Consider the following 56,239-nt stretch of genomic DNA (forward strand, 5'->3'; position numbering starts at 1 on the left):
GCGCAGCCCTGAAGTTACGTGGGCTGCGCGGCGCCGTGTTTCGTATGGCGGTCGTCAGCCGTCAAACGCTGTCGCCATGGCCCGGCTGCGCCAGGCTTCGATATCGGCTTGCACGTGGGCCATTTTCTGTTCGATCCGGGCAATGCTGTCTGCGCCGAGTGGAAGACGAAAGGGCGGGTTGCCCGACTCCACCGCGTCGATGATCACCGCGACGCCTTTGGCCGGATCGCCGGCCTGGCGCCCATCTACCGCGTTGACATTACTACGCGTCTGGCCCGCCGTGTCGGCGTATGCAGGAATGTGGGCGACAGCCACGACGGCTGAGTCGTGCGAAAGAAATTCGGTGCGGAAATAGCCGGGCTCGACGATGGTGACACCGATGCCAAGCGGCTTCAGTTCGACCGCCAACGCCTCGGACATTCCTTCCACGGCGAATTTCGAGGCGCAGTAGATGCCAAATCCGGCCGACCCTGTAAAACCACCCACGGAAGAGAAGTTCACGATGTGCCCGGAACCCTGGGCGCGAAGAAAGGGCAGCGCAGCCTTGATGACGCGGTGCGTGCCTCCGAAATTGGTTGCCATGACGTGATCGACTTCGGCGTCGGACACTTCCTCGACGGCGCCGACCAATCCATAGCCGGCGTTATTGACCACCACGTCGATGTGCCCTGCAGCCTGCACGGCAGCTTGCATGGTGGCGACAACCTGATCCGGATCATTCACGTCCATGCTCACTACTCGCAGGTTGTCGTGCTCCAGCGGCCCCTTGCCATTTCGTGTGGTGCCGATGACGGTGTGTCCGCGGCGAAGCAGTTCCTCGGTCATGATCCGGCCAAATCCGCGAGAGATTCCCGTAATAAACCACGTTGACATGGCATTTTCCTCTGATAGACAAGGGGTTGGAAGGCATTTCGCCCGATCCTTTCCTTCGAATCTAGCTGGGGTCATTGGCACTCCACTAGTTCAATCCAACGGTTCTTTGCTTTAGACGAGGCTCTTGCATGGTGGAGTCTTCACGCCTCGCCGGCATTCACCTTGCAAGGTGATGGATCACTGCCAATCACTATCGAACAGTGTGTTTTTGCGTCAAAGAAATGGCTGCAAAACAATAGAATTGAACGCCGCCGCGTAACGATGACCGCCGATGACCTTGAGGCGAGAACGAGTCATGCGGCGTGGCCATTTGAAGCTTATGGAGAAAAATGACACTCACGCGATTCCGGGGCCGGATGACACAGGGCTGATGTCGGAGTGTTACTCCTATGGCTATCAGGCGGCACGAGACGTGCGGAATGTGCTCAAGGCAGCACACGATATCGAGCCGGAGATGAGTGCGGTTTCAACCTGGTATCGGTTGACCGGAATTGCCGCATTGGGCGGCCTGACCGCCGAGCAGCTCGTGCACGCAGGCCGGGCGCTGGAGGTATTGCGCTTTCTGCGATCGATTAAGGCCGGTGGAGGGCTGTCATCGTGAAATCGGGCGTGGCAGACATGTCGACGGATGCGCTGCCGTCGCGAGGAAAAGCTTGGGCGTCGCCGGATTTCCGTGGTGTAACCAAACGCATGGCCCAAATCACAGAAGAGCGCAATCGCCTGCTTGTCGACGCTTTTGGCGTGCTCGAAGTCCATTATGACTTGCTCGCGCAAGCGCTGGTGCAGGCGACAGGCGGCCGGGGTGCGGCGGCCAGGTGGATGTGTGCGCGTCAAAAAGCCTTCGGAGGACAGACTGCTTACGATTTGATCAGCGAGGGCGATATCGACCGGGTGTGGGACAGCATCCGGATCTAGCCCGCCAAACGCCATGCCCGGAACCTGGCAGGGTTTTGCGGCCTATTCGCCTTTGGGAAACACATGCCCCAAACCCGACCGTCCAAGAGGCGGCTGGGTCGCCGCGCGCCTAGGTATGCGAGCCATCCGGGTGCTACTCTTCACGAATGCCCTTGATCGCCATCATTGATGGCAGGGTTCCAATTCGCCTCTCTTCTGCGAAGTTCGATGAGGCTTAGCGTGTCGGGGGCGAAAGAGAGCCATGGTGTACCGTGCAGACGACGTTCTAGCGTTACGCCGCTGCGTGCCTGAGTGGCTTCGCCTCTTGGTCGCCATCGTCCTGGTCTCCACATTTGCAGTCTGTAGCAACGTGCGCGCGGTCGATGCGAGTCACCTGCTATCGCAGTACGGGCATACGGCGTGGCGACTGCAGGACGGGGATCTTCCATCTCCCGTCTACCCTATCGCCCAGACCGCGGATGGCTATTTGTGGATCGGGACACAGGCGGGCGTTCTGCGATACGACGGTGCGCGGTTCGTGCCACTGGATACGTTGACGAAAAGTCGGTTGAGCAATCCCTTCATCCTGGCACTTCTCGGTGCGAAGGATGGCAGTTTGTGGATCGGCACGATCGCTGGCTTGAGTCGTTGGAAAGACGGCAAGCTCACCGAGTTCAGTGACGTGCAGGGGGCGGTGAGATCATTCTCCCAAGATGAAAACGGGAATGTCTGGCTGCTCCACAACAGTAAGGTAGCCAAGCCGCTATGTGAGATTGTCGGTTCGGGCGTGACGTGCTATGGCGCAGAGAGCGGCTTGAATCCCTCCGGCCTTTGTTGCGACAACCTGATCACAGACGGCAAGGGAGCCTTCTGGATGGGGACCGATACATCGCTGGTTGAGTGGCGCGAGCACACCCAGTCCAAGTCGTTTCCCATTGTAGCGAAAATCAAGGCGGGCACGCCTGGTGAGTTGGCGCTTGCGAGAAGTCCAAGCGGTGCCATTTGGGTGGGTTTGCCGATCACTGGACCGGGTTTGGGCCTGCAACGCATGGTCGGCGGTCAATGGCAGCCCTTTCACACGGCCAGCCTGGACGGGGAGTCGCTCGCGGTACTGACGATGTTCCAGGATCGTGCCGGTTCGTTGTGGATAGGCACGATGGATCACGGCATTTATCGGCTGACGTCGGATCGTGTCGATCATTTTGATAGTAAAGACGGACTGACCAGTGACAGCGTTTATTCCTTCTTTGAGGACAGGGAAGGAAACATGTGGGTGACGACCTCGGCCGGTATAGACCGATTTCGTGATTTCAAAGTCTGGAGCTATACCACTCGTGAGGGGCTCTCGGTTGACGAAGTCGATGCCGTCCTGGCCAGTCACGACGGCAAAATCTGGGCAGGTACGGCTAACAGTTTGGCTACTGTCGACCAGGCAGGTATCCATTCGCTCCGTGCCGGGCGCGATCTGCCGGGGACCCAGGTCACATCGCTTTTCGAAGACCGTGCGGGACGCCTTTGGGTTGGTATCGAGAAAGGTCTGTGGATTTATACGGCCGGGAAGTTCACCGCCGTAATCAAACAAGATGAAAAGGTCGGCATGGGAATGGTAGCCGCCCTGGCCCAGGATGCCGTAGGAGATATGTGGGTGTTATCCATGCACCCATCCAAGCTCTTTCGCCTTCGCGACGACCACGTGGTCGAAGAATTCGATGGCCCTACCTATCAATCGGTGCGGTCCATGGCATCAGACCCAAACGGGGGGCTGTGGCTGGGCCTTCAAAACGGAGATCTTGCGCATACGGGTGCGTCTGAGCAGAGAGTTTCCACACACCTCGACGCGTCTGTGCGGGATATTGCGGTCGCGCCTCACGGGCTTATCCTGGGTGCCACGAGCAAGGGCCTGATTGTATTCAAACAAGGCGCCTTACGAATTCTATCCGCCAAAGATGGACTTCCCTGCGACGCCATGAACGGGCTCGTCACCGGTGGCGATGGCTCCCTATGGCTATACATGAGCTGCGGGCTGGCCAAGGTCGAGCTCTCGACCATCGAGGATGCGCTTCACAACCCTGATCGCACGGTCAAGGTGAACGTCATCGACGCCGTCGACGGGTTGCGTCCCGGTTACGCACCTTTTCAGAGAAAAATCGCACGCGCTCCGAATGGAACGTTGTGGCTTGCAAACGGCGTGGTCTTGCAGTCATTCGATCCAGGTGCGCACGCGGCAAGTAACGAAGCACCGCCCGTCCACATCGAAAGCCTGACCGCGGACCGAAAGCAGTACCCAGCGGGTGGCGATCTGACACTTCCAGCGCTGACACGCGACGTACAAATCGATTACACGGCAACGGAACTCGCCGTGCCACAGCACACGCGCTTTCGCTACCGCCTCGACGGGCGTGACCGCGATTGGGTTGATGCGGGCCAGCGACGTCAAGCGTTCTATACGGACCTGCCGCCAGGAACCTACCGTTTTCATGCTTCGGCAAGCAACGATGGAGCCAATTGGGAAGAGGCGCCGGCAACCTTGGAATTTACCGTGGAGCCCGCGTTCTACCAGACCGGTTTATTCATGATTCTCGTTGTCACCGCGTTCGCGTTAGCGCTTTGGTTGCTATTTGCCTGGCGTATCGCGCGCGCCAAGATTCAAATGCGCGCGCTCGTGGAAGAGCGGCACGCTGAGCGAGAGCGCATTGCTCGCGAGCTCCACGATACATTTTTGCAAGCCGTGCATGGATTGGTACTTCGTTTTCACGTCGCCGTGCAACGCATACCCTCAACGCAGCCGGCGCGCGAATTGATGGAACGTGCCCTGGATTATGCCGATGAAGTGATCGTTGAAGGTCGCGATCGGGTTACCCAGCTACGAGCCTTGGAACAAAAAGAGGCACATTTAGAAGATTCCCTTCGGTTGATGGCTCAGAAACTCGATCCTGATAGCCGCGTCATCTTTAGGCTCAGGGTTGAAGGTGCGCATCGCACGCTTGATCCCGTTGCCGGCGACGAAGTGCTGCGCCTGGCTCAAGAGGCCATGGCAAATGCTTTTGGCCATGCCAAAGCGAGCCACATCGACATCGTGGTCGGGTACGAGCGCAAGCGCTTGAGGCTCAGCGTCGTCGATGATGGAATTGGCTTTGATGCCGATACGATCGCAGAAAAACGCGCTATGGGACACTGGGGCCTGAAAGGGATGCATGAACGCGCAGAAAACCTCCGCGCGAAACTCGCAATCTCCAGTCGGCCAGGCATCGGAACGGCATTGGAGCTGGTGGTGCCTGGCTCCATTGTTTATCGCCATGCCACAAAGTCGTGGAAGCGGCGGTTGTACCAACTTCACGCGTTGGTAATGAGCAATGGAACGAAAGCGCAACCGCCTGATCGTGACGAGTAGTGAAGTGTCGGTGTGGCAGTGGACTCATCCGCAAGAAAGTGCCGTGAACATGCGCCGCCACACCCCGGGGCTTATGCCGATTTCCCGTGTGAATGTCCGCGTGAAATGGCACTGCTCCGTATATCCGCAGCACGCCGCTATTTTCGGGATCGGGTCACAGGTTTCCAGTAGTAGCGCTTTAGCCCGATCCATGCGCAAGTCGGTGACCCATTGATGCACGGACAGGCCGGTAGAAGCCTTGAACAAGCGGGAAAAATGCCCCGCCGACATCGATAGAGCCTGAGCCGCTCGGGTCGAGACATTGCTGGCGAACGCCATTTGGGCCAATACGCGCTTGGCCATGCTCAGCTGGCGCGAGTTCAGGGCGCCCCGCGTCTCGCAAAATGTAAGCACGTGGCGTTTGATCCGCTCGGCCTCAAACGCTGCGCAGGCCAGCTTGAGGTGCCTGATCAAATCTTCCTGCCCTCCGGTCTGCCGGGACGCGTCCTGGATCACCCCGTGTAGCGAGGCGATGACGTCTTCGTTCAGGGCAGAGGCGTAGAAGTCGCTGTTGTCATCCACTGGATCGATACCTTCAAAGAGCCCTTGTCGGAAAGTCCCCGGCACAGCGACGCCAAGTTACTCAAACGCACCAGAGATCGGCATCCCCCGGAAGCGGTGTCATCACTAGCACTTTGGGAGTAGCGGCCTTGCCGCGCGCCCTGGTTACCCGGAATAGGTAGTGGCGTCCTGATCTTTCCGGCGATTTGACGGTTTGAGCCGTGACCTAACGTTGCCGCTGCGATGGATGCATGGAAGCGCCGCATGCCATCGGCGAGTGCGTCAGCAGAGAGGAGGGGCAATGACCACGCATCAGTCGGATTTCGAAAGCGCCGTGGGGTTTGGCACGGGACGGCAGTGTTTGTCGCCCGATGAACACCCATCCGTTCGCATCAACGTAGCTCGTACGGCGCGCGGCCTGGCGGTCGCTTATATTCCTTCAGGCGCATCGAGCGATGCTTCTTCTTGCCATGCGATTTATTTGCACGTTCCCGTCGGCCTCGATAAGGCCGGCAAGCCATTGCATGACAGGGCGCAGCAGGAAAGCGGCGCGGAGAGGGTAGTGGGAAGCGCTATCTTGGCAGCGCTGACGCAGGGGTGCCGCGGCGCCGAACCCTTCGTTCGGCACTTGGTGACTGCACTCTGCTCTCTGAAGCAGGCTCATGCCGTGGTGGATGATTCCCAGGCAGGAGCAGGGGGCTTGCGTCCTTGGCAGGAAGTCTTGGCCAAGAGCATGTTGAGCTCGAGCATGGACGGCACGACCCTGGTTGCCGACGTGGCAGCAGCCTGCGGCTTGTCGAAATCCCATTTTGGCAAGGCTTTTCGGCGTTCGGTGGGCATGCCGCCGCATCGATGGGTCGTGATGCGACGCTTGGAGTGGGCGCAGCGGTTGCTGGGCGATGCCAGCCGAAGCGTAGCCAGCATTGCCGCGGAATGCGGCTTTTGCGATCAAAGCCACATGAATCACGTGTTCCTGAAAACACTGGGCGTGAGTCCCGGCGCGTACCGGGACAAAAACCGAGCCGCAAGGCGCGGTCGCTGGCCGGAAAAGGTGCCTGCTACCACTTCCGGGTGATCCTGATTTGAGCGGTGAAAGGTATTAAGTTCGTGGTCGAGAGGAGTATCAGCATGTATGCCATTACGTGGACCTGTCCTGGGGCGTGGTGGGCCCTGGCGAGTTTGCTGGGCGCTCTGGGCATGCTGCTGATGCTGGTGGCGCTGGTTCGTTGGCGTCGCCGGCATGCGCGCCTTGAGGCACAATCCCGGGCCGAGCGTGCTGCACTGAAATACAAGGCCAACGCGGAGCAGGAGTCGCTGCTTCAGTCCGGACAGGGGATGCTGCTTCGCTTCGAAGCCATTGCCCGCCGGCTGCCGCCGGCCCACCCGATCCGGAAGGAGTTGGCTGAAGCTCTGGATCGCGCGGAAGGATGGCTGGAAAAAGGTCTCGACCGGGCGCAACATCGGCGCGAAAACAAAGAGCAGGACAGCAAGCCGGATCTCTCCGATTAGTTTTGGACGTCACGTGAGGAAGTGCCATGAATTCGCCCGACCCGATCATTCGCATCCTCGCCGTCGACGATCACCCGATCATGCTGGACGGCCTTGCTGCGGTACTCGAGATCGAGCCAGACATGAAGCTCGTTGCGACCGCCGGATCAGGCGAAGAGGCGATCGAGCAATATCGCCAGCACCTGCCGGATGTGGTGCTGATGGACCTGGAACTGCCAGGCATGTCGGGCGAGGAAGCCATTCGTGCTCTGCACGAGGAGTTTCCCTCCGTCGTCGTCCTGGTGCTGACGACGTTTCGCGGTGATGCGCAGGCCCTGCGCACCATGAAGGCGGGTGCACGCGGCTATCTCCTCAAGAGTTCGGTACGGCACGACTTGATCGATACCATTCGAACCATGCATGCCGGCAAACGGGTGATTCCCCGTGAGATCGCGGCCGCCATTGCCGATCACGCTATCGATGAGGATCTCACCTCACGGGAAACCACGGTTCTGAAGCATGTGGCCAACGGTCTGCCCAATCGCAACGTGGCCGAGCTGCTGCGGATATCCGAGGCAACGGTAAAGGTTCACATGAAAAATATCCTGGGCAAGCTTGGCGCGATCTCGCGCACGCAGGCAGTCCAGATCGCTCAAAAGCGCGGCATTATCGAACGCTGAAGGTCATTGGCGTGCACCGGACCTCGCTCCCGGTGGGCAGCGAAGTCTGGTGTGCTGACGAGTTCCAGGTCAGTCGATATCGATCACGATCTTTCCCGAGGCCTTGCCGCTCTCTTGCAAGGCATGCGCGTCGTGCACACCATTCAAGTCGAAACGGCGCTCATCGACGCGCGGTTGTATTTCTCCCGCATCGACCAGCTTCGCGATCTCGCGCAGGATCTCTCCGTGGTGCTCGCGACCTTGCCCGGTCAGCAGGGGCAGGAGCGTAAACACCCCGGAATAGGTTGCGGCACGAAATGAAAGCGGCGCCAGGGCGTGGCTGCCCCAACCGAGTGCGCTGACGACGTGCCCAAACCGTCGGACGGCAGAAAAGGACGCGTCAAGGCTGCTGCCACCAACGGTGTCGTAAACCACGTCGAAGCCGACTCCGTGGGTATGGCGTGCCACGTATTGATCCACCGTAGTGTTGGTGTAATCGATCGGGATGGCGCCGTAATGGCGGATGACGTCCGCGCTGCCGGGCGAGCCCGTGGCAAACACGCGGGCGCCCAGAGCCCTGGCCAACTGGACCGCTGCGTTGCCCACACCGCCGGCACCGCCTTGCACGAGCACCGATTGCCCTTCGCGCACGTTGGCACGATCGACCAGCCCTTCCCACGCCGTGATGTAGACCAGTGGCATGGAGGCGGCCTGTCGCAAGGTCAGCGATGCCGGTTTGGCCGCCAGCAAGCGTGCATCGACCACAGCATATTGCGCGAGCGAGCCTGGCACGTTGCCGACGCCACCGGTCATGCCGTAGACCTCGTCGCCGATGTCGAAGTGGGTCACGCCTTCGCCGAGTGCTTCAACGACGCCAGCCATATCGATACCCAGGATGGCCGGCAGCGGGTGTTTGGCATGGGCTGCCATGCCAGCGCGGATTTTCAAGTCGAGTGGATTGACGCCGCTTGCCTTGACCCGTACCAGCACGTGGCCCGGCGCGATGGTGGGCCGGGTGATCTGTGTGTGTTTGAACGGCGCATTGTGCCCTTCAAGCACCGCCGCTCGCATGGATATTTCGTTTGCCATGATAGGGTTTGTCCCGTTGAAGGTATCTTTCCCAAGGGTCGTGCAGGCCATCCCTGGCCGATAGCATGATCAGGACGCGAATTGACGATTCGGATTACGCACCGCGTTGCGTGCCCGCGGTTTGGAAAACTTTTCAGCCAGAATCCCGCGAGCCGCATCCACGCCGATGATCCACGCGCCGGCCATCATCATGGTGTCCTTCAATACCAGGCGTCCCGCTCCCGACAGGTAAGGGAACCCGTGCTGCGCATCGCCAAGTGCCGGCACCCATGCCTCGGGCGTGGTGATCAAGAACGATAGCGTGATCATCGTGGTGCCGAATGTGAGCGCTGCACCCAGCAACCCGGCTTTCTTCGAGATCGGGTAAGCCAGTACCAGCAGGGCGGTGATCCATTCAATGACGCCCAGGCCGCGAGACAAGCCATACGTGTTGTTCTGCGTTTGCCAGGCGCGCTGCTCCGGCACCAGCTGCCCTTCATGAGTGAGGTGTTGCTTGTATTCCTGCGGATGGTCGTAGAAGAAGGACAGCGCCGGACTGTTGGCAACAAACGGTGTGATGCTGTCCGCTTCATAGGGCACGAACTTCAAGGCCCCGATCCACATGAAGACGATGGCGATAGCCACGCGCATCAGCGCCAGTCCGACACGTTCACTTTTGGAGAAGGCAAGCAGCGCTTCATCAAAAAAAGATATTTTCACGACTAATTTCCTTAGCTTGCGGTTACGCGGACTGATGTGATTTGACGGCGTCGATGACCCGAGCCGAATACACCATCGCAGCGCCGGCATTGAGAGCCACGGCCACACCAAGCGCTTCGGTAATCTCTTCCTGCGTCGCGCCGTGCTTGAGCGCTTCAGCCACGTGCACGGTGATACAGCCGTCGCAATGGGTGGTGACCGCCACGGCCAGTGCAATCAATTCGCGCGTCTTGGCGCCAAGCAGGTCGCTCTTGTTGCCGGCCTTGGAGAGCGTCTGATACCCGGTCAACGTATCCGGGCTGACGGCGCCGATTTCGCCAATGCGCCCGATGAGCTGCTTGCGGTAGTTCTTCCAATCCAACATGGCTATGTCCTCGATCAGGGGGAGGTCGACCCTTTCGACCTCCGGAGTGACGATAGTTTTCCACGCTATATTGAGAGTGATAGCATGTATTTATCTCAATAAATGGCTCAATCGTCTCATGGATGCGCTTAGCAAGCTGATCGCCGTATCAGGTGTCCAGGGCAGCCTGGATCTGCGTTGCCGCATGGCTGGCAGCTTTGCGCTGGATCACGAACAGCTTGAACCCGGCAAGGCGCCCTTCCATCTGATGCTGCGAGGCACGGCGCAGTTGCTTATGCCCAAAGGGGAAGTGCTCGAGCTGCATACCGGCGACTTCGTGTTGCTGCCCCGTGGCATGGCTCACGTGGTGCAGGGCATCGGCGACGGCGCTTCCACCGCAGTGAGCATGGATAACGATGGGCCGCTGCCCGAACGCCGCAATACGACCGGGCCGGCAGATATGGATCTGCTGTGTGGCCACTTCACTTACAGCCATGGCGGCGCGCAGCTGTTGATGAATACCTTGCCGGACGCTTTGTATATCCCCATGGCCGAGTTGGAAGGCATGGCCTTGCTCGATAGCATCGTCACTACATTGCGCCGTGAAGCCATTCACCTGGACCAGGGATCGCTAGCCATCACCAAAGCCCTCAGTGAAGTGCTGTTCGTGCTTGCGCTTCGCAGCTATGTCTCCAGGGAAGGGCTCGCACCATCGCTGTTGGGTCTGCTGATCGATGGTCGCCTCAGTACGGCCTTGTTGGCCATGATGAAAGAGCCAGGCCACGATTGGACGGTCGAATCGCTCGCGCACAAAGCCAATATGTCGCGTGCGACCTTCGCCAGGCATTTCACCGAGAAGGCAAATGCCTCGCCGATGGATATGCTTGCCGCGATACGCATGCAGCTGGCGTGCGACCTGCTTCTTGCCGGCGACTTGTCGGTCGATGCGGTGGCGGAGCAAGTGGGCTACCAATCCGTATCAGCCTTCATCAAGACATTTCAGCGCCGAATAGGCATGAGTCCGGCCGCCTTTCGGCGCCATGGTGCAACGTGATTGGCGCCATCGCCGCCGTCGTCAGATGCGCGCATCAAAGAAGCAGGCGGCATGCAATCAACGCGAACTCATGCACTTTCGAAGGTTCCAGCCTGCCGTGAGCGCCCAGAACACGAGCGTAGCCAGACCTGCCGCGAACCCGATCGATCGAAAGGCGGCCGAAGGCAAGTCGCTTCCCACTTGAAGGCATCCCAGGGCGAATACCGCAGTCGAAAAGGTGGGGGTCCAAACGGCTGCGTCATGAAATCGGCAGTAGCGGAGTAAGAACAACGCACTGCCGAGTAGCACGGGCACACACAAGGCCACGGAGAAGAAGCTGGTCGCGACCATGGTCTCGGCAAGAAGCACCTGCTCGTGCACGTCATCGGCAGCAATGTGGGACACCCGCCCTAACGCGGCCGCGGCCAGGCCTGCGCAACCCATGGCAATCCACCATGGCGCCAATGGCGCGCCCTTCAATCCAAAGCGCCACAGTCGTGCCGATGCCACAATGATGACCGCACAGTAGCCGAGCCAGCCAAGTGCGGCGCTCGCCAGGGCCAGCACGTCCAGCGTGGCAGTCACGTGTCCCGGCATGAGTTTGGCAACATCTTCTGTCGCGATCGCCGCGCCCAGCAGAGTGGCCGGCACCAGGAACCAGGTTCCATCCATCGCCTTGAGTTGCAAGCCGCGGGCCGCCAACGACCACACGAATCGGCCGACACTCGCGATAGTCAGCACCCAGGTCATGGCAAGGCAGGCAAGTAACGGCGGCAACAATGGCCAGGCACTCAAACCTGCCCATCCGCCGGTGATCACCGCCACGCCGAGCGGCACGGTGTGGATTCCCGCGTGCTCGGTTACCGGGCCGATCTCCAGCCAGGCTGCCCATCCAAGACGAATTTCGGCCCGATGCCGCAGTACGCCGATCACAGGTATCCACACGGCCTGCAGCACGGCCAACGCCAGCAGCGGCACTACCAAGTCAGGCAACCCGCACCGTCCAGCCATGCCGGAGGCGCCAGCTGTGGCCATCACGGCACCAAAAGGCAAGCCACGACGTAAGGCTGTGCTTCTGCAAGTGGCTGCTTCAACGCCGACTTTCGATCGCTTCATGCGTGCTGCAATCTGCCTCAATAGGGGTTCTCATGGAAGCACAAAACCACTTGGCACGTCGCTGATATGGCGGCTAGTGATGACTAAAACGCTCACCGGTCCGGTCCAACGGATCAATGCCGTGCAGATGACGCCAGCGAACGCGAGGCAACGCCCAAAAAAAAAGAAAGCGCGCGTTTTGATGGTGCTTGTGACCGGATGGCATCCAAAGACACGGGGGGTCGGAAGCACCTAAATTCAAGATGAGGTGTAACGGGGTAACCCTTCCTCGGGGAGTCGACGTCGTAGCCCTGCGGAGGTAGAGGACTGATCCCCTTCGGAGCAAGGCACGCCACCTCGAAAGGGTGAAGCGCCCAGTCGGGCAGGTCATTAGCGTGGCGGCATCCGCGTTTCCGCCATCGTGCTCATCAGCCATTGATGCAGCCCATACAAAACACCCGACAAAAATGAGCCGAAAAATGAAGCAAAAGGGAATAATGTCCGTTAAAAAAGTCATCTTGGCTCAGTTGACGTCTTCCGTCGTATTAGCTGCACCGGCGTTTGCGCAGAACTTACCTGGCGTTTCCGCAAGCGCGTTGGCTTCAGGCAACCCAACAGCTTCGCCTTTGGTTCCGCCATCCAGTGCTACGACCACGGGGTCATCTGGCAACAAGGTTACCCAACTGCAAGGGATCGAGGTGACGGGTTCGCTCATCCGAAGTTCCGATAAGACCGGGTTCAACCAAGTCCAGACGATGACGCAGAACGACATTCAGTACAGTGGCGCCACCACAGTTTCAAATTTTCTTCGAGATACCAGTGCCAATTCCGCCAGCAGCTGGGGCGAGGACACGGTGCTGATGAACCAGGCACCAGGTGGCGCAGGCATCGCGCTCCGCGGCATGAGCATGAAATACAGTCTCGTGCTCATAGACGGTCAGCGTGCAGCCCCGTACGCGTTTGGAGATGGAGGCACCGACACATTCTTCGATATCAATACGGTGCCGATAAACGTGATCGACCGCATTGAGATCGTCAAGACCGGTGCCGTTTCGCAATACGGTTCGGATGCCATTGCCGGCGTAGTCAATATCATCACCAAGAAGGATTTTCAGGGCCTTCAGCTCGACGGCAGCCTTGGGGGAGCACAGCATGGAGGCCAGGGCACGACAAACCTCAGTTTGCTCGGTGGCGTCGGCGACCTAAATGCAGATCGTTTCAATGTAACGGCGGCGCTTAGCTTCTATCGAGCCAGTGGCGTCACGCTTGCCCAGCGGAATATTACGAGCAACCAGGACTACTCAGAGCTATCTGGTGGATTCTTCGCTCAGCCCAGCTCTTTCTTTATGACGGATACGGGCCCACAGGCCCTGAATCCGTGCGGTCCGACGGGCATGGTCACGTCCGCGGCAAACAACCTGCAGACGCAGACACCTGGCGCCGTCTGTTCCCAGAATGGTGCTAAAGCCCAATCGCTTGCCCCGCAGGTGGAGCACACAAGCGCAAAAGTGCATGCCGATTTCAAACTAAGCGATTATGTTGTGGCGTTCGCAGACCTTTGGGGAAGTTACAACACCACGTCACTGGCTTCTGGGCTCGCCGGCTTTGGTGAGAACGCGCTCGTTCCGTCGTTTTATGATGCGGGCCATGGATTTACTGCGTTTTCTCCCATGGTCGGCGGAAACGCGCTGACCTATTATTTCCCAAGCGCGCAAGATTGGGATACAACCTCTGTCTTTTATCGTTTTTCAGTCGGCGTGAAAGGCTCGTTCGGCACAAAAAATTTAGGCGACTGGGATTGGTCAGCCTCTTATGGACACTCGCAAAGCGAGGTGTCGAACAGCTTTACAAGCCAGGTCAATGCATCGACAGTATTGAATTACACGAATGGCGTAACGCCGGCTACGTTCAGCGCCGCAAATCTCAATGACTTGCCGGGTGTGCTTGGCACTTCCCGCGATCAGGGAATTTCCAAACTTGATACGCTTGATGCGACGGCGTCGACGTCCAATCTATTTAGCATGCCCGATGGCGACGTGGGTATGGGGCTTGGCGCTCAACTCCAGCATCAGAGCGAATATATAGCCCCAGGTTCTACCGAATTTGTTAACCCATTCACCCAGGCAGTGAATGGCCAGCGCAACGTGGCGGCCGCGTATTACCAAGTTGATATTCCGCTCCTCAGCGAATTGACATTCAGTCAATCGGGGCGTTACGACTACTACGGGGACTTTGGCGGGGTCTATTCACCTCGCTTTGCGCTGCGCTATCAGCCGATAAATGCCCTGACCCTATACGCTTCGTATGACCGAGGCTTTCGTGCGCCAACGCTGATCGAGCTCTATCAGACAGCGAGCGTGACCTCTCAGCCTGTAGGTGCACGAAACGTCGATGAATATTTCGTCGGCAACCCCGAATTGAAACCCGAGCACACAAAAAACTACAACGTCGGCTTTCAGCTGTCGCCAACCTCCAGTACGGATATCGGCCTTGACTGGTACAAGATTGACGTCACCAAGGTCATCGGTCAGCCCAGTATCGTGGCAGATGTCGATGCCCATCCAGAACAGACGATTTATTACCTGGGTTACGAGAACCTTGCGTATTTGCGCACCGACGGTCTCGAAGCGACGTTCAAACAGGGGTTGTCCACGAAGAGGGGAACCTTCACGCTGTCGACCGACTTGGCCTATGTGCGGCACTTTAATATGCCCATCAATGGCATCGCGGCCGATCTTGCGGGGAATAACGATGCAAACGACACCGTGTTTGGAGGCGCCTTTCCGCGCTGGAAAGGCAATACTTCATTGACCTGGGCAGATCGTGATTGGACCACGACACTGACGTGGCAATTCACCGGTCCTTATGCGCAGGTCATTGTCGCCGGTCCAAATGTCGCGTCCTACAGCCAGCTCAATCTTCTTGTCAGCTATAGCGGCTTCAAGCATTGGAAACTTTACGCTGGCATCAACAACCTCCTGGATCATGCGCCGCCGTATGACGCATCGTGGACTTATGTGAACCGTGGATACTTCGACCCTTCGTTGTACTCGTATATAGGTCGTTATTTCCAGGTCGGTGCGACTTACAAGTTCTAATTAGGGGCTGAGCGTTCGGCGGTATCGATGCGCGCTGCCGTTTTAGGCGGGCGACCAAGAGCGCACTTTCAATTGTCCAGCTTTGAAAAGAAAAACCCCCGAGACAATATATCGGGGGGCTGGAGTAGCGGGCCGAACAAATGCGGCCTAAGGGTGCCATGGAAAAGGATGCGTACGTGCGGAAAACCCTGTTCGCATTACTGCTTGATTACAGCAGTGCGCCGCGTCCTGGGTAGGGAGATCAGATATGAAGCCATCCAGACGGCTAGCAGGATCGCAATGATGGAAAAGCCCAGTTCGTTGAAATGATCTTCGATGCTTTGAACGGCTTTCCACACGCCGCCACCCAAAGAGAACTTGTCGGCCAGTAAAGCCATGGCCTCCACGCCAGCAATAAACACGGCGATACAGACCGAAATCAAGGTGATGGCCATGTTGTAGTAGATTTTTCGAATGGGATTGATAAAAGCCCATTCATACGCCTTGAGCATCATTACCCCGTCGGTGGTATCCACCAGCGTCATGCCCGCGGCAAAAAGCAGCGGCAAAACAGCAATGGTTCCCACGGATATGCCGCTGGCAACCTGCTTTGCGGATACGGTGAACATGGCAATTTCGGTGGCCGTGTCAAAACTCAAGCCGAATGCCAGGCCAAGGAAAACCATTTGCCAGCTTTTGCTGACGAGCCGGAACAATGGCATCAGGATCTTGGACAGAAAGCCGCGCTGATTGAGCAGGTCTTCAACCTTTTCAGGCTGGTAGCGTCCGGTTTGCTTGAGAGTGCGGTAGTTCCGGTACAACGAGAAAAAGATCGTCACGTTCATGATGGCGATCGCCATCAGAAACACGACGGATATCGACGTGCTCACCAGCGACCCGATGGAGCGCAGCGCATCGAATCGCGACAGATAATGTTCGGCGCTGGCCACCAGTATGGCCACGACGATGATGATCGACGAGTGCCCGATGGCGAACCAGAATCCCACGGAGGTGGGGCGCTTATTGTCCTGCATCAGCTTTCTGGTGACATTGTCGATGGCGGTAATGTGATCGGCATCGACCGCATGGCGCAGCCCAAGGCCGTAGATCAGCAGGCATACGCCAAGCAGGTCCGGCCTGTGCCCAAAGGCCACTATGGCCCAAGTCCAGGAAACCAGGTTGAACAGCAGCAGAAAGGTATACATGACGATCAGCCTCGTCCTGATGCCCGTCCGATTCATGCTGGCGGTGATGAGTGAAGTATTGCGAGGCTGATTGGCGATGTTTTTCATGCGAACGGTCCATCTGCCGGTCAAGGGTCAGGTGTGGAGGCAGCCGAAACGTGGAGAGCGCTTAGCCACCAATTACGCTTCAGCAACCTGGCTGTCTGGTTCGGCTGGCTTGGCGCGTGGATAGGCAATACTGATGACAGCCAAGGCGCCGGCTGCCCCTGCGATCTGGGCCAGGATTAGCAAAAGCGCGCGCGATACCGGAAGCGCCACGACTCCGGCGGCCCACGTGGCCGATAGCGCAATGGCCGGATTCATGTAACACGCAGGAAATGCGAGAAGCGCCGCCGTCAGCCAGGCCGCCACGGCAAAAGGTCCGGTCATCACGCGTTGCCCGCGCATGCAACCAAAAATGACGATCATCAAGCCGGCTGTCGTAACGGCCTCGGCGGCCATCAGATGCAGCACATCCGTCGGCGGATACGTGGCAGGCCGTTCACCAGCAAGCAGCACATTGGCTAACAGTGCGCCGACGACGCCACCGGCGCACTGACCTATCACATAGGCCATCGTGCATCGAATGTCTCGATCGCCGCTGATCCATTGAAGAACGGTGATCAAGGGGTTGAAATGGCCGCCTGATGCGTCGCCGAACGCCACTACCAACCCGCACAAGGCACCTCCCGTAACCAACGCAAGTACCGCGAGCGTGGCGACGTGGCTGGAAGTTACCCGCTGGATCGCTATGCCGGCACTGACTACGCAGAACACCAGCAACAGCGTGCCAGCGACCTCGGCAAATGCACGCCTGTATAACGAGACCGAAGGGTCCTTTTCGAAGAAGCAGGTTTTTATTTTGAGTGCGGACACGTCAGTCCCGCGGTCTCGCGGCCACTTCATCCATCTTCAAGGCCAGTTCGGTCGGCGAGAGAATCCGCTTCTCGAAGAGAATATTCGCAAAGGCAACGATCCAGCGCTCGTAGTAACTGAGCTTGCCGACCAGCTCGGCACCCAGGGCTTCGACGCCGCGGCGCTTTTCTTCCGTATTGATGATTTTGTGGAAATCGAGCACATCCGCCAGGGCGTGACACCTCTTTTCCCAAGGTAGAAGCACGTGGTCCGTTTGCTGAACGGTGTCAGCCTGCAAGCCGCCGATATCGTTCGGAAGCCTTTTGACGAATTGATAAGTATCGGGCATGGCTAGGCACTCTCGGTAGGGGTGTTCGCGGTGACAACGCCGATCATTGCGTCACGTGTCACCAGGGCAGCGAGCTGCTCTTCCGTATAGCCTTCGGTTCCCTCCGGTCTCATGGGAAGCACGAGAAACCGAACCAGGGCGGTGGAGTCGCTCACGCGAATTTCGACATCATCGGGAATGTGCGTGCCGAATTCCTCCAGCACCTTGCGCGGCTCGGATACGGCGCGGGCGCGATAAGGCTTTACCTTGTACCAATCGGGAGGAAGGCCAAGAACGGGGCGTGGATAACAGGAGCAGAGCGTGCACACCACGAGGTTGTGCACCGTAGCGGTGTTTTCCAGGACGATGAGTTGCGTGTCGTCATAAAAGCTGATTCCCAGCTCTTCGCACGCCCGCCGCCCGTTTTCGAGCAACCGAACCTTGAAGCCGGGGTCATTCCACGCCCTCGCCACGACCTTTGCGCCCAGGGCGGGACTGCGGGAGTCGAGAACCTCAATCTGCCGGCGGATCTCGCCGGGACCGATGAGCTTCTTCTCGACCAGCAGCTCGCGCACTGCCGTTTCCATGATTTCATAGTCGCCGCCATGTTGTGGGGCGGCTGGTTCGGAGTGGGGTGAGGAATGATCGTGAGCGCTCATGTTGAAACCCTTTCAAGCCACGTTTCGTAAATTTCGATGCGCAGGCCATCCGTTGCGGGACCCTTGTATTCGGGCCATATCTCCGACATGGGTACAGCTACGCGGTAGTAGTGCCGCTTGGATCCCACATTGCGCCCGAAGGCCTCTTCTTCGTTATCCACTGCGGCCGGTTCGATAACCTTCTCGACGGTACAAAGCTTGCCGCGCATATAGGTGGGAACGCGGTAGTGCCCTATGGGAGATCGCGCCAGGATGCGGGCTTTGTCGCCGGGGCCAAATACAGGGCGCTCGCCTTCGGCAAATACGATGCCGGTAAGCGGGTTGCCCGCGGGGGTCGTGTTATCTCGCATGAGGCTTCCTCACCGATGGCGAAATTGGAAAGCAGTTGGGACGGCGAGATCGCTGAACGCGCCCTCTGCCAGGGCAGTAAGTTAGGTCGGCTAGCGGCTCGATTCTTGTGCAAAACGACGTTCTTTGACGCGCAATAGGGCAGGGCACCTGCAACGCTTCGACGCAAATGAGTAAGCGTCATCGCCTCAACGAAGATCCTCGTTTGGAGGCAATTGCCACGTTTTTCTACAAGAAGAGGTGGTCATCTTTGCCCACGCTATGGCGACACAGCATGCTGGGACGAAGATCATGAATGAAGAAATCCTGCTCGCGGAACACACCGGCCACGCCGACGTTTCGAGCGGTGAACCCGAATTTTGGACGAATCCATCGATATCGGGCTACGGAAAAATCCACTTACTGCCACGTTCCGCCTACCAGCCGCCACCTGATCGGGTTTATCACGTCGTTTTCGCCATCTCAGCCAAGTCGAGCGAGCCAGGTATCGTGAATCCGTCACTTGAGCAAGTGGCCAGGGCGGTCAATCTGTACGTGGCGTCAGGGGTGACCGTGGAGCAATTGCGCTTCGTAGCCATTGCCTACGGAACGGCAACGCCGATCACCCTGAACGATCTTCAGCACGAAGCCATTTTTGGCATGAAGAACCCCAATCTCCCGCTGATTGAAGAGCTGGGTGATGCCGGTGTCGACGTCGCCGTTTGCGGCCAATCGGTTGCCATTCACAACTATGGCTTTGACTGGATCGACGGCAGCGTAACGATCGCACTATCTGCCGTCACGACAATTTCAAGCCTGCAGCAGAAAGGCTATGCGCTGGTCCAGTCGTAACCATCGCAGGGCCGGTGCCGCAAAGACGAATGGCCGACTCCGGCCTTCAAAAGGCCGGGTTTGCCTGCAGAGGACGGCCGGCCGCCTCGGCCACCACCTTCTCGATCGCGGCAGTCATCGCCTTGACGATAGCTTCCGTCGAGGGTTCGAGGTGATGCCTGGAAGCGATCCACGAGACGGTGTTGTATGAGACCTTGGTTTTACCTTGCTCGTCTTCCCACACGAGCACCTTGATCGGCAGATCGATGCCGACCCTTTGATCGATCTGCATGAGCGGAGTGCCTGCACGAGGATTTCCGAATATGAAAACCTCGGTAGGACGAAGCGGCAGACTCGCGGCGTGGGCGGCGGCGGCATGGTCGACCCTGGCCAGAATCGTCATGCCGGTCTTCTCGATGGCTTGAACCAGGCGTGCGACCGTTTCCGGTGTCGTGCCATTGCTGTCGATCGTAATCAAACCATTGTCATTCACGTGTTTGCTTCCGTCTCTTTCTGGCTCGGTTTGAAATGGGGTGTCGGCCCAATCTGGGCACGCGCGCACTAAGGCTATGTCTGATACAGGTGGAAATCTTGCAGGAAAAGGCTGCCTTTGACGCCAGCCAGGATCGTCGGATGCGTGCCAGCAATGGATGCCCGAAACATGGCAATGCCAGCTTTTCATAGTCCGCGCCGCCCGCGTATCCGATTGCGCCAATTACGTGGCTTTTTAACAAGAAGCGCTTGCGCGCGCTTCATACATTTTCAGCAGCGGTTGACGGTCCTGACGGTTTTCCAATTCCAGCAAAGGTGAAATTTCATGAAGATGAGCAAGCTACTGGTTCTTTCGATGGCCTTGGCCGTGACCGTCCAAAGCGGTGTGACTCAGGCCGCCGATGCGAGTGGCTTCTGGTCGAACCCGACCATCAGTCCGTACGGAAAGATCCATTGGCTGCCGGACTCTGCTTATCGGCCGCAGTCCGACCAGACCTACAGCATCGTGTTCGCGCTGTCGGTGGGGGCTACCTCGCCGAGCCAGGTCAATGCGTCGCTTGATCGCGTCGCGCGGTCCATCAACCTGTATACGAAATCCGGCGTACCTCTCAATCACCTGAAGTTCGTTGCAGTCGCCTATGGCCCGGCAACGCCGCTGGTCTTGGACGATGCGCACTACAAAGCGGCTTACGGCGTACCCAACCCCAATTTGCCGCTCATCAAGAAGCTTCGTGATGCCGGCGTCGATGTTGCTGTCTGCGGTCAGGCTGTGGCCGAGCACAAATACCAATACGACTGGGTGGACAAGAGCGTAACGATTTCCTTGTCGGCGCTCACCACCATCTCGACCTTGGAGCACCAAGGCTATTCCCTCGTCCAGCTCTGAGGGTGTTCATTTTCGCTTTTCGCCTTGGTGGCGGGCGTCGTGATGGCGCTCGCCAGGAGCAGTGTATGCACTTGAAGATAATTTTTGCCGCCGCTCTGACGCTGACCGGATCTGCTGCGAGCGTTTTTGCGTCCGATACGGCCGGCCAGGCAGTGCAGCCGACACAAGCGGCGAGTCCGCCGTGGCAGCATGGCCAAAACAATGACGCATCCGATCGAGGTTTCGAATTTACCGTAGCGGATGCCGACAATCTTGCCGATTTTCACGGCAATCCCGATCATCCCGCCCTGGTGCTGTATGTCGGAGGGAACTACTTCTTTGCCATGGCACCGCTGGTGAAGGCCTTCGAGGAAAAGTATCCGCAATACAAAGGGCGGCTTTATTGGGAAACGATTCCACCCGGTCTGTTGGTTGATCAAATGAAGGCCGGCGGCACCGTGACCGTCGGCAATATGACCTGGACGGTAAAGCCCGATGTCTATCTGGCCGGGCTCAACGCGGTGCAAAAGCAGATCGATGCCGGATTCCTGCAGATGCCCGCCGTGCCGTACGTCACCAACGACATGACCATCATGGTCGCAAAGGGAAACCCCAAGCACATCGCGGGGCTCGTCGACCTGGCCAGGCCCGATGTCACGCTTGCGATGCCCAATCCTGCGTTCGAGGGTATCTCGCGGCAAATCGAGGCTTCCCTGAAAAAGGCTGGCGGGGATCAGCTGGAAACCACCGTCTATGAAACCAAGGTCAAGCAAGGCACGACCGAACTTACGCACATCCATCATCGTCAAACGCCGCTCTGGATCATGCAGGGGCGGGTCGATGCCGGCGTGACGTGGCAATCGGAAGCTGTTTTCCAGGAACAGGCCGGCCATCCCATCAGTCACGTTGCAATTCCGGCAACACAAAACACGACGGCCATTTACGCGGCGGCGATCGTCAAGAGCGCCGCTCACGCCGAGGCGGCGCGGCGCTGGCTGGACTTCATTCGATCCGAGCAAAGCCTGGCCATTTTCGAGCGCTTCGGATTCAAGCGCTACACACCAACTTCGCCCTGAATGCTTTGGCGGCGAGATACCGCCATGGGAGTGGCTCATGTTCAAGTCGCTTTTTTTCGCGTGCCTGATCGTTGCGGTATCGCCTTGTGCGGCGAACGCCGCCGACGTTCTTCACGTGTACGGCCCTGGTGGCCCCGCGCCGGCCATGCGTGAAGCGGCCAAGGCGTTTGGAAAGGCTCATGGCATCCAGGTCGAGGTGACCGCAGGACCCACTGGCAAGTGGGCTGCAGACTTTCAAAAGAACGGCGACATCATCTACAGCGGCTCGGAAAACATGATGAGCGGGTTTCTGGCGAAGTTTACCGACACGATCGACCCGGCTACGGTCAATCCGCTCTATATCCGGCCGGCGGGGATTCTGGTGCGGCCGGGCAATCCGAAACACATTGAGGGTTTCGAAGATTTGCTCAAACCGGGGATGCAGGTGATGGTGGTGGAGGGGGCCGGGCAGATTGGCATGTGGGAAGACATCGCTGGGGCAAGCGGTGACGTTGCCACCATCCGCACCTTTCGCACGCACATCACACGCTTTGCACCGAACAGTGCCGAAGCGCTGAAGGCATGGCAAACCCAGCCTTCGTTCGATGCCTGGATCATCTTTCCCATTTGGGCGCTGGCACATCCCGGCGTGGCCGATGTAGTTCCTCTGTCGCCACCGTATCTGGTTTATCGCGATTCCGGCGTGGCGCTTACGCACAGGGGTGAGCAGCAAGCCAATGCGCGTGCCTTTCTCGAATTCCTCAGCGGGCCTGAAGGTCGCCGCATCTTCGTCAAGTACGGATGGACAGATCAGGCTGCTGCCAACTAACAGGTGGCGGACACCTGAAATCGGCGGCAATCAGGGTCAAAAGCCATGATTGCCGTGAGCGGGACATTCATCAACAGCAAGGATCCAAGATGAAAAGCTGCAATGCCACTGTAACCATCGCCGCCTCGCTTCTGCTTTTTACGTCTGTCGCGATGGCGTTTCAGCAGGGGCGCGGCTCTGCAGAAGATGCAACCGCTTCGTCCCAATACAAGGCCCTCAATCTCACCAAGGATCCAACTGTTGCTGCGGAGGGCTACTACAAGCTCGACCCGCATCACACCTCGGTCACCGCCAAGCTTGCACACATGGACTTATCGCACTACACGCTACGCTTCGACACCGTTAGCGGCGGCTTTTCATTTGAACCGGCTCATGCGACTGCCTCGGATCTGCAGATTTCCATCGACCCGAAATCGGTCGACACGGGCGACGCGGGCTTCGACAAACGCATCGCGGCCCGATTCTTTCAGGCTGACGAGTATTCATCTATCGCCTTTACTTCGTCATCGGTCACGATCACGGGCGATCACTTTTCAGTCGATGGCACCCTGAATTTCCACGGCGTCAAAAAGCCGATGCATCTGAATGTCGTCTACCGGGGTTTCACTCAGGGCCGGATGGGCTTTTCGGGCGAAGCGACTTTCAAGCGCTCGGAATTCGGCGTTGGAGAATGGGTGCCACTTGAGGCGGATGAAGTGACCATTCTAATTGAAACGGAATTCGTCAAGACATAAGCCACGAATTGTGTGGCTGGCAAAACGTCGGCAGGTTATTTCTCGCTAAAGGACTGACTTGTGACACGCCCTTCGGGGCTGCCGGTGCGCGCGATTTGAGTCAGGCGGTCAAAGAACTTTCGGCCATGCCGCGGGGAGCCAAGGCGATTGTCAGCGTCTGTGCCGATGGCCGCCAAAGCGTCGTTGAGCTGCTCGAGAACAGCCCATAACGGGCTGCAGCAACACTGGAAAACCGAGATTTTTCCGGCAAATCGTGATTGCGGTAACCGTTTTCCCCATGCCGACCGGACACGTGGCGAAACCAGGTCCGCTGCATCGGGAGCCTCGTGTTTCATCAATGCCGCCAGATTTAAACAAGCCAGCCCAACGGGATTCATCGATTCTTGGATCGATAGGCCTGATGACATCAGGTGTCAGCCAACCTCATTGAGAAAAAAAGATGCGCCGAACATTAACGGTAGGTGTCGTGGTAGGAAGCCTGCGAAAGGACTCGATCAACTTGAAGCTGGCGAATGCGTTGGTCAGTTTGGGGCAAGGGCTCGCGTTTAAATTTGTGCCGATTGCCGATCTTCCGCTCTACAACCCAGATATCGACGGCCCCGATACACCTGCAGCGTGGGTGAAGTTTCGCGAGCGTATTCACGCCGTGGACGCCGTACTGTTTGTGACACCAGAATACAACCGTTCGGTACCCGGTGGCTTGAAGAACGCGCTGGATGTGGGATCGCGCCCGATGGGGCAGAGCGTCTGGAATGGCAAACCTTGCGCCATCGCGACGGCCTCTCCCGGCGGCATCGGTGGATTCGGCGCCAATCACGCACTGCGTCAATCGCTCACTTTTCTCAATATGCCAGCCATGCAGCAACCCGAAGCGTACATAGGTGGAGCCTTCGAGCTGCTCGATGAAGAAGGTCGCCTCGTCAAGAAGGAAACCAAAAGCTTTCTCGAAAACTTCATGCTTCGATTCGCAAGCTGGGTCGAGCGCAATGTCAGCGATGACGTTCCCGTGAAAAAGGTTTCGTGAATAGCGCGGCGCTTCGTTAGTTGAGCTTGAGCCGAAAAATGGTCCCAAGTGCCAATTGGCGGCTGGCGTCGCACCGAGATATTCCGTCTGCACTTAAAACTGGCCTTCGATCCACAAACCTTCAAGGCCAGTGCGCCGTGCAAGGGCTCGCCAATTTTAAGCGATACGAATTCGAACTTTACGCCGCATCGCAGCCAGGTTCCTGAAATGGACGCGACGGCACGAACTTTTTGCAGGTAACTTTTGTGAATACGTCTCTCGCTATCAAACAGAACAACGGCTTCCAGCGCGCGTGGCGCCTTGCAGCGATCGCACTGGTGACGGTCCGGTTCGTTCAGGGCTGGATTTACTGGGGAGGCGGCTCGCGACGCTTTCTCTATGCGCCGTCCAAGTTGGACCCAAATGCACCGCACTGGATGGCGTATAAATTCCAGACAGCGATGCCGGGGGCTTTGTTCGGCATGAATCACGTGGTGTCGTGGCTTCTGCAACACTTCGTCTGGCTCTATACGAGCATCATCATATTTAGCGCGGTGGAACTCCTCGTCGGCATCATGCTGATCACGGGTACGTTGACACGCTTGGCAGCGGCTTGCTCGGTAGGGCTGGCTTTCACGTTGATGTTGCTGTTTGGGTGGCAGGGCGCCACCTGCATCGACGAGTGGACCATGGCAGCCTGCAACTTCGCCATGGGCATCACCTTGGTGCTCGCTGGAGGTGGTGCCTGGTCGGTGGATAGCTGGCTGGCACGCACGCGGCCTCACGTGGCAAGCGCGCGCTGGTTCCAGTGGCTGGGCGGCGATTCACCGCTGCCGCTCAGCGAGCGAGCCTTTGGAAAGTTGAGCGGTACCTTACTGGCAGTCAGCGTGATTTTCATCGTCGGGACCTACAGTTATTTCCGCGGCTCGGTCGTGACCCCGTTTCATGGCGGCCCGGTAAGTCCCACGGCGCATCACTGGTTACTCAGCCAAGGGCAGTTGACGCAGCAGGGCATGGTGACCTTCAAAGCTTATGTCGACGCGGGCACGCCCGAAGCGCCGTCCGACGTCGTTCGCGCCACGCTCGCTAACGACCATGGCGAGATCGAACGGGCCTGGACGGCCGAGGCGCTGGCGAGTCTTCCCAAGCAAGCTTTCCGCAACGACTACGACTACCAAAAAATCCACGCGGGACCGTTTGGCCTGGTAGGACCGGTGGGTTCCATGGCGACGGTGACGCTGCCGGCCGGTTCGAACGGAATGACGCTGGTAGCTGGGCACTACACCTTGCAACTGACATCGGTGAATGGCCGCTCCTGGACGCTTCCGCTTTCGCTTCCGTGAGACGCTCTCGACGGGGCGCTGCTGCCATGATCGTGCTGATCATGGCAGCCTTTACGACGACGAACTTTCTAACGAGTGCGTGTCGACGTCCGGCCTCGGTTACCGGCGTACGCCTTACCTCGGTTTAGAGGGAGTGCTTACAGGCCAAACCATTGAGGTATCCACGTACGTTTCTCAATGGCCGATCGTTGTTCGCTACGGCTATGTCACATGGCGCGGAAACGGTGACGAAACGCATCGCTCACGCGTAGCGGTTCGGTAATGCCGTGCAGCCAGACCAGCAAGCGACCATCCCCGTCCGGTTTGACCTGTCGGATCGCCGACACGCGGACGATGGCGTTACGGTGCACTCTCCAGAAAATTTCAGGATCGAGCTTGGGTATCAGGTCCTTCAGCGGCGTGCGGATGTATGCGCTATCGGTGACGGTGGCGACACGGGTGTACTTTTCCTCGGACTGGAAAAGAATGACGTCGCCGATGTGGATCATCCGCAGGGTGTCGCCGATGCTGGCGGTAATCCAGCTGATCATCTCCACGGGTTTCAGCCGGCCGGCCAGGGTGTCGATCAATGCGGTCAGATCGACCTGCGTGGCGGGCTGACGGCTGCGCAGACGGGTAATCGTTTCGGTGAGGCGATCGGCGCGAATCGGTTTCAGCAAGTAATCGATGGCGCCGGCATCGAACGCCTTTATCGCGAATTCGTCGTGCGCGGTGATGAAGACGACCTGGGCGGGGCTTCCAGCCTGCCGCGCCACATCGAGGCCACTGAGCCCCGGCATGCGGATATCGAGAAAGACGACGTCCGGTTTCTTTGACATCCATGCATCGAGCGCGCCGATGCCATTGTCGCATTCCGCGACGACGACCAGCTCCGGCCACAGTCGTGCCAGCATGCCGCGCAGCTCCGTTCGCTGCGGTTCTTCGTCTTCGGCGATCAGGGCCGTGATGGGTGCGGTCATGGGAACGCGATCGGCACGTGGAGGCTTGCGCTCACGCCGCCTCCGGTACGCGAGGCAATTTCGAAACGCGCGCGTGTTCCGAAACGATCGTGGAGCTGGGCGCGAACATTCGCCAGGCCCAGGCCTGGCGTGGTACCGGGCTGCAGGCCCTGGCCATCGTCCTCGACGCGTACGCTCAGGAATCCATCCGCAGCGCTGGCGATGATCTCGATCATGCCGGGGCCGGGTTTGGGCTCGATGCCGTGGGTCATCGCATTCTCCACCAGCGTCAGCAGGATCAATGGAGGGAAGGGCATGGCGCGGATCTCGTCGCTCGCATCGACGCGAATCTCGACGCGACCGGCCGTGCGGACCTTCATGATTTCAAGATAGCCCAGGCAGAGATCGATCTGACGGCCGAGCGTGGCCTCCTCGATACCCGTCGTGCGGATGCGCGGTAAGGCAATGCGCAGGTACGCTGCAAGCGCGTCGATGGTCGTCGCCGCGCGCTCGGGCTCGCTGGCGATCAGCGACCGTACCGACGCCAGCGTGTTGAACAGGAAATGCGGTTCGACCTGCGCCTGCAGCAGGGCCAGCCGCATGTCGGCGGCATTGCGTTCCGCACGCAGGTTTTCGATCTGGCGAGCAGCTGCGAACTGGGCGATGCGTCGACGCTCGCCGAGGTAGTAGACCGTGGCGTAACCGCCGCCTGCGAGAATCAGTGCAAATACGGATGCGTTGACGGTGGAGCCGAGAAAATTTGAAACGGCCACACCGAACCAACTGGTGCGCATGTGGTGCCCGGCATAGGCTTGCATGAGATGGGCGTGATAGTCGCCCACCCAGTTCAAGGCAATGGCCCCGAGCCAGAGCCCCAGCAGGATCGCCAGGACCACCAGCAGGCGCTCCACGATGACCGGAAAGCGCCGATACCGAATCAACGTGGCGAGCAGGGGGCCGGCCGAGACCGTGATCAGCGATGCGGTGCAAGCCCGCAGTGCCAGCCCGGGCCAGTCACCCCATGCACCCGTGCCCGACGCATGCCAAAGGCCATACGTGCAACCGCCGAGGATCGCCAGCGGCCACAACACGATTCCCCGGCGCAGCAACCAGGGCCAGGTGAAGGTGCGGAAGCGCTGGTAGAGCGTCCAGCCACCCAGGTCCGACAACGCGCTTTGCGGCAGTCGGGCATGCAGGTCGTCGTTGGGCAAATCCATGTGCGACACGTTAGCAAAGCAGGCGCCGGCACGCACACGAACCATCCGCGCCTGGGCCGTTTCATCGCATCGCCGACCGGTTACGTCGCATGCCCATCCCGCTGCGCTCGGGCGTGCCCTATACCTGTGGCACACACGACACCGGGAGACACCATGCAGATCAAGATTCTGGCGAAAGCTGCCATTGCGTTCGCGATTCTCGGCGGATCGGCAGCCCTGCCGTACTGCCTGCACGCGCAACCCGCAGCGCAGGACGCCACCCAAGCCGAGCCATGGGTATCCACCGCGTGGTTGGCCAGTCATCTGCACGACCCCAACCTCGTGCTGTTGCAGGTCGGCGAAGCGTCGCAGGACAAGGCGGCGCACATTCCAGGCGCGCGCTTCGTGCATCTTGAAGACGTCGCCGCCACGTCGAGCAAGCTGTCGCTGGAACTGCCGACGGCGCAGGAGTTGCGCCAGCGGCTGCAGGGCCTGGGCATCTCCGACGATTCCCGCGTCGTGGTGTATTTCGGCAACGATCAGGTCTCCGCGTCGACGCGGGTATGGTTCACCCTGCAATCGGCCGGGCTGGGATCGCGCGCCGACCTGCTCGATGGCGGCATGCCGAAGTGGCGCCGCGAAGGCCGGCCTGTGACCGACCAGGCCACCGCGGCCACGCCGGGAGCGTTGGCGCCGTTCAACCTTCAGCCAACCGTCGTCGATGCGGCGTTTGTGCAAGCGCACGTCCGGCAGCCGGGCTACGTGCTGATCGACGCCCGTGCCGCGATGTACTACGACGGCGTCGAAAAGAGCGGCGCGGATGGTCACCTCACCCGTGGCCACATTCCCGGTGCGCACAGCCTGCCGTACACCGACATCACCAACGACGATCTCACCCTGAAGACACCGGCCGAACTGCTGGCCTTGTTCCGCAAGGCCGGCGTGAAGCCGGGCGATCGGGTGATTGCCTATTGCCACATCGGCCAGCAGGGAACCGCAGTGCTGTTCGCGGCGCGTGCCGTGGGGATCGATGCCGTGCTGTACGACGGTTCGTTCGAAGACTGGACGATGCGCGAACTGCCGGTTGAGCGCTGACGATGCGCCCACGCCTCTCATATGCCGAACCCCACCTCACGGGCGTATGCCTGGGTCTGGTGCTGCTTGCCTGCTTTGCGCTGACCGGGCAGGGGCTGGGAGCATCCGGCGCATTCGCGAGCGTGGCGAGCGGTGTCGTCGGCACCGTCTCGCCCCAAGCGGCTGCGCATAGTGCCTACTTTCGCAGCTACCTGCAGGACGGTTCGCCGTGGACCGCCTGGATCGTCGTGGAAATCATCGGTGTGCTGATCGGTGCCGCGGCATCGGCGGCGCTGACGGGACGAACGCGGCTGACGTTCGTCCGCGCCGCTCGTCCGTCCGCGGGCAAGCTGTTCGCCGGCGTCGCAGGCGGCACGTTGATGGGCATCGGGGCAGCGCTGGCACGCGGCTGCACCAGCGGCCTGGCGTTGAGTGGCGGGGCGGTGCTGAGTGTCGGTGCCTGGATCTTCATGGCGGCACTGTTTCTTGCCGGCTTTCTCGCCGCGCCGCTCATGCGCAGGCTGTGGCCATGAACGATCTGCTGATGGCGGGAGGCATCGGCGCAGCGTTCGGCTGTGCACTCGAATGCGCCGGCTTGGGCGATCCGCCGAAGCTTGCCGGTCAGTTCTATCTGCGCGATTTCACCGTGCTCAAGGTGATGCTGAGTGCGATGTTGACCGCGATGCTGGGTGCCTTCTGGGGCGGCCAGTTGGGGATGTTCGATTCCGCGGCGTTCTACCTGCCCGACACCTATCTGCTTCCGCAGCTCCTCGGCGGCATGGTCTTTGGGCTTGGTTTCGTGCTGAGCGGCCTGTGTCCGGGCACCTCCTGCGTGGCGCTGGCCAGCGGCCGTATCGAAGGCGCGGCGACGATGCTGGGGCTGTTCGTCGGTGTGCTGCTGGTCGGCCTGGCTTTTCCCGCGATCGAACCTTTCTACCGCTCGACGCCGTTCGGCTCATTGACGCTCCAGCGCCTCACGGGCCTGCCTGACGGCGTCGTGGTCGCACTGGTCACGGTGGTCGCCGTTTCAGTGTTGGCATGGATCGCGAAGCGGGAGGCAAGGCCATGAAACTCGTGCGACAGCTGGGCATCGGTGCGCTTGCATTGGGTTTGGGAGCGCCTTTTGCAGGCAGTTTCTTCCGCACACAACCACGAGCGCTGGATCTGGATTCGATCGCGCGGGCGATCGACGAAGGCTCCGACCACGTCAGTGCGCGCCAGCTTGCACAGTGGATACGCGATCACCGGCCCGGACTGCGCGTCATCGACGTGCGTTCGCCCGCCGAGTTCCGCGACGATGCGATCCCGACGGCGGAGAATGTGCCGATCGACCAGTTGGCGAAGGCGCACTTTGCGCCCGGCCAGACCATCGTTCTGTATTCGCAGGAAGGGGCGCATGCCGGGCAGGCCTGGGTGATACTGCGCTCGCTCGGCGTGACCCAGGCGGTGTTCGTGCCGGGCGGCCTTGCCGATTGGCGCGAAGAGGTGCTGTATCCGCTGCTGCCGGCCAACGCCTCGGCTACGGAGCGCGCACAGGTCGAGGCGTTGAGCCATTACTTTGGCGGCGCTCCCCGGATTGGGCCAGAGCAGGGCGGCGACGTTGCGAGTGCGGCGCCGATCGTGCACGGCACACGGAGGCGCGGATGCTGACGCGCGCCATGCAACCCGCCGGTGCGGCCGATGCGTTCGACTTCGCCACGCTTCGTGCCACCGAATTTGCACGCCTGGATGCTGCCGGCATCGCCTATCTCGATTACGCGGCGAGCGCGCTGTACGGTGCGTCGCAGGCGCGTGCGCACGGTGAGCAGCTGGCACTCGGGATTTTCGGCAATCCTCACTCGGAGCATCTGGCATCCCGCAACAGCGCTGTTGCGCAGGCGGCTGCGCGTGCCGCGACGCTGGCTTTCTTCGATGCCGATCCGGACCTCTACGATGTCTGCTTTACCGCCAATGCGACGGCAGCCATCAAGCTGGTCGCCGAGAGCTATCCCTTTTCGTTGCGCCGCGGGCTCATTCTCTCGGCCGACAACCACAACTCCGTCAACGGCATGCGGGAGTTTGCCCGGCGCGCGCAGGCACCCGTCAACGTGCTGCCGCTGGATGCGCAACTTCGGCTCGAACACGCATCCGCGAACCTGCACGCAAGCATCGATCGACAGGGCGGGAGCTTGTTTGCATTCCCGCAGCAGTCCAATTTTTCCGGCGTGCTTCACGACCTGTCGCTCATCAAAGAGGCCCAGGCACTCGGATGCGATGTCTTGGTCGATGCCGCTGCGGCCGGCCCATCCGGCGCGCTCAGTCTGAGAGAGCATGCCGCAGACTTCGTCGTGTGTTCGTTCTACAAGCTATTCGGCCTGCCGACCGGCGTCGGCGCATTGATAGCGAAGAGGTCGGCCTTGAGCCGCCTTCGCAGGCCCTGGTTTTCGGGCGGAACGGTGGAGTTCGTGTCCGTCGCGCACGGACGGCATTCACTCAAGCCGGGCCACGAGGGCTTCGAGGACGGAACCCCCAACTTTCTCGACCTTGCCGCCATCGAATCCGGATTCGCCTTTCTCGCCCGCATGCCGCGCTCGTGCTTGCGCGCTCACATTCAATCCCACGTGCAACATTTCCTTGGAACGGCGGCGACACTGCGGCACCGCAATGGCACGCCTTTGGTGCGCCTGTATGGCCCTGCGGATATGGCGCAGCGGGGCGGCATCGTTGCCTTCAACGTATTGCAGGACGACGGCAGCGTGCTGCCTTACGAGCACGTCGAGCAATTGGCGCGGGAGCATGGCGTCGCCATTCGGGGTGGCTGCTTCTGCAATCCCGGGGCGGCCGAGAAAGCATTCGGGCTCGATGCGGTCGGTGTGGAGCGCTGCTTCGACAAACTCGAAGGCAGCTTCAGTATGGAAGCGCTACGGAACTGTGCGGCGCGTGCCGTCACCGTGGGTGCGTTACGTTTATCCGTTGGCGCGCCCACGACACGCGAGGACATCGAGCGCGCCCTGGCGTTGATGGCTGCGTGCGGTGTGGATTGATCAAACCATGGCCGGACACTGAGTCCAGGGCAGCCCGCCCGTATTGCATCGGGCGGAACGCTGCCGCACAGCAGGCGCCGAGGTCCGCGTGACTTGCGGCACTACTGGCTTATGCGGCCGCCGAGGCAAGCTACCCGTGCTACTGAGCGTCATGGGCCGGACAAACGGGTGATCAGTGCGCGCAATCCTCCGACGAGTCGTTCTCGTTCTCGCAAGCGTGGCTTTGGCCCTCGCTGTGATGTGGGGCGGATTGCTCTTTGCGTTCCACTTCAATTTCCATCGCGCTGCGCCAGACGCCAATTATCCGAAGCCGGCATCGCCGCTTGAGGCGCAACAGCAGGATGTCGACTATTTCGCCAAAGTGATGGCGCGCGATCGTGCCTTTTCGCCTGCCGAACGCAAAACGGCGGAGGCACGTATCGCCGTCCTCCGGGCCCTGCCGAATGCACTGCCGTCACCTGCGTTACACGTAGCGCTCATGCAGGTGATGGCGCTGGCCGACAATGGTCATTCCCGAATGGATGCGACGGCGGAGCGGGGTGCGCTGATCGTTCCGCTAAGGGTGACGCGCTTCGCGGAGGGTTTTTACGTAACGCGGGTGGAGGCGGCTTATCGCGACATGCTCGGCGGTCGCGTGGAAAGCATCGACGGGCACCCGATCGATCAGGTATTGCTTCAGCTGGACACGCTTCGCGGCGGCGTGGAGAGTTTTCGTCGGGAAAACGATGCGATATTTATCATCGTGCAGAACCTTCTCTACGGTTTGGGCATCGCAACCGACCCCAAGGCTTCGACGTGGACGGTCGTATTGCCCGACGGTCGAACCGTGACGCGTCGGCTAGATGCCTATTCGATGCACGAGGGCGACCGCCTGCCTGGTAGCGGACGCTGGTTGTCGCCCGAACCGAACAAGGGTGTCGAACAAGACTGGGGCGCCTACCATCCGCAATCCGCCGAACTGCCGGAAACGTGGCGGGACTTCAATCATCCTTTCCGGATGTTCCCCGCCGCGGGCGGCTGCGCCCAGGTTGTACGGCTACAGAGTATCGGGGACGCCGGCAGCTACCGGATTGCCCCGTTTCTCGCTTCGACGGAAGCCACGCTTCGCGCAAGCCCGCCTTGCGCCGTGATCCTCGACTTGCGCGGCGATGGCGGCGGCGATTACACCAACGTCTGGCACTTCACGCACGTGTTGCCGACCTTGCTCGCGCCAGGCGGGCGCATCTTTGTACTCACCAATTCGCAGACCTTTTCCGCCGCCATTACGGCGGCCGCATTCGTCAAAGATGCCGGCGGCGACAAGGTCACGATCATTGGCGAGCCGGTCGGCGACCGCCTATCCTTTTTCTCCGAGGGCAGCAAGGCCTGCCTGCCCAATCTAAAGGTCTGCGTGTACGCACAGACGGCGAAGCACGACTACCAGCACCCCTGCGACAACTGGCGCGAGTGCTATTGGCTCAACTGGTTCTATCCGGTCAGGGTGAAGAGTCTGCAGCCGGATATCGTCGTGCCGCTCCGGTTTGAAGATTGGAACAGGGGCCGCGACGCAGCCTATGAGACTGCGCGCCAGCTGGCTATAACCAGCCAGCAAAAGCGGCCATGACCTTCGTGGCGATGACGTAACCCGTTGGAGGCCGCCGACGAATATCGGGGTAACTCTCCTGGGAGATGCACCTATGGCAACCGGATCGGATTCCCGCACGTCGCATCCATTCAAAGTCACCCACACGGAGGCGGAATGGAGGCAGCTCCTCACCCCAGAGCAATACAGTGTGCTCCGCGGCCACGCCACGGAAAGGGCGGGCACCTGTGCGCTGCTCTATGAAAAGCGCACGGGGACCTTTGTCTGTGCAGGCTGTGACCACCCGCTATTTGTCGCCAAGACGAAGTTCGAAAGCGGCACGGGATGGCCAAGTTTCAACGACCCGGAACCGGGATCGGTCGAGACCACCGTGGATACGAGTCACGGCATGGTGCGCACCGAAGTGCATTGCAGTCAGTGTGGCGGCCATCTCGGCCACGTTTTCCCCGACGGACCTCCGCCGACGGGGCTGCGCTATTGCATCAATGGGGTTGCCATGAACTTCCTGCCGGACGCGACCTGACATCCTGCGGATTGCGGTGCCCTAGTCTTCACTCTTCGCGTTGACCGTGTGTATCGGGCGGCATTGATCGCCGTCGCAACTGATCACCACGCTGTAACTCCCACAGGGTGCGATGAACGTCGAGCCTTCGTTGATTTGTACTGCACCGCAGCCGATTTGCGTGGCGACCGACTGAGCCATCGACAGGTGTGCAGCGAGTGCAGCTTTCTCTGGCGTCAACGCGGCAGCGGGGGCGGGTGGCGGGGTAACGGCGGGCGGGCTAATACTCGCAGCCGATGGCGCCGGGGCGGTCGCAGGTGGCGGACCGGATGCCGTGTCGTCGTTACGCGAGGGTTGGACAGCGTAAAGGGGCGTCGAATAACCGTTAGGCATGGCACGTGCCGGCTGCGACAGCTTCGACAGCAGGTACTGGTGCACGTTTACGACGGTGAGATTGGGACCTAAGGCAAACGTCGCCGCATTGGCGATCGACGTACGATCCGGCGGCATGGTTGTCCCGCCGGACTTGATGTACGCGTCAAGCATGTCGATAACCGTCTGTGCACGCACGACAAGCGTTTTTTGCGGCACAATCTGGCCGTACATCGTCACGACTGCTTTCGAGTGCCATGAAACAATCGTTCCGCCCGGAACAAGGATAACCCCGCTGTAGCCGCCGGCGTGAACGTCGATCAAGTGACCATTGGCGTCACCGATAAGCACGGCGGGGTAAGCATGACCACCTTCGTCCGGATCGAAGGCGGTTGCTTTATTCATGTTGTTTAGAACGCGCGACAGCGAAAAATAGGTATAGCCGTTTTCCAAGGTTAGCTGCGCGCAGCGATATATCCAGAAACTCCAGATGCGTTGCTCGCTGGATTCTCCGTTACCGTCAAAGTAGACGATGTAATTGTTTTGATCGATCTTGGTCTCGTGATATCCGCCCCCGAAACCTCGTTTCTGGTACGGCGTGGCACAGCTCGCAAGCATCGTTACCAGCAGCAACAGTGCCACTGCCTTGATAAACCGTTCCATGTTTCCCCCTGGTTCGAATACGAACTAGCCGGGCCGCTTGAATGACTGATCAGCGCGAGCCCTCGAATTTTCACTCGCGCTTGTCACCCCAACACCCCCCAATTCGGATACTCGAAGCCCGCCTATTGGTCGCCTTCCAACTTGATGGTGTGCAGAGGCCGACACTGACCTGCGTCGCATCCGATATAGACGCCATTCTCTCCGCAAGGCGCTACATAAGCGGAGTCGCCATCGGCTTTGACCGCGCCGCATCCCATCTGGGTGGCAACGTTCTGTGCTAACGATTGCATTGACTGCTCCGCCACTACGTTGGCGGGAGCTGGCGATACTGCAGTGGCCGGTGCAGCAGCGAGGGCAGCCGCAGTCGCGGGTGCTGATGTGGCGGCCGGTACAGCCGGTGCTGGCATGGCCGCGGTTTCAACCCCGCCACTCGCACCCGTTGTTGGTGCGGCAACCTGTGTGGCCGGTGCCGCTGGCGCGGGTGGTGCAGGCGCGGCAGCCGCTACGTTCGAAATGCCCGCTTGCGGAAGCTCTCCCAACGCCACTTTGTTCGTCACCAGCGTTTTGATTTTTTCTTCGGCCGGACTGTCCAGCGCCGGTCCTGGCAGGATCTCGCCTTCTTTGCTTTTCTCGATTGCCCCGATGATCAAGCCGGCGATCAGGCCGCCTGCTAATCCGACCCCGGCAGCCTGCCCGTAACTGGTGTGCACGTGAGGGTGAACGAAGCGGCCGGTAGTCATGCCGATAGCGGCACCTGCGCCAAAGGCGACCCCCGTCCTCATCACGCTGACTTTTTGGGTATTGGGATCGACGGTATAGGTGAGCGTCGAGCAATCCGTATCGCTCGGCGCGGAGTCGGGCCGCAGAGACATCGTCGCATAATATTCGTAGAGCGTCGGTGCGGTGGCGGGGTCGTTCGGAACGTAAATGCCGCCATCGAAGGTCAAGGTGCGCCCGGCTCTCGAGGTTTCCTTTTCATCGGTACGCCGCTCGGTAAGTGCTCCTTCGGGTGCACGGTAATACACGCCATTAGCGTCTTCATATTCGGAAATATAAGCGCCTGGCGTAATCTCGGTGTCCCAGGGGATATGCAGCAACCCCCGTGTCGACGAGATGGAGATGGCTTGCTTCACTTGCAGGCAAGTCATCTTTTTCGGCTGTGGCAGTTTGCTCGACCTTACGGTGGAAGCGTGCGCAAACGGAACAACGGCGACCAGCAGGCACGCCGGCAGCAACATGCTTTTCATGTTTGATCCCCCTGAATTCTTCCCTGTAAAACCTTTAACTACCGGCGCCGCGCCTAGGCGCAGCGTTCCACACGTGAGTCACCGGTCATTCCGATGGCATTGGGGATGTATACGGATGAACAACCACCAAGAGCCACCCTTGTTCCCCTGCAACCAGCCCCTGCCGACTGCTGTATGCCACCAATCGTGCCGGGGTGAGAGTGGTACGGTCAAGACATTTGCGTAGGAGGTAGACAGAGCTGGACAAGCGCCTGATTGGCGGTTCTGGCTCGGTTGAAGTCGCGGTTGTAGGCGGACCTTTCCACAATATAGGTGCAAGCGCCCTTAGTCCCCGTGGCAGCACCAGCGAGGTGCTCAATCAGATTGGAATTCGCAAGATCTAGCGTCGTAGGGCAGGGTGCCCAGGGATTGTTACCGGGAGAGCGGATCGGCCTGAATATATCGCCCACTTGGACCGTGGCTACACGTTCGCAATCATCACCTTCTGGACGGTTTTCCAGGTGCCTTGAATCTTCAGACATGACAGTACGTCCGTGAAGACGTGCGGCGGGACCTGTAATTTTACCTTCAACACCCCGAGATTCCTCTCTACATCGGTTGAAAGGATCTGTTCGTTACGCTCGCAGCCCCGCAATTTCGGCGCCTGTATGTTGCGTACGGCCGCGAGCCAGGTTGCAATTGGCGTCACGCTCACGTTGCCGTCTTCGTCGATCTTCGTCACAGAGCTCGACGGATGAAACAAGGGGGCGAATTTTTCGGCGTCCATTTCGTAGGCTGCGTCGAAATAGGTCTGAGCGATTGATCGCAAAGCGGCGATATCCGATTCCGAATGGGCCGTATGTATACTATCCCCATCGTCAGCATCAGCCTGCCGCACTGTCTGCGCTAGTGAGTGCGCTGCGACTCGCGTGACAGGGGCGCACAGGACAACGTGGAGCCGGCTTGGCGATCGCCTCGGGTTAGTCGTTGATCTGCACGCTACGAGCAACGATGACCACGATTGCTGCAATACCCCGTATCGGGGTCCGTGGAGTCATCTATACAAAGGCTGCGCTTTTGTCAAAACTCGTCAATGCACTTCAAAGCCTTCTTAGGCAGTGTCGTCCAGCGCAAATAGCTGTTGTCCGACGCGGTCCCCCATTCCTTTTTCTTTCCCGTCAGAAAGTTGATGCTGGTAAAGGAAATGTCGCTCTTGGTGTCGCTCTCCCGGGAGTCGTAACCGATCTCCTGGAAACACTTGTCTCGGTAGCGGAACGTGAAAGTCTCGGTGATGGTATTCCAGTCCCGCTCGGCACCGTAATCCAGGGTCAGCATGATGTTTCCGCGAGCAATAAGCACGTCTTTAAGCGGGTCCCACGCGTTGATAAGGTTGCTATCTGGAACCGGCAGACCTTCCCGGGGGATCAGCGTATGGCTGGCAACCGCCAAGGAATAGGAATCTGGCGATCTTTTGTGGAAGGCCACGACGAACATGCGAGGGTTGGTATCAAAGGGAACGAGGCAGCCATCCGCGTCGATCGACACAATATTGCGTGGGCTGGTTTTGCGTAAAACCAAGACGAGGTCGGCATCTCCATCCTGGTCGAGATCCCCTTCGAGTTTCTTTTCGATTCTCCACCCGGCGGGAACAAAACCTTCGGGAGTGGTCGCCGACTTGGGCAAAGTCGGGGAGTTGCCGTCGTCAACCGGCATTGTCGTTGCAGCCTGGCCCGCAGCACCGGAGTTTCCGCAGGAAGGGTCCGCTGTTTGTGCAAATGCGTCCGTAGCGGCGACACAAAAAATCAAAAGGACTGCAATGCTTGAGACCGAACGCCACGCGTGTGCAAGCATTTGCAAGGGCTTCCTATATTAAAAAATTCAAATTTGAACTGGCATGACCAGACGTTGGCAGTAGGGTAGGTGTCTACATTCCCCACTACGCCCCATGGTGAATTATTCCATCACCGTCATTTTCCTGTCGATGTCCAAAACGATTTTTCTAAAGTTAGTGCAAGGCCGGCGGGAAATGATCCTCGGGTAATGGGCCTAAAGGCGCCGCTCATTGCTGCCACCCAGGGACGCATGACAACTGTCAAAGCCGATACCTGATCAACCACAGTGTCGATGCCCGGGCTAGCTCGGCAAACTGACGTCCATGGAGTCCACCATCACCATGGAGTCGCCTCATGAAAAAGTCGTCCCTGTTTCGTCATCTGGCAACTGCCCGGCAGCCCATGACCCTGGCGCTCGTCGCAGCTTTAGGCGCTCTTGCCGCAGGCCTGGTCATGGCGCAATCCGAGGTCGCCACGCCGCCACGGCAGCCAGCAACAGCACAAGCGGACCAACTGTTCTGGCAAACCTTCCATAGCAGCGACTACGCCCACATCCAGGCCAGCATCGAGGCTTCCACGGCAGCCTATCTACGCGATCCCAATGATGCGATGACGGCGGCTCACGTGGGTTGGCTGCATATGTGGCGCGTGGCGGAAAGCGACCGGCTGCAGCAGCGTCCCGCAAGCATCACGGACGATATCGTGCTGGCCCGCAAGTATTTCCAGAAGGCGGTCGACCTGGCCCCCGACGATGCACGCTTCCGCGGCTTCCTCGCCAGCGCGATGCTGGCCGAGGCCCGGGTTGACCGCGATGCCGCGTTACGCCAGCAGGGTGCGGATGTCATGCGCAAGGCCGTTTCCGACTGGCCCGCGTTCAACCTGTTCACCGCCGGCTACGTGGCAAGCGGGCTGCCGGCTTCCAGCGACGGGTTCAAGCAGGCGCTCGAACAACAGTGGCAGAACCTGGAGTTGTGCGGACACGTCACACTCGACCGCCATGGCGCCAACCTCGACCGCTTTGCACAAAATGTCGCCAAAGCGACCGCCAATAGCCGTGACGCGCGCGCCTGCCTCAATTCGGTCAAGGCCCCGCACAACGAGGAAGGTTTTTTCCTCAACATGGGCGACATGCTCACCAAGTCCGGCGATTGGCAGACCGCGCTCAAGGTTTACGCCGCCGCGAAGCAGTCACCCGACTATGCGCAGTGGCCGTATCGTGAAGTGCTGGAGCAGAGGCTTCGCGATGCCAAGGCGAATGTCGTCGCGTTCAATGCGGAAGTTCCACCGGGACAGAAACCGACTTCGCCCATGATGATCGGCAGCAGCTACGCCTGCATGGCTTGCCACCAGCATTGAGGTTTGCAGGGGCGCGCAGGAACCCGATCGGGCAGCTCCAGGACGACTAGCTCGACAAGCAAGGAGTCAGTTCGCTCAAACGAGCATGCATTTACGCCATGGTTGCCAACGGCGCCTCCGATTTTGAGTGGCGCTGCGGTGTCGACACAGGCAACCAGGATCTATAGCATCCAGGGCTGATTTGGTCCCCGCTTACGGAGAAGCAAAATTGAATCGGCGTAATTTCATCACCGCTGCCATGGCTACGGCTGCGAGCATGGCCGTCAATACATCAATTGCCGGGACAGCGGTGCCCCGTATCAAAGCGATTGGTTTTGATGGGCTTGCGTTATTCGATCCGCATCCCGTGCTTGCGACCCTCAGTGCAATCTCGCCCGGCGATAGCCCGGCATTTGCGGCCAGGTGGCGCGACAAGGTGTTTGAATATACGTGGCTACGAACCCTCACAAATAGCTACGTTGAATTCCCGGTAATTGCCGATGATGCGCTGCAATTCATCGCAGATGAAAGAAAGGTTCGAGTTACCGACGCGCAACGCAATCAATTGAAGGTTGCCCTGATGAGTATGAAGGCGTGGCCAGACGTTGCGCCCGCCCTCAGGCAACTGAAGCAGCAAGGTTTGATACTTGCGCCTTTAAATGACTTTTCAATTCCCATGCTTGAAGCAAGCATTCGGAATTCCGACCTTGAAGGCGCGTTTGAGAAGCTGCTGTCTACCGATCTGGTGAAAGCGTACAAACCCGATCCACGGGCGTATCAAATGGCGACATCCGCGTTCGGGCTGCATCGTGAAGAGACCGCTTTTGTTGCATTTGCCGGCTGGGACGCGGTGGGCGCCAAATCATTCGGGTATCGAACGATCTGGATAAATCGCTCCGGCGCGCCTGCTGAACACCTTGCCGTCGAGCCTGACGCGGTCGCTTCGAACTTCCAAGCGATATCTTCATTCGTAGGTTTATAGGCGATCGGAGCGTTGGCGGCCACGCAACGCACCGTCGCACTTTATTCGGGCGATGGATCGTGGGGCACCGGATGCTCTCCGGCTACGGAAGCGCTTGTGATCTGCTTCTTCACCCAGGCCCACGACGTGGGGCCTTCGTGCATGGCAAACACAGTGTCGACTTGCAGGTGCTCCCGGGCCACGGCCTGTGCGACTTCGTGCATCATCTCCGGAAAGAACAGCGTCTTGTCGGGGTTTATGGCTAGCGTATCGCTGGCATAAAGCAACCTGTACTGAGGGAAATAGACCATGTACTGGCGCTCGGTCAACGCGCCGCGCAGCGGATAGAGAATGGCTCGGTTTGGCCCTTGGCCGAGTTCCATCTGATGACCCACCGTGACCCAATGTGGCGGCGCTGGATGTGTCTGCAAATCGTCGGCACGCAGGGAGTGTGGCGCGGCGACCAGGGCATCGAGCAATGGCCGATTGAGATCGAGCACGTAGACAGGCAGGTTATCGGCGACGGCTTGCCGCACGCCGGCGATGTGCGGCCAGGAATCGGACGTGCTTATCACCCCCTTGATGGGGCTGGCCGGGTACTCGCTATGGGCCTTGGCAAGAACGGCTTTTACGAATGTTGAAGAAATGGGTGCCTCGAGTACCAGAACGCCGTCGTCTTGTTTTATCAGCGTCGTGTTCCAGGCGCCCTGATAAAGCTCGATACCAGGCGCCAGTTCGACGTGCTGCTTGTCGCTGAAGGGTGAATTCCACAGGGGTGGCGCCGTATCTCCCGTGCGCCCGTTCGAAGCCTTGGCAGACGCCTCGTTGTCAATCGCGCCATTGAAAACGGGATTGAATATTTGGGTCGAGCCCAACTCGATACCATTGCGTTGTTCGACGTAGGTGGTCGGGAGTACCACGCCTTGAACGAGACGCCAGTTATCGAAATAAACGCGCTGCCTGACATCGCCCCAGCTTAGCCAGAAGTCGCGAAACAGACGGGTTCGCTCCAAGGCATCGGGCAAATGGGTATACGCATTCAGCAACACTTGAACCTGTTGGCCGTGCCAGGTGAAAGCCAGCGCAGTATGGGGCGTTGCCCGCAACCACTGCGAAACTCCGTAGTGCAGGTCGGTGGCGGCACGTGCTTGCAGAAGAAGGCGCTCGGGAACCATGGTCAACGCATCTTCAGCGGAGTCCAGGCCGAGCAATTCGCACGGCATGGCCCCTTGCGTGCCGCGGCAACGGGCACCTTGCGGGTCGATAATCATGGTCACGTCCACATTCTCGGTATGTGGATCGGATTCGGGCCAGATAAGGTGTTCGTGGCGCACCAGCCGCTGCCCATCGAAATCCACCGTGACCTCGTCGCGTTCGTAAGCAGTGAGGAACGGATACTGTCGCGGCGATTGGTCTGCCAGCTCAACGTACCCGATGCTGTCGTAGTTGACGCTGTGAATGTCCGCGAGCCGGCGGTAACCGCCCATGGCGTCGATTGCCAGATCGAGACAGGATCGCGCATCGATTTTTTCGCAGCCCGGATGCACCTGGCTGCTGACGATGGCTCCATCTTGCATGGAGTCGTCTGCAAACGTCTGGGCGGCAAAGGACAAGGCGATAAGCGCAACGAAAACCGGAGTGGGGCGATTCATCTCTGGATTGGGCTCGAGGGCATGGCGACTGACTTTGCAGATTAAGCAGGTTCGCTTAATTGCCTACGTGCTGGAAGTCACGTCGTGATCGTCATGCTCATCTATCGCGTCACTGAAGGCGAAGACGCAACATCAGGTGGTCGTGGTGTAGCGCCAAGCCGCCATTCGACAAGCGGACCGGTTTTGCACGATAAGCGGTACGCGAGTCCTCCTGGATCGTACGGTAGCTCATGGTAAGTTAGGTCGGTGCAGGCTCCATGCGCCGCATGGGTGTACCAAACCACGTTTCTGGAAGGCGCCATGGGAAAAGCAATCAAACTGCACGTCTTGGAGGGACGCTACGGCATCAGCCGCATGAGCGGCGACGCCGCCATACCGTCGTGGGCCGATGGAAAAGGGTTCGTTTCAATTACTCGAAACGGCGACGAGCTTTCCATCGTGTGCCCGATTGAACGCATTCCGGCGGACATACAGTCAGATCGGGAATGGGTGTGCCTGCGATTTGTCGGCCCGTTTGCCTTCGGCGAACCCGGCATTGTGCTTTCCGTCATCAGGCCGTTGTCGGAAAACGGTCTTGGCGTCTTTCTGGTATCCACCTTCGACGGCGACTGCCTGCTTCTCAAGTCCGAGGATGCGGAGGCAGGCAAGCGATTGCTCGCCGCTGCCGGGCATACGATTCTCGAAGGGAAAAGCATCGGGTGATTCGGTCGGGATGGCATCGCTTTGCTCCGACCTGCCTCGGTGGTTCTCGGCACGCTCTCTTGCGAAACGTCTTGGCGACGAGTGAGCGCGCAACCTAATAGAGATATCGGAAATCGATAGCAATCGGAACTCGTCTCGACCGATAGCAGGATTCGAACTCACCAAGGCATCCTTGCCCTCCAAGAAGAATCCCTCCTGGCAAGGGTGTCCCTGCCGAGGCGAGACACATCACGAGTAGCGAAACGAAATCCCCATGACGGGGTCTTGCGTCAATACTTTCTACTTTTGTTCGACAGCCCGGGGCGTTCTGGAAAGCGCCCTGAAGGGATCGGCTCTCGTTTGTACGCAGACGTCTTTGAATATCGGATCACCTCTGTAGCAGAGACCTGCGTGCTGAACGCCTTCTCTGTTGCATAGACACTATGAATCTGGGCCGCGGAAAGCGGCTCAAGGGTGCGGGCCATAATAGGTTTGCCTAATAGACAGTCGCGAAAGTGCGCGACGGCACGAGATGAAGCCCTGCCCACAAGAAGCAAGGTAAGGCTCAGGGGCGATAGCTTGCGGTCACCCGTGAGATGTCGGGGCCGATACCCCCTAAAGACACGGGTTGATCATGGGCCCGGCGGACCCAAATAGCAATTTTTCAAATTTGTCACGGGCTCGACGGGCTTGTGATTGTGTGGAGTGAATTCAAAGATCTCACGCGTTAGGCAGGTATGGTGTACCATGGCTGCACAAACGCCATGTTTTTCCAATCAGATCCGTTGTTCGCCGCCTCACCCCTCATCTCCCGCACTAATCACCTCTGGTGCGCGAATGATGCTCTTTGGAGCATTGATGCTATGCCATTCAGCCGCTAGGCAACCATGGCTCATGTCTACTAGACCTACGAAAGGCAAGGTGCATTGCGCGTCCTGTGATGCGGTGTGCTGTCGCCTCGTGGTTTTTCTGGAGTCCGGAGACGATGTTCCTGCTCACTTCGTCACGCAGCATCCAAAAGGTCGTGACGTGATGGCACACGGTGAGGATGGGTGGTGCGTTGCTCTGGATCGCACGCGCATGTGCTGTAGCATTTATGAAAATCGTCCGGCCGTCTGCAGGCGATTCGTCAGGGGTGGATCGTATTGCAATGCCATTCGCACTGACTACGCGCGCGAGCATGATCGTGCCATTAAAATGGTTGTGAAATGAGAGGATTTCATCATGTCTAACCACCGCCAATCCGGTATTGGCAACCCTCACGCCGGCTCTGCCTTTTCCAAAGGACTCACTAGCGAGCGCATTGCGGCGGATATAGCCGCATTCAACCTGGCGGGTGGCTGTATTGAAGTGTTGGGTAACAACCCATTTCATCGCAAAGATGAAAAAGCGGAGACGCATGCCCATGCGGACCACGTCTCAACGAAATCCAAGTAAATGTTAGGTAAGAAGTGAACATCGTTCATGCAGTGAAAAACTGCATCGAGCGCCATACACACCTTCATTGATTAAACGAGGAAACACACTTGGCAAAGCCAAATTATTCATTTGAAAAGCGTCAGCGCGAACTGGCCAAAAAGAAACAGCAAGAGGCGAAGCAGGCGAAGAAGAAGGCGCCGCGCGATGACGTAAAGCCTGATGATGCCCGGCGAGGCCCGCCCGAAGGTTATCTGTGAGCGTTTCTCCCTCGGTGCATTGGCATGCTCGTTGTAAGGTAGGTATTGACGAAACCAGTGTGAAAGTTGCAAAGACCACGCCTATTCAGTGCGGGCTATACGCGGTTCATGATGGCGGTGTCGTGACGACTCCGGCGTTGACTTGAATGTGACACAGAAATGGCCATTGGCCATTTAAATTAAGAGCTTTGCCCCCGCTTGAAGCGTCCTCATTCCTTCGAGTCGTTCAGAAGCAAAGGTTGGGACTGACCCTTCCAATTCACCTCGCAATAACCAGTTTGCGCGTAGGATCGCGACAGTTTCACGGCAAATTTGCGGGTACGTCGCACGTGAAGCCACGTGCGAGCTTGCCAGACGATTTCGAGTACCGGGGATTCCTGCATATCGGGCAGGAAAGGGGGGTGCTATGAAAGCAAAGCCGTCAGCGGGACAGTCCCGTTTTCACCAGTCGCGAACAACCCATCAGGAGAGCATCCTGCGGTGTGGCAATGGCTGCGAAGCTAGATAGCTCACCTCGAAAAGCAGTTGTGTGCAAGTGATTGAGTCGGCCGGTAGGGAATCGGCGCTCAACTCCATGCGCAATACCACAGTCTCCAGAACCACTGGAGCACGGAGGGTTGCGGCAAACGTCCGCTTGCTCGAATGGTAACTAGGCAGAGGGCAGCCTTCCGCCCGAAAGCGCTCATTTGTTGCCCGAGCCATGGTTTTAACCTGGCATATTTTCCTTACTCGACCGACATCCCAGCATCTGCTGCGCTATCGCTCAAATGAGCGCTTTTGTGCTTGCGTCGACTTTCCACCCAATATCGCATCGATCAAGATACGTCATTTTTGAATGGGATGTTCGCATGGCGCGCGTTCTTCCGATGTCGCATAGGAGGTAGCCCCCAACTACTGCATCTGTTCCATGCATCCGCCAACCTCAGTTATTGATGCCTTCCACGTTGTCGCGAAAATTTGATATTTCTCAAGGGCCCGCAAAGCCGAGCGGCCGTGTCCGCCCGAGGAGGGAATATGCAAACTGCAAAGCAAGCGTCGATTCGTGTTGCTTTTCTCGCATGCATGGCCGGGTTCGCCGGGTCGTTGGCAGCCCAGGCAGTAAATGAGACTAACAGACCAAAGGAGATCACAAGCGCTACCGATGCGCAGGCCCGCGAGACCTGGTCAAAGACGATGCACCATACTCCAGCCCCAAAGGGAGGGTGCTTCAAGGCTGCTTATCCCAGTACAAAATGGGTAGAGGTGCAATGTGCGCCTCCGCCCAAAGCGCACAATGTGCGGCCGCGGCGTATCAAGAAAGAAGGCGGTACCGAGGCTGTCGGAGGTACTGCATCGGGCAGCAACGACTTGGTCGCTCAGGCTCCAACCGGACATTTTTTTTCGACTGTCGTGGGCAAATTCCGCGTTGTAAATGGCGTTACGAGTGAGACAAACGTCCAGGTTCCTGCTTACCCATACAGCGGCGTTTCTGGCTCCAATGAATTCATGCTGCAGATCAACACGAATTCGGATACTTACTCCAGTGCATGTGGCTCTTATTCGGCTTGCGTGCCATGGGTACAGTATCTGATGTCCACCAACGACATCGTGTCGAGCACGGATACCGGCAAGTCGGTGGTATTTATCGAATACTGGTTGTTCAACTATGGCGGTGCAGGCAATACATCCGGCAATTGCCCTACCGGCTTCAGTGACATTGAGCCTGATACAGACGGCTATGACTGTGAGCAGAATGGCGGGGCTACCGTCATCTATGACGGTCAAATTCCAATTACCGACCTGGACCAGCTCTCCATGTCCGCTTCCGCCACGCCAGGCGGAAACGATGAGGCCACGGTTATCTATAAAGGTGTTGCCTATAAATCAGCCACGGTCCCTGACAACTATACAAAAATCTCCAGCGTCTGGAACCAGGCTGAATTCAACGTGCTGGGGAACTGGAATGGTTGGCAAGCCCAATTCAACGACGGTACGGTTTTGGTCCTTGAGTCCGACGTTACCGATGGCACGACGAATCAGCCAACGTGTCAATTCAATGCGGGTACCACGGGCGAATCAAACAACCTCAACTTCGTTCCATCAACGACTTCCCCGACTTGCTGCCCCTATGGCGGAAGCACGCCTTCGATCCAGTTCATGGAAGTCTATGACACGAGCCACACTCACACGGCAAGCTGTGGTGCGTCCAGCATCGTTGGGGAACCGCACATCACGACCGTCGATGATGTCTACTACAATTTCCAGGCAGCTGGAGAGTTTATCTCCCTCCAGGATTCATCCGGCACAATGATTCAAACGCGGCAAACCCCGATTCCAACTCTGAAGCCCGGCGATTACGACCCTGGCAACAAAAACAACGACCAGCTGTTCAGCTGCCTGGCAGTGAACTCCGCCGTTGCCGCTAGGGTAGGGGGCCATCGCGTCTCCTACGAGCCCAGCTTTACCGGCGCTTACGGTCACGGCACATTCGATCTCCGCATCGATGGCAAACTCACGACCCTCGATGCAAAGCCCATTGGTCTGGGCAGCGGAGCCCTGGTCAAAAAGTCTTCGGCAGGCAACGGAGTCGAAATCGATTTCCCTGATGGCAAAGTCTTAACCGCGATTCCCTCAGGCAGCTACGACTCCATCCAGTATCTCAACCTCCAGTTTGAACACACCGGACTTCTCAGCGATGGCGTCGGACCATCCGAGACCGGCATCGCTGGGTACGTTCCCAAAGGCAGCTGGTTGCCCGCTCTGCCAAACGGAAAGGCAGTGGGTGCCATGCCAGCCTCCTTGAGTGGGCGCTACGACACCCTCTATCACACATTCGGCAATGCATGGCGTGTTACCAACAGCAACACACTCTTTGACTACCCTCCCGGCCAATCGACCGCCAATTTCACAAACACGGCGTGGCCCGTTGAAAACGCCAAGGTATGCACTATTCCCAATCAGTCCCCCGCAAAACCGGTTAGTGCCGAGGTCGCCGAGGTGGCCTGCAAAAATGTTACCAATGCACTGCTGCACGCCAGTTGCCTCTTCGATGTCGAGGTCACAGGCAACACCGGCTTTGCTGGAACCTACAAGGCCAGCGAGCTGGCCCATACAGTGCTTCACGTCAAACCCATTGACGTCAGCAAACTTCCTGGCAGTAAGGTCAATTAACTCACGTCGCGGCGACCGCCTAAACACGGTCGCCGCTTTTTCTCATAATTGGGGGAGGGCAGACACCCCCTTTATCGCTTGAGCGATTAGCGGTGGTTGTCGTCGGTAGCCGCGTCCCAGGGGAATGGCGTTCATCGCAATAGCCGTGCTAACGTAGCCGGGTCGGAAAAGGCAGACTTGGTTTGGTAAGCCCAAGTCCTTTCGGTAACGAAAGCTCTGGTCTTTGGCTTCGTGCTTGGGACCCCCGCGACGAATATCGGACGCCATGCGCGCCCCATCATTCGTCCTTGGGGTTCTCGAATTCGAGGAACGCTCCGGTCGAATATCGAATCGACTCTGGAGTCACCCATGCACAGTCATCATCCGAAATCCCATGACGTTGTTATTGCCGGTGCAGGCCCCGTCGGCCTGTTTCTCGCCTGTGAACTCAGACTCTTCGGCCTTTCGGTCGTAGTGCTGGAGCAATCCGCGGATCCACGTTCGCCCTTTAAGCGACTTCCTTTTGGCATGCGCGGCCTTTCGGCCCCCACCTTGGAAGCGTTCTACCGCCGCGAACTGCTGGACGCCGTGAAAGAGGCGCAGCAAGTGAAAGAAGCTTCCGGTGCCGTCCGGGCGGCGGCTCACTGGATGCAGGAAGCACGGCGTCCGGCGGGCCATTTTGCAGGCATCCCGTTCTTCGATGACCAAATCGATCGCTCACGTTGGCCTTATCGCTTGCCAAGCCCTGCGGGCACCAGTCTGATGGTGGAAATGGAATCCCTCGAAGCCGTACTCGCGACTCGGGCATGCGCCATGGGCGTCGACATTCGCCGCGGTGTTGCCGTCGAGGGATTCGAGCAGACGGACGACGAAGTGATCGTCCGCACCAAGGACGAGACCTTCTGCGGTCGCTGGCTCGTTGGGTGCGATGGTGGCCGCAGCATGGTGCGCAAGCTGGGCGGTTTCGATTTCGTCGGCACGGATCCTGAGTTCACCGGATATTCGCTCGACGTCGAGATGGAAGATCCTGATGCACTTCACCCGGGCCGCACCTACACGCCGACAGGCATGTATACCTACGCCCGGCCCGGAACCGTCGCCATGGTCGACTTCGATGGCGGCGCTTTTCACCGCACCCAGCCGATCACGCTCGATCACGTGCAGACGGTGTTGCGTCGTGTTTCCCAAACGGACGTGACGCTGACTGCTTTGCGACTCGCTACGACGTGGACGGATCGTGCCTGCCAGGCAACCGCCTATCGCAGCGGTCGGATCTTGCTCGCCGGCGACGCCGCACACATTCATTCTCCGCTGGGCGGCCAGGGACTCAATCTCGGGATCGGCGACGCAATGAACCTCGGATGGAAGCTCGCAGCTACCCATCGCGGAGACGCGCCGGTCGGCCTGCTCGACAGTTATCTGGACGAGAGGCATCCGGTGGGAAAGCAGGTTCTCGACTGGTCGCGCGCCCAGGTCGCTCTCATGCGCCCAAGCCCCAGTTCTCGGGCGCTGGAAGCCATCGTCCGCCAACTCGTCGACACGCGCGACGGTGCAACTTACTTCGCCGAGCGCGTATGGGGCGTTTCCCTTCGATACGACGTGGGTGCCGATCATCCGCTGGCAGGGCGCAGCGTGCCGGACTTTGAGCTGTCCGATGGCACAAAGGTCGGTGCACTGCTCAACCGCGGAAACGGCTTGTGGCTGGACTTCAGCGCACATACCCCATGTCGGGAGCTTGCGAGCCGCTGGCGCGATCGCGTTATGTATGTTGCAGGCAGCGTCGAAGACAACCTCAGCTTGGACGCGGTGCTGGTACGTCCCGATGGCATCGTGGCCTGGGCTGGGGAAGGGGGCTTTGACCCCGAGCAGGCGACTCGGGCGGCAACGCGGTGGTTCGGCGAATCCAGGCCGGCAACCACCCAGTGAATGGAGCCGATGGCGCATGTATCCACCGCCAACTGCGGATTACGGTGATGGCTGAACGGCGCTCCAGCATGGTCTGAACAACGCGCTGGTGTTGGCCACCTTGCTGCTGGTATCCAATTCCGGTCGTTCCGAAGGATCCGCCATGGGTCGAAAGCGGATATCGAAAAGCTACTGGATAAGATGATTTCGCCATCGGATAAGCACTTTAGCCACGTTGGCGTCATGGTCTTGATTGGCCTTCACGCCAATATGTTCTGTACTCAGCCAATGTAGATATTCGGCAACCTCTTTCCCATCGGTAGACACCTGAAGCCGCCGAAATATCTGAGGAACGTAGCTTTCGTACTCACCTCGTGCTTGAGGAACGCAAGCGACTCCGATTGGATCCCATACGTAGTAAAGAACCTCATCGATCCTCCGTAGAAGCTCCCTTTCTGCTGGCGAAAGACTCACTGATTCATCCCCGGATGTGCTTTCACATAGTCCGCTTCGGGTGGCGGCCTCAACTGGTCGATGCAACACTGCTGCTTGCACAGTCGCTAGTGTGTTGCATCGACCAGTTGAGGCCGCCGTCGGAAGCGGACATTGTTCTCGTCGGAACAGGCAAGCTTGCTTGTGGCTACCTTCGCACGAATTTCCAGACAGTCACTCCCGCGATCTACACCAAGAGCGCACCAGCGAGAATCAATGGTAAGCATATAGCCAGTGCCCAAAGTCCACACTTGAACAATGCACACTGGGAGGTTCTGTAGCTCGTGCCTGGATAGCCACGATCTTCCAAGTCCATAGCGCGACGAGCTGCCGGGATTAGGTAGACGAAAAAGTTAGCAAGAAGGAATGCAGGAAAAATGGCCGCGATGAAGGAAGGAAATAGGGTAAGGGCCTGACTTAAGGTCAATGGACCGTTATGGAACAGATTAGGCGCGTCAGGATGCACCAATCCGTGTAAGTGAGATGCGCCCTTCGTCAGCGAGAAGGTAATTGCTCCCCAAAGTGGGAAACCGAGCAACGGGAGAAGAATGTTCCACGCGCTTTTACGCCTTTGTGACCGTCGCTGGGCATTGGCAAGCCAAGTGCCATTTTTTAATTCGCCTGCCACGATGGCAAGCTGATCATTGTCGTGCTTTTGAGTATTTGCCATAGAAGCCCCCTTGCTTCCTAACGCGATTATGTCCGCCATGGGTCGAAGGCCGACATCCGTCTAGGCCTACTCCACCCTAGAAGTAGAGTCGTATTTATCAATGATTTTCACGCATTCGCCAAGTAGTGATCGACGAAACTTTGCCTCGATCCGAGCCAGCCTGTCGTCGGAATCAAGCATAGGGCCGGAACTCCATAGGAGCCGAGCGCCGCCCAGCGGAATGTCTGGCGGAATGTTCGCAATAAAAAAAGCAAAGAAAGGATGCTCGCGCTGATACGACTCACCTAACCACAAGAGTATGTTCTCAATTCGAGAAGCGCCGACTGCAAGGCCGACTTGCAGCGTAAGTAGCGCTTTCGCGGCGGAAACCAACTTCTTGCGCCGTGAGATTTCCTGCTCTGGGGTCATGCATCTACCGCTCCTGATCTTTGATAACGTTTATGCCCGCCTTGGGCGGCGAACCCTCTCGGAATCATAGCCGTAAGCGCTCTTAGCACCCATGGTCAGCACCCGTTGTGTGCTCAGTGTTTGCCGGAATCGATGCCCATCCCGACCGAAACCCTTAGCCATTTTTTTCAACACAGAAACGCAAGTGGCCCCGAGTAGGCACCTGCGTGCTGATGCCCGGCCTGGGTTCAGGGCGCCAGAGGATCTGCATGCGATTTGCACCCGTAAAGCATCCGCTTGCAAATTGCCCATCCCAAGCATACAGTGAACCATATGGTTCACTATCAGGCCCGCCTCGACGCCACCTTTGCCGCACTCTCCGATGTCACCCGACGCGGGGTGCTGGAGCAGCTCGGGGGGTCAGATGCCTCCATCACCGACCTTGCCCAACGGTTTCACATGACCCTCACGGGCATGAAGAAGCACGTCAGCGTCCTGGAGCAGGCGGGACTCGTGATCACCGAGAAGGTGGGGCGCGTACGTACCTGCAAGCTCGGATCGCGCCGGCTGGAAGAAGAGGCCGCCTGGATCGAGCAGCACCGCCAGCTCTGGAGCGCACGCTTCGATGCGCTGGACGAACTTGTCGAACAGTTGAAACGCAAGGAGAAGGCAGATGCCAAACGTAAAAGAAGGTAGTTCCGCCGTCATGAACCGCACCGCCGTGGAACGCAAGTCCGATCGCGAACTGGTGGTGACGCGAACGTTCGATGCCCCCGCGCACATCGTCTTCGAAGCGTGGAGCAAACCCGAATTGTTCAAGCTGTGGTGGGTGCCGAAGTCGGCCGGCATGTCGCTGGTCTCCTGCGACATGGACATTCGCACGGGAGGCACGTATCGCCTGGTGTTCCGCCATCCGGCCTTCGAGCAGCCGATGGCATTCTTCGGCACATACAGCGAAGTAACGCCGCACAAGCGCATGGTATGGACGAACGAAGAAAGCGATCAGGGCGCCGTGACCACGGTGACGTTCGAAGAAAATGCCGGCAGGACGCTGGTCACTCTGCACGAACTCTATCCCACGACAGAGGCCCGAGACGAAGCCCTTGCCGGTTCGGCGGAAGGCCTGCCCGAACAGTTCGCGCAGCTGGATGAGTTGCTCGCAAGCAGATCGTGACCTTGCCGCCCGCCGCGCCACCGGAAGCACGGCGGGCGTTTGCTGCGCTTTGGCGTCTCGCCCACCAGGCGGGCACACGCCGAGGAACCATCAAGCGAATCCCCTCAGCCGCGCAATTTCAAGGCGAAGATGTCTTGCGCAACGCAACTTAAATCGCCATTGAGCTGGTGATCGGCGCCGTCAAGAGGGCGCGCGAGCGCATGAGGCATTGCGCTTTCGTATAAGCGGAGATGCTCAAAGGGAACAACTTCGTCATGCGTTCCGTGATACAGAAAAAACGGCACGTCGGCAGGCAGGTGATCGGCAAGATTGCTCTTGGAGCTGATTTCATCGCTTGGCCATCCGCCGTCGCCAATAAACGGAGTCGCTATGAGAAAGACGCCGCCGAGTTTGCGCCGAGGTAGTTGATCGGCCAGCGTGTGGATGAGGATGGCGCCGCCTATGGAGTGGCCGATGAGCAACACGCCGTCTTGCAGGTCAGCAACCTCATTCCTCAAGGCGTCTCGCCAAGGCGGGTAATGGGGATCGGCCTCGTCGGGCATGCGGGGATAGCGAACGCTATAACCCGGGCCAAGTTCCTTCTTTAGACGGGCAACGAGCCTGGCGTCCCATTGGTCGTGTACGTCCCGACCACCGCCTTGCACGAATAAGATGTCGACAGTCACGTTCTTCGTGCTCCTTTCAGAAGCCATCCACTGACCGGGCAACACTCGACTTGTAGCGATGGAGGGTACGCTCAATCCTGCTGCTTGCCTGCCTTTTTTCTCGACGCGCGCTTCCTGGTACTCGCGACTGACTGTATATCCGGGTGCACCTGGGGTGCAGCCACGTTGATCTGCTCAAGCCCTGCCAGATCGTCGACATAACTGAGGAAATGCTGGAGATATCCCGGCGAGATGCCGCGCATCAGGGTGACGGCGCGGTGCACTAGCGCGCTCGAGTTGAGCGGGCCTGCATTGGTGGGCACCTGTTGCAGCGACTGCCGCATTTGGCTGTCGGCACGCAGCCTGGACCAGAGCGTGCGGAATTCCTTCAATAGTTCCGGTGCGGCAAACGAAGGTGCATCGGGAGCCTCATCGCCCGCGGCGACGTGATCGACCAATGCGCCCAGCGCGCCACGCGCGCGCGCAGCATCATCGCCGGCGCCGGTGATGTCCTGGTCGCGGCGAGGCCCGTGCTCGAGATCGACTTCGTAGGCATCAAGCAGGGTGGAGAGTCGCTCATCCAGCCTTTGGCGGGCTTCGCCTTGGTAATTGGCGGCACGCCGCTCCAGCGCATCCATGAGGTGAAACTGCAAGGGATCGAAGCGATGGGCACCGCGCTCGCGCCACGTGTCGAGCCGGGTGCGGGCATGCGTCGAGCGCTTATTCATGGGACGACGCATCACTCGCAGACGACTTAGGCACCGGAGTGATTTCCACGCGACGGTTTTTGGCGCGCCCCTCTTCGTTGGCGTTGGAACTCACCGGCTGCTCGGCACCGAACGCGGCGGCGAACACCGAGGAGGCGGGCACGCCGTCGGCGATCAGCGCGCGCGTTGCCGTCAGCGCACGCTGCGCCGACAGCTCCCAGTTGTCCGTAAAGCGGCGGTTGTCGTCCAGCACCTGCTGATCATCGGTGAACCCGCTCACCATCAGGATTTCGTCGCGAGACTTCAGATAGTCGGAGAGCGGGCCCGCCAGGCTTTTCAGCAGATCGCTGCCTTCCGGCTGCAGCTGATCCGAGTTGAGCGCAAACAGCACGCTGCCGCGAATGCCGATGCGACCGTTGACCAGCGTGATGCGTCCGGCAGCGAGTGGCGCGGCCAACGCCTGCTCAAGGGTCTTGCGGCGTTGCGTCTCGGCCTGTCGTTGCGTCATTTCATCGTTCAGCCGGTGCGAGAGTTGCAGCTGCACGCCAATGACGCCGATCAGAATCAGCACGAACGCGCCGAGCAACACCGACATCAGATCGCCGAAGGCAGCCCAGATGGGCGCACCCGATTCGGCCTCAAGCTCGATGTCGTCGGTCATGCGGTCTCTGCTCCGGCGAGCACTGGCTGACCGCCGATCTGCTGCAATTCTTCGATGATCTGTTTCTGCGCCAGCATGCTGAGGTCGACCACTTCCTTGGCCTGCATGACGTAATAGGCCAGCTGTTCATCGCTGCGTGCGAGGGACTTGTCCAGCGCGTCGGCAATGATTTGCAGGCGGTCCATCAAGGCCTCGTTGGACTGGCCGTACTGTTGCACCGCCACGCCGAAGGCTTCGCCCAGGCTGGCTACTTCGACGGCACTGCCAGTGACCTGCGCGGCGACGCCACCGAGCTTGCCGGTTTCGGCCTCCACGTGTTCGATGAAGCGGGTGCCGACGCGATCGAGCAGGCTGGCCGAGGTGCTGACCAGCTCGTCGACCGCGGTGCGTTGTTCGGTGGATGCGTGATTGACGGCATTGAGCAGCGTTTCCACGGTCTCCAGCAGGCGGCCGCGTTCTTCCAGCATGGCGGTATCGCGGACCATGCTGTCCGACAGCTTCTGGCGCAACTCGGCGACGACTTCGGCGGCGATCTTCGGCGCCTCCGACGCGGCCTGCACGAGCCGCGAAATCTCCGCCATGGTTTCACTGGCATGCGCCTGGGCCTGGGCCGAGATATCGCTGGCCGTGCGCGTGAGCGTGTCGCATATCGCCTGCTGCCGGCTCGCAGCGTGTTCGCCGGCCTGTTCCCACTTCTGGCTCAGCAACGAAGTCATTGCGCCGAGCGTCTCCGTCCACGTCGCCAGGCGTTGCTGGTCGCGAGATTCCAGCGTCGCCTGAAGCTCGGCATGGGATTCGCGCACGATGCTGACCAGCGACGCCGCGTGTTCCTCAATGGTCGTACCCGCAGCAGCCAGTGCGCGCTCGTTGCGGGCAGCCTGGTCTTCATTGGCGGACTGTTGTTGCGACAGTGCGTTGTTCCATGCCTCGGCCGCGTCATGGGCACTGGCGTCGAGCCGTGTCGCCATGCCTTCCAGCAGTCCTGTGGAACGTTGCTCGAACGTAGTGGTGAACTGCTCCAGCGTCCCGCGCAGGTCCTGGTTCAGTGTCGCGTGGGCATGGCGTTGCTCTGCCAGGGCTTCGTTCCAGATGCGCGCTACGGTAGTGGTGTTGCTTTCCGCGCTGGCAGCCAGTCCTTCCAGTTGTTGCTTCACCGCCTGCGTGATCGTGACGTGCAGTTGGGTCGTCTGCTGAGCGAGGCCCGCCATCGTGGCCTCCACCACCGGTTGCAGCGCCGATGCGCCGGCGCGAGCCCCCTGGGTGACGCTGTCTTTCAGCGTCTGCTCTACCGAAGATGCGAGCTTGAGGTAGACCGCCTCGGTCTTGCCGTGGAAGGCTTCATGGCTCGCGATCTGTCGCTCATGAGCGGCCAGGTTCTGCTGCTCGATGCCGCTCATCATGGATTGAAGGCGATCGACCAGGGCGGGCATCAGCGCCGTCTGTTGTTGCAGCAGCCTGAGGGCTTCCTCGCGTTGGTACGCCTGCGAATGAACGCGCAAGGTGGTGGCGATCTTCACGTCCAACAATTGCACGGCCTGCAGCCGCTCGCGACGGACCAGGGCCGAAAGCAGCCCGAGCATCGCCGAGCTGGCCACGCCCGCGATCGAGGTGCCGAACGCAAAGGCAAGGCCGTTCACCGGCGCGGCGAGCGAGCTGCGGATCGCCTGCAGGTCGCTCGCGCTTTCCAGCGCAAAGCCGGTACCACGAAGAGTCGCCATCATGCCCAGCAGCGTGCCCAGCATGCCCAGCAATACCAGCAGGCCGGTGAGGTACGGCGTCAGCGCGGGGGCGGGCAGGGCGATGCGGTCGCCTTCTATGCGCAGGCGCGTGCCATGGCGCAGGCTGGGATGCAGTCGCTCGAGCCAGGAAGCAAGATCGGAGGGCGCAACGGATAAATCGCCAACCGCCTTCTGCAAAGTGGCCGTTGCCTGCCGATAGCGATAAAGCTCAGACGCGCCGGACAGGTAGCAGGCACCGATCAGCAGGGCGACCGCCGCGCCAAGCGGGTTGGAGCCCACGTAGCCTGCGCCGA

At 59.2% G+C, this 56,239-nt stretch carries 57 protein-coding genes (1 of these 57 running past the window's edge); 32 read left to right on the top strand and 25 right to left on the bottom strand.

From position 1 onward, the window contains the following. Positions 1–54 precede the first annotated feature (54 nt). The gene (locus ISS99_RS05475; protein ID WP_204630587.1) at positions 55–873 is read right to left on the bottom strand and encodes an SDR family NAD(P)-dependent oxidoreductase; all 819 of its coding nucleotides are present in this window, start codon (positions 871–873) and stop codon (positions 55–57) included. A gap of 295 nt (positions 874–1,168) precedes the next feature. Here ISS99_RS05475 and ISS99_RS05480 point away from each other — a divergent pair, with 295 nt between their 5' ends. The 3 genes from ISS99_RS05480 (at position 1,169) to ISS99_RS05490 (ending at position 5,158) form a co-directional block, all read left to right on the top strand. Next, complete coding sequence (locus tag ISS99_RS05480) at positions 1,169–1,474, top strand: hypothetical protein (protein ID WP_204630588.1); 306 nt, start codon at positions 1,169–1,171, stop codon at positions 1,472–1,474. Next, entirely contained in the window at positions 1,471–1,788 is a 318-nt protein-coding gene (locus ISS99_RS23495; protein ID WP_204630589.1) for an antitoxin Xre/MbcA/ParS toxin-binding domain-containing protein, read from the top strand. The genes ISS99_RS05480 and ISS99_RS23495 overlap by 4 nt, the downstream gene beginning before the upstream one ends. 304 nt (positions 1,789–2,092) lie before the next feature. Beyond that, the gene (locus ISS99_RS05490; protein WP_204630590.1) at positions 2,093–5,158 is read left to right on the top strand and encodes a sensor histidine kinase; all 3,066 of its coding nucleotides are present in this window, start codon (positions 2,093–2,095) and stop codon (positions 5,156–5,158) included. Positions 5,159–5,182: 24 nt separating this feature from the next. Here the strand turns inward: ISS99_RS05490 and ISS99_RS23635 are convergent, their stop codons facing one another. Continuing rightward, positions 5,183–5,719: a helix-turn-helix transcriptional regulator gene (locus tag ISS99_RS23635; protein WP_204630591.1), complete on the bottom strand. Its 537-nt coding sequence runs from the start codon at positions 5,717–5,719 to the stop codon at positions 5,183–5,185. A 679-nt stretch (positions 5,720–6,398) separates the two neighbouring features. Between ISS99_RS23635 and ISS99_RS05500 the strand changes: the two genes are divergently transcribed. The 3 genes from ISS99_RS05500 (at position 6,399) to ISS99_RS05510 (ending at position 7,866) form a co-directional block, all read left to right on the top strand. Further along, on the top strand, positions 6,399–6,773 hold the full coding sequence (locus tag ISS99_RS05500) for a helix-turn-helix domain-containing protein (RefSeq protein WP_204630592.1): 375 nt from the start codon (positions 6,399–6,401) through the stop codon (positions 6,771–6,773). Positions 6,774–6,895: 122 nt separating this feature from the next. Then, complete coding sequence (locus tag ISS99_RS05505) at positions 6,896–7,207, top strand: hypothetical protein (RefSeq protein ID WP_204630593.1); 312 nt, start codon at positions 6,896–6,898, stop codon at positions 7,205–7,207. Positions 7,208–7,233: 26 nt separating this feature from the next. Next, complete coding sequence (locus ISS99_RS05510; RefSeq protein WP_204630594.1) at positions 7,234–7,866, top strand: response regulator transcription factor; 633 nt, start codon at positions 7,234–7,236, stop codon at positions 7,864–7,866. 69 nt (positions 7,867–7,935) lie between these two features. Here the strand turns inward: ISS99_RS05510 and ISS99_RS05515 are convergent, their stop codons facing one another. The 3 genes from ISS99_RS05515 to ISS99_RS05525 form a co-directional block, all read right to left on the bottom strand. After that, a complete protein-coding gene (locus ISS99_RS05515; protein WP_239537702.1) occupies positions 7,936–8,934 on the bottom strand; it encodes a zinc-dependent alcohol dehydrogenase family protein in 999 nt (332 codons plus the stop codon). Between the two features lie 69 nt (positions 8,935–9,003). Then, complete coding sequence (gene rclC, locus ISS99_RS05520) at positions 9,004–9,633, bottom strand: reactive chlorine resistance membrane protein RclC (protein WP_284343830.1); 630 nt, start codon at positions 9,631–9,633, stop codon at positions 9,004–9,006. Positions 9,634–9,655: 22 nt separating this feature from the next. After that, entirely contained in the window at positions 9,656–9,997 is a 342-nt protein-coding gene (locus ISS99_RS05525; protein ID WP_204630596.1) for a carboxymuconolactone decarboxylase family protein, read from the bottom strand. 118 nt (positions 9,998–10,115) lie between these two features. On the opposite strand from ISS99_RS05525, the gene ISS99_RS05530 reads away from it, so the two are divergent. Continuing rightward, positions 10,116–11,030, top strand: coding sequence for a cupin domain-containing protein (locus ISS99_RS05530; RefSeq protein WP_204630597.1), 915 nt, complete (start codon positions 10,116–10,118; stop codon positions 11,028–11,030). A 57-nt stretch (positions 11,031–11,087) separates the two neighbouring features. Here the strand turns inward: ISS99_RS05530 and ISS99_RS05535 are convergent, their stop codons facing one another. Continuing rightward, entirely contained in the window at positions 11,088–12,125 is a 1,038-nt protein-coding gene (locus ISS99_RS05535; RefSeq protein ID WP_338081575.1) for an SLAC1 family transporter, read from the bottom strand. A gap of 458 nt (positions 12,126–12,583) precedes the next feature. Here ISS99_RS05535 and ISS99_RS05540 point away from each other — a divergent pair, with 458 nt between their 5' ends. Next, positions 12,584–15,202: a TonB-dependent receptor gene (locus tag ISS99_RS05540; RefSeq protein WP_204630599.1), complete on the top strand. Its 2,619-nt coding sequence runs from the start codon at positions 12,584–12,586 to the stop codon at positions 15,200–15,202. Positions 15,203–15,399: 197 nt separating this feature from the next. Here ISS99_RS05540 and ISS99_RS05545 read toward each other — a convergent pair whose 3' ends face one another. The 5 genes from ISS99_RS05545 to ISS99_RS05565 all read right to left on the bottom strand — a co-directional run bounded on the left by ISS99_RS05545 (position 15,400) and on the right by ISS99_RS05565 (position 18,596). Further along, a complete protein-coding gene (locus ISS99_RS05545) occupies positions 15,400–16,473 on the bottom strand; it encodes a HoxN/HupN/NixA family nickel/cobalt transporter (protein ID WP_239537704.1) in 1,074 nt (357 codons plus the stop codon). A gap of 72 nt (positions 16,474–16,545) precedes the next feature. Continuing rightward, the gene (locus ISS99_RS05550; RefSeq protein WP_284343828.1) at positions 16,546–17,280 is read right to left on the bottom strand and encodes an aquaporin; all 735 of its coding nucleotides are present in this window, start codon (positions 17,278–17,280) and stop codon (positions 16,546–16,548) included. A gap of 1 nt (position 17,281) precedes the next feature. Further along, complete coding sequence (locus ISS99_RS05555; protein ID WP_204630601.1) at positions 17,282–17,608, bottom strand: SH3-like domain-containing protein; 327 nt, start codon at positions 17,606–17,608, stop codon at positions 17,282–17,284. 2 nt (positions 17,609–17,610) lie between these two features. Continuing rightward, positions 17,611–18,246 carry a nitrile hydratase subunit alpha gene (locus tag ISS99_RS05560; protein ID WP_204630602.1) on the bottom strand — a complete coding sequence of 212 codons (636 nt, stop codon included), beginning with the start codon at positions 18,244–18,246 and terminating at the stop codon, positions 17,611–17,613. Further along, on the bottom strand, positions 18,243–18,596 hold the full coding sequence (locus ISS99_RS05565) for an SH3-like domain-containing protein (RefSeq protein WP_239537705.1): 354 nt from the start codon (positions 18,594–18,596) through the stop codon (positions 18,243–18,245). Before ISS99_RS05565 ends, ISS99_RS05560 begins: the two co-directional genes overlap by 4 nt. Before the next feature lie 289 nt (positions 18,597–18,885). Here ISS99_RS05565 and ISS99_RS05570 point away from each other — a divergent pair, with 289 nt between their 5' ends. Then, complete coding sequence (locus ISS99_RS05570; RefSeq protein ID WP_204630603.1) at positions 18,886–19,425, top strand: DsrE family protein; 540 nt, start codon at positions 18,886–18,888, stop codon at positions 19,423–19,425. 46 nt (positions 19,426–19,471) lie between these two features. On the opposite strand, the gene ISS99_RS05575 is transcribed toward ISS99_RS05570, so the two are convergent. Continuing rightward, positions 19,472–19,897, bottom strand: a complete 426-nt coding sequence (locus ISS99_RS05575; RefSeq protein WP_204630604.1) for a DUF302 domain-containing protein — start codon at positions 19,895–19,897, stop codon at positions 19,472–19,474. 324 nt (positions 19,898–20,221) lie between these two features. Between ISS99_RS05575 and ISS99_RS05580 the strand changes: the two genes are divergently transcribed. The 6 genes from ISS99_RS05580 (at position 20,222) to ISS99_RS05605 (ending at position 25,725) form a co-directional block, all read left to right on the top strand. Continuing rightward, a complete protein-coding gene (locus ISS99_RS05580; protein ID WP_239537706.1) occupies positions 20,222–20,782 on the top strand; it encodes a DsrE family protein in 561 nt (186 codons plus the stop codon). 65 nt (positions 20,783–20,847) lie between these two features. Then, positions 20,848–21,837, top strand: coding sequence for a substrate-binding domain-containing protein (locus ISS99_RS05585; protein WP_204630605.1), 990 nt, complete (start codon positions 20,848–20,850; stop codon positions 21,835–21,837). A gap of 37 nt (positions 21,838–21,874) precedes the next feature. Continuing rightward, positions 21,875–22,645 (top strand): substrate-binding domain-containing protein, encoded by a 771-nt coding sequence (locus ISS99_RS05590; RefSeq protein ID WP_204630606.1) that lies wholly within the window; start codon positions 21,875–21,877, stop codon positions 22,643–22,645. A gap of 89 nt (positions 22,646–22,734) precedes the next feature. After that, positions 22,735–23,379, top strand: a complete 645-nt coding sequence (locus ISS99_RS05595; protein WP_204630607.1) for a YceI family protein — start codon at positions 22,735–22,737, stop codon at positions 23,377–23,379. A gap of 439 nt (positions 23,380–23,818) precedes the next feature. After that, on the top strand, positions 23,819–24,403 hold the full coding sequence (locus ISS99_RS05600) for an NADPH-dependent FMN reductase (RefSeq protein ID WP_204630608.1): 585 nt from the start codon (positions 23,819–23,821) through the stop codon (positions 24,401–24,403). Between the two features lie 245 nt (positions 24,404–24,648). Continuing rightward, positions 24,649–25,725 (top strand): TQO small subunit DoxD, encoded by a 1,077-nt coding sequence (locus ISS99_RS05605; protein WP_204630609.1) that lies wholly within the window; start codon positions 24,649–24,651, stop codon positions 25,723–25,725. 206 nt (positions 25,726–25,931) lie between these two features. Here the strand turns inward: ISS99_RS05605 and ISS99_RS05610 are convergent, their stop codons facing one another. Then, on the bottom strand, positions 25,932–26,684 hold the full coding sequence (locus ISS99_RS05610; protein ID WP_204630610.1) for a LytR/AlgR family response regulator transcription factor: 753 nt from the start codon (positions 26,682–26,684) through the stop codon (positions 25,932–25,934). Continuing rightward, on the bottom strand, positions 26,681–27,880 hold the full coding sequence (locus tag ISS99_RS05615) for a sensor histidine kinase (protein WP_204630611.1): 1,200 nt from the start codon (positions 27,878–27,880) through the stop codon (positions 26,681–26,683). The genes ISS99_RS05610 and ISS99_RS05615 overlap by 4 nt, the downstream gene beginning before the upstream one ends. 153 nt (positions 27,881–28,033) lie before the next feature. Between ISS99_RS05615 and ISS99_RS05620 the strand changes: the two genes are divergently transcribed. The 7 genes from ISS99_RS05620 to msrB all read left to right on the top strand — a co-directional run bounded on the left by ISS99_RS05620 (position 28,034) and on the right by msrB (position 34,061). Then, complete coding sequence (locus ISS99_RS05620; RefSeq protein WP_204630612.1) at positions 28,034–28,954, top strand: sulfurtransferase; 921 nt, start codon at positions 28,034–28,036, stop codon at positions 28,952–28,954. Between the two features lie 2 nt (positions 28,955–28,956). Further along, positions 28,957–29,466: a YeeE/YedE thiosulfate transporter family protein gene (locus ISS99_RS05625; RefSeq protein ID WP_204630613.1), complete on the top strand. Its 510-nt coding sequence runs from the start codon at positions 28,957–28,959 to the stop codon at positions 29,464–29,466. Continuing rightward, entirely contained in the window at positions 29,463–30,002 is a 540-nt protein-coding gene (locus ISS99_RS05630; protein ID WP_204630614.1) for a YeeE/YedE thiosulfate transporter family protein, read from the top strand. Before ISS99_RS05625 ends, ISS99_RS05630 begins: the two co-directional genes overlap by 4 nt. Then, entirely contained in the window at positions 29,999–30,583 is a 585-nt protein-coding gene (locus tag ISS99_RS05635) for a rhodanese-like domain-containing protein (RefSeq protein ID WP_204630615.1), read from the top strand. Before ISS99_RS05630 ends, ISS99_RS05635 begins: the two co-directional genes overlap by 4 nt. After that, entirely contained in the window at positions 30,577–31,956 is a 1,380-nt protein-coding gene (locus tag ISS99_RS05640; RefSeq protein ID WP_204630616.1) for an aminotransferase class V-fold PLP-dependent enzyme, read from the top strand. Before ISS99_RS05635 ends, ISS99_RS05640 begins: the two co-directional genes overlap by 7 nt. 217 nt (positions 31,957–32,173) lie before the next feature. Next, positions 32,174–33,559 carry a S41 family peptidase gene (locus tag ISS99_RS05645; protein WP_204630617.1) on the top strand — a complete coding sequence of 462 codons (1,386 nt, stop codon included), beginning with the start codon at positions 32,174–32,176 and terminating at the stop codon, positions 33,557–33,559. A gap of 73 nt (positions 33,560–33,632) precedes the next feature. Beyond that, positions 33,633–34,061, top strand: coding sequence for a peptide-methionine (R)-S-oxide reductase MsrB (msrB, locus tag ISS99_RS05650; RefSeq protein WP_204630618.1), 429 nt, complete (start codon positions 33,633–33,635; stop codon positions 34,059–34,061). Between the two features lie 21 nt (positions 34,062–34,082). Here msrB and ISS99_RS05655 read toward each other — a convergent pair whose 3' ends face one another. The 4 genes from ISS99_RS05655 to ISS99_RS05670 all read right to left on the bottom strand — a co-directional run bounded on the left by ISS99_RS05655 (position 34,083) and on the right by ISS99_RS05670 (position 38,152). Next, positions 34,083–35,075, bottom strand: coding sequence for a CC0125/CC1285 family lipoprotein (locus tag ISS99_RS05655; RefSeq protein WP_204630619.1), 993 nt, complete (start codon positions 35,073–35,075; stop codon positions 34,083–34,085). A gap of 122 nt (positions 35,076–35,197) precedes the next feature. Further along, positions 35,198–36,208 carry a hypothetical protein gene (locus ISS99_RS05660; protein ID WP_204630620.1) on the bottom strand — a complete coding sequence of 337 codons (1,011 nt, stop codon included), beginning with the start codon at positions 36,206–36,208 and terminating at the stop codon, positions 35,198–35,200. 574 nt (positions 36,209–36,782) lie between these two features. Further along, entirely contained in the window at positions 36,783–37,199 is a 417-nt protein-coding gene (locus tag ISS99_RS23500) for a nuclear transport factor 2 family protein (protein ID WP_284343826.1), read from the bottom strand. A 182-nt stretch (positions 37,200–37,381) separates the two neighbouring features. Next, positions 37,382–38,152, bottom strand: coding sequence for a hypothetical protein (locus tag ISS99_RS05670; protein ID WP_204630622.1), 771 nt, complete (start codon positions 38,150–38,152; stop codon positions 37,382–37,384). A gap of 335 nt (positions 38,153–38,487) precedes the next feature. On the opposite strand from ISS99_RS05670, the gene ISS99_RS05675 reads away from it, so the two are divergent. Then, positions 38,488–39,489 (top strand): hypothetical protein, encoded by a 1,002-nt coding sequence (locus ISS99_RS05675; protein WP_204630623.1) that lies wholly within the window; start codon positions 38,488–38,490, stop codon positions 39,487–39,489. A 208-nt stretch (positions 39,490–39,697) separates the two neighbouring features. Continuing rightward, positions 39,698–40,450, top strand: a complete 753-nt coding sequence (locus ISS99_RS05680) for a haloacid dehalogenase type II (protein WP_204630624.1) — start codon at positions 39,698–39,700, stop codon at positions 40,448–40,450. A 41-nt stretch (positions 40,451–40,491) separates the two neighbouring features. Here ISS99_RS05680 and ISS99_RS05685 read toward each other — a convergent pair whose 3' ends face one another. Continuing rightward, positions 40,492–42,081, bottom strand: coding sequence for an MBL fold metallo-hydrolase (locus ISS99_RS05685; protein ID WP_204630625.1), 1,590 nt, complete (start codon positions 42,079–42,081; stop codon positions 40,492–40,494). 300 nt (positions 42,082–42,381) lie between these two features. Here ISS99_RS05685 and ISS99_RS05690 point away from each other — a divergent pair, with 300 nt between their 5' ends. From ISS99_RS05690 to ISS99_RS05715, 6 genes are all read left to right on the top strand, one after another. After that, positions 42,382–42,783, top strand: a complete 402-nt coding sequence (locus tag ISS99_RS05690; protein WP_239537710.1) for an ACT domain-containing protein — start codon at positions 42,382–42,384, stop codon at positions 42,781–42,783. Between the two features lie 873 nt (positions 42,784–43,656). Further along, complete coding sequence (locus ISS99_RS05695; protein ID WP_239537711.1) at positions 43,657–43,974, top strand: YkgJ family cysteine cluster protein; 318 nt, start codon at positions 43,657–43,659, stop codon at positions 43,972–43,974. A gap of 12 nt (positions 43,975–43,986) precedes the next feature. Beyond that, positions 43,987–44,199, top strand: a complete 213-nt coding sequence (locus ISS99_RS05700; protein ID WP_204630685.1) for a hypothetical protein — start codon at positions 43,987–43,989, stop codon at positions 44,197–44,199. A gap of 89 nt (positions 44,200–44,288) precedes the next feature. After that, positions 44,289–44,438 (top strand): hypothetical protein, encoded by a 150-nt coding sequence (locus tag ISS99_RS05705; RefSeq protein WP_204630626.1) that lies wholly within the window; start codon positions 44,289–44,291, stop codon positions 44,436–44,438. 1,014 nt (positions 44,439–45,452) lie between these two features. After that, positions 45,453–47,588 (top strand): hypothetical protein, encoded by a 2,136-nt coding sequence (locus ISS99_RS05710; protein ID WP_204630627.1) that lies wholly within the window; start codon positions 45,453–45,455, stop codon positions 47,586–47,588. A 348-nt stretch (positions 47,589–47,936) separates the two neighbouring features. Then, positions 47,937–49,493: an FAD-dependent oxidoreductase gene (locus tag ISS99_RS05715; protein ID WP_204630628.1), complete on the top strand. Its 1,557-nt coding sequence runs from the start codon at positions 47,937–47,939 to the stop codon at positions 49,491–49,493. 658 nt (positions 49,494–50,151) lie between these two features. On the opposite strand, the gene ISS99_RS05720 is transcribed toward ISS99_RS05715, so the two are convergent. Both ISS99_RS05720 and ISS99_RS05725 read right to left on the bottom strand, forming a co-directional pair. After that, entirely contained in the window at positions 50,152–50,634 is a 483-nt protein-coding gene (locus tag ISS99_RS05720; RefSeq protein ID WP_204630629.1) for a hypothetical protein, read from the bottom strand. A 66-nt stretch (positions 50,635–50,700) separates the two neighbouring features. Beyond that, on the bottom strand, positions 50,701–51,042 hold the full coding sequence (locus ISS99_RS05725) for a hypothetical protein (RefSeq protein WP_204630630.1): 342 nt from the start codon (positions 51,040–51,042) through the stop codon (positions 50,701–50,703). 312 nt (positions 51,043–51,354) lie between these two features. Between ISS99_RS05725 and ISS99_RS05730 the strand changes: the two genes are divergently transcribed. Together ISS99_RS05730 and ISS99_RS05735 are read left to right on the top strand one after the other, a co-directional pair. Continuing rightward, entirely contained in the window at positions 51,355–51,717 is a 363-nt protein-coding gene (locus ISS99_RS05730) for an ArsR/SmtB family transcription factor (RefSeq protein ID WP_239537712.1), read from the top strand. After that, entirely contained in the window at positions 51,695–52,195 is a 501-nt protein-coding gene (locus tag ISS99_RS05735; RefSeq protein WP_239537713.1) for an SRPBCC family protein, read from the top strand. Before ISS99_RS05730 ends, ISS99_RS05735 begins: the two co-directional genes overlap by 23 nt. Before the next feature lie 104 nt (positions 52,196–52,299). On the opposite strand, the gene ISS99_RS05740 is transcribed toward ISS99_RS05735, so the two are convergent. The 4 genes from ISS99_RS05740 to ISS99_RS05755 form a co-directional block, all read right to left on the bottom strand. Further along, a complete protein-coding gene (locus ISS99_RS05740) occupies positions 52,300–52,860 on the bottom strand; it encodes an alpha/beta fold hydrolase (RefSeq protein WP_204630632.1) in 561 nt (186 codons plus the stop codon). A gap of 71 nt (positions 52,861–52,931) precedes the next feature. Continuing rightward, positions 52,932–53,567, bottom strand: a complete 636-nt coding sequence (locus ISS99_RS05745) for a DUF2894 domain-containing protein (RefSeq protein ID WP_204630633.1) — start codon at positions 53,565–53,567, stop codon at positions 52,932–52,934. Then, complete coding sequence (locus ISS99_RS05750; RefSeq protein WP_204630634.1) at positions 53,560–54,207, bottom strand: OmpA family protein; 648 nt, start codon at positions 54,205–54,207, stop codon at positions 53,560–53,562. The genes ISS99_RS05745 and ISS99_RS05750 overlap by 8 nt, the downstream gene beginning before the upstream one ends. Further along, positions 54,204–56,239: the 3' portion of a DUF802 domain-containing protein gene (locus ISS99_RS05755; protein WP_204630635.1), read on the bottom strand. 61 nt of this gene lie beyond the right edge of the window; only the last 2,036 of its 2,097 coding nucleotides appear in the window; the start codon falls outside the window, past its right edge; the stop codon is at positions 54,204–54,206. The genes ISS99_RS05750 and ISS99_RS05755 overlap by 4 nt, the downstream gene beginning before the upstream one ends.

The organism is Dyella mobilis (assembly GCF_016904945.1).
GTDB lineage: Bacteria > Pseudomonadota > Gammaproteobacteria > Xanthomonadales > Rhodanobacteraceae > Dyella_B > Dyella_B mobilis.

Bases quoted from the DNA above. Each gene is read 5' to 3' on its own strand.
- ISS99_RS05475 (WP_204630587.1), bottom strand. From the start codon at position 873: ATGTCAACGTGGTTTATTACGGGAATCTCTCGCGGATTTGGCCGGATC.
- ISS99_RS05480 (WP_204630588.1), top strand. From the start codon at position 1,169: ATGCGGCGTGGCCATTTGAAGCTTATGGAGAAAAATGACACTCACGCG.
- ISS99_RS05505 (WP_204630593.1), top strand. From the start codon at position 6,896: ATGCTGCTGATGCTGGTGGCGCTGGTTCGTTGGCGTCGCCGGCATGCG.
- ISS99_RS05510 (WP_204630594.1), top strand. From the start codon at position 7,234: ATGAATTCGCCCGACCCGATCATTCGCATCCTCGCCGTCGACGATCAC.
- ISS99_RS05515 (WP_239537702.1), bottom strand. From the start codon at position 8,934: ATGGCAAACGAAATATCCATGCGAGCGGCGGTGCTTGAAGGGCACAAT.
- ISS99_RS05525 (WP_204630596.1), bottom strand. From the start codon at position 9,997: ATGTTGGATTGGAAGAACTACCGCAAGCAGCTCATCGGGCGCATTGGC.
- ISS99_RS05530 (WP_204630597.1), top strand. From the start codon at position 10,116: ATGGATGCGCTTAGCAAGCTGATCGCCGTATCAGGTGTCCAGGGCAGC.
- ISS99_RS05535 (WP_338081575.1), bottom strand. From the start codon at position 12,125: ATGAAGCGATCGAAAGTCGGCGTTGAAGCAGCCACTTGCAGAAGCACA.
- ISS99_RS05540 (WP_204630599.1), top strand. From the start codon at position 12,584: ATGAAGCAAAAGGGAATAATGTCCGTTAAAAAAGTCATCTTGGCTCAG.
- ISS99_RS05545 (WP_239537704.1), bottom strand. From the start codon at position 16,473: ATGAAAAACATCGCCAATCAGCCTCGCAATACTTCACTCATCACCGCC.
- ISS99_RS05555 (WP_204630601.1), bottom strand. From the start codon at position 17,608: ATGCCCGATACTTATCAATTCGTCAAAAGGCTTCCGAACGATATCGGC.
- ISS99_RS05560 (WP_204630602.1), bottom strand. From the start codon at position 18,246: ATGAGCGCTCACGATCATTCCTCACCCCACTCCGAACCAGCCGCCCCA.
- ISS99_RS05565 (WP_239537705.1), bottom strand. From the start codon at position 18,596: ATGCGAGATAACACGACCCCCGCGGGCAACCCGCTTACCGGCATCGTA.
- ISS99_RS05570 (WP_204630603.1), top strand. From the start codon at position 18,886: ATGAATGAAGAAATCCTGCTCGCGGAACACACCGGCCACGCCGACGTT.
- ISS99_RS05580 (WP_239537706.1), top strand. From the start codon at position 20,222: ATGAAGATGAGCAAGCTACTGGTTCTTTCGATGGCCTTGGCCGTGACC.
- ISS99_RS05585 (WP_204630605.1), top strand. From the start codon at position 20,848: ATGCACTTGAAGATAATTTTTGCCGCCGCTCTGACGCTGACCGGATCT.
- ISS99_RS05590 (WP_204630606.1), top strand. From the start codon at position 21,875: ATGTTCAAGTCGCTTTTTTTCGCGTGCCTGATCGTTGCGGTATCGCCT.
- ISS99_RS05595 (WP_204630607.1), top strand. From the start codon at position 22,735: ATGAAAAGCTGCAATGCCACTGTAACCATCGCCGCCTCGCTTCTGCTT.
- ISS99_RS05600 (WP_204630608.1), top strand. From the start codon at position 23,819: ATGCGCCGAACATTAACGGTAGGTGTCGTGGTAGGAAGCCTGCGAAAG.
- ISS99_RS05610 (WP_204630610.1), bottom strand. From the start codon at position 26,684: ATGACCGCACCCATCACGGCCCTGATCGCCGAAGACGAAGAACCGCAG.
- ISS99_RS05615 (WP_204630611.1), bottom strand. From the start codon at position 27,880: ATGGATTTGCCCAACGACGACCTGCATGCCCGACTGCCGCAAAGCGCG.
- ISS99_RS05620 (WP_204630612.1), top strand. From the start codon at position 28,034: ATGCAGATCAAGATTCTGGCGAAAGCTGCCATTGCGTTCGCGATTCTC.
- ISS99_RS05625 (WP_204630613.1), top strand. From the start codon at position 28,957: ATGCGCCCACGCCTCTCATATGCCGAACCCCACCTCACGGGCGTATGC.
- ISS99_RS05630 (WP_204630614.1), top strand. From the start codon at position 29,463: ATGAACGATCTGCTGATGGCGGGAGGCATCGGCGCAGCGTTCGGCTGT.
- ISS99_RS05635 (WP_204630615.1), top strand. From the start codon at position 29,999: ATGAAACTCGTGCGACAGCTGGGCATCGGTGCGCTTGCATTGGGTTTG.
- ISS99_RS05640 (WP_204630616.1), top strand. From the start codon at position 30,577: ATGCTGACGCGCGCCATGCAACCCGCCGGTGCGGCCGATGCGTTCGAC.
- msrB (WP_204630618.1), top strand. From the start codon at position 33,633: ATGGCAACCGGATCGGATTCCCGCACGTCGCATCCATTCAAAGTCACC.
- ISS99_RS05655 (WP_204630619.1), bottom strand. From the start codon at position 35,075: ATGGAACGGTTTATCAAGGCAGTGGCACTGTTGCTGCTGGTAACGATG.
- ISS99_RS05670 (WP_204630622.1), bottom strand. From the start codon at position 38,152: ATGCTTGCACACGCGTGGCGTTCGGTCTCAAGCATTGCAGTCCTTTTG.
- ISS99_RS05675 (WP_204630623.1), top strand. From the start codon at position 38,488: ATGAAAAAGTCGTCCCTGTTTCGTCATCTGGCAACTGCCCGGCAGCCC.
- ISS99_RS05685 (WP_204630625.1), bottom strand. From the start codon at position 42,081: ATGAATCGCCCCACTCCGGTTTTCGTTGCGCTTATCGCCTTGTCCTTT.
- ISS99_RS05690 (WP_239537710.1), top strand. From the start codon at position 42,382: ATGGGAAAAGCAATCAAACTGCACGTCTTGGAGGGACGCTACGGCATC.
- ISS99_RS05695 (WP_239537711.1), top strand. From the start codon at position 43,657: ATGTCTACTAGACCTACGAAAGGCAAGGTGCATTGCGCGTCCTGTGAT.
- ISS99_RS05700 (WP_204630685.1), top strand. From the start codon at position 43,987: ATGTCTAACCACCGCCAATCCGGTATTGGCAACCCTCACGCCGGCTCT.
- ISS99_RS05710 (WP_204630627.1), top strand. From the start codon at position 45,453: ATGCAAACTGCAAAGCAAGCGTCGATTCGTGTTGCTTTTCTCGCATGC.
- ISS99_RS05715 (WP_204630628.1), top strand. From the start codon at position 47,937: ATGCACAGTCATCATCCGAAATCCCATGACGTTGTTATTGCCGGTGCA.
- ISS99_RS05720 (WP_204630629.1), bottom strand. From the start codon at position 50,634: ATGGCAAATACTCAAAAGCACGACAATGATCAGCTTGCCATCGTGGCA.
- ISS99_RS05725 (WP_204630630.1), bottom strand. From the start codon at position 51,042: ATGACCCCAGAGCAGGAAATCTCACGGCGCAAGAAGTTGGTTTCCGCC.
- ISS99_RS05730 (WP_239537712.1), top strand. From the start codon at position 51,355: ATGGTTCACTATCAGGCCCGCCTCGACGCCACCTTTGCCGCACTCTCC.
- ISS99_RS05735 (WP_239537713.1), top strand. From the start codon at position 51,695: ATGCCAAACGTAAAAGAAGGTAGTTCCGCCGTCATGAACCGCACCGCC.
- ISS99_RS05745 (WP_204630633.1), bottom strand. From the start codon at position 53,567: ATGAATAAGCGCTCGACGCATGCCCGCACCCGGCTCGACACGTGGCGC.
- ISS99_RS05750 (WP_204630634.1), bottom strand. From the start codon at position 54,207: ATGACCGACGACATCGAGCTTGAGGCCGAATCGGGTGCGCCCATCTGG.